The organism is Facklamia sp. P12937 (assembly GCF_050409505.1).
In the GTDB taxonomy this organism is placed as follows: Bacteria; Bacillota; Bacilli; order Lactobacillales; family Aerococcaceae; genus Facklamia.
Window position 1 is genome coordinate 57,672 of sequence record NZ_JBNUPI010000004.1, and the last position, 57,671, is coordinate 115,342.

Consider the following 57,671-nt stretch of genomic DNA (forward strand, 5'->3'; position numbering starts at 1 on the left):
ACAGCTAGTATTAAGACCAAAAAGTCAGAAAGAACCCAAGACAGCTTCAAAGTTAAGTGATGAAGTCGCTCGTTCCCTAAAAAATTATGGTCTTAAATTTGTAGGTTCAGTAACTATATATTCCTACTTACAAGCTATTGGTGTTATTAATGATCATGATGCCGATTGTACCTTTCGTTTAAAATAGTAAAAGCCCAATTACTTCCAGTAACTGGGCTTTTCATGTGTAATGTGTTTAAAATAATCGGTTATTCAAATTAGCAAATCAGTAAATATAAGAGAGTCAAGTCTGATATTAAGCGTAAATTCAAGCCGCTTGACTTATTTAAACGGTCAATTCGATAATTAAGCGTGTTGCGATGTAAGTACAAATCCTGGGCGGTTTTACTAATATTCCCCCCATTTAGAAAGAGTTGGCGTATCAACGCACGATCTTGATCATCTGAAATCGTTTGACCATAGTTAGCAAATTGGGCGAGATGACTTTCTTGTAAGTTCCTACCAACTTGTTGTAAAAGCAAATGGCTCATGCGATTAATGGTGTTTTTCTTAAGTACCCTCTGATGACTTTCTATCTGAGCCACGTCAAAAGAAATTTGATCTTCAACACTTTCTATACCAGTATAAGGAGACCCTATGATGACAAGCGCTGATTGTCCAAAGTCATCATTAAGCATTTTTAGAATTCCTTCCATCATTTGGGATCCTTGGTTAGCCCAAAAAGAATTGTGGATGACATAAACAAAGTGATGTGAATTTCGTTTTATATAATCAATAATGTTTTGACTGCTTGATCTGAGAGTAGATAACCACAAGGATTGATCAAAGTCTGTTTGCAAATGCTCAAAAAAGATATGAAACAGACAATAACCTTCTTTATGAGAGCCCTCTAAATCAAGAAGAGAGTGAGGAATTTGAATGACTCCATTTGCTTTCATTGTAAGACCTCCTCGTAAATAAACGGTTTAAAGATTATACTTAATTTAGCGAATAACTTTTTCGCTTTCTTTATCGAAGAAATGAATTTTTTCCATATCGAAGGCTAATTCAATGGATTCTCCTGGAGTATATACTTCTTGTGCGTTTACTCTAGCAATGAACTCATCTGATCCAATCGTTAGATACAGCATGGATTCGGACCCCAGCAACTCTGCGACAGAAATCTTAGCATTAACAAGCGAGTCTTTAGATTTCGCAACAATGCTTGTTTCCGCGTGAATATCTTCCGGACGAATGCCAAGAATAATTTCTTTTCCTAAATACCCCTTATCTGATAACAACTTTTTGTGATGAGGGCTTAATGGCAAGTTAATACCTTGATTATTGGTTAAGGTATTACTTTCAATAGTAACAGTAAAGAAGTTCATAGCTGGTGAGCCGATAAAGCTTGCCACAAAAACATTATTGGGTTTATTATAAACTTCCTGAGGGCTACCTATTTGTTGAATATAGCCGTCTTTCATAATAACGATTCGACTGGCCATTGTCATAGCTTCAGTTTGGTCATGGGTTACATAGATAGTAGTTGTTTTTAATTGCTGATGCAGTTTGGCAATTTCTGCCCGCATTTGTACGCGCAATTTAGCGTCAAGATTTGATAAAGGCTCATCCATTAAAAAGACTTTGGCATCACGAACAATCGCTCGACCTAAAGCGACTCTTTGTCTTTGACCACCGGACAGAGCGGCTGGTTTGCGGTTTAAAAATTCAGTTAAGCCGAGTAAGTCAGCGGCATGATTGACACGTCGGGTAATTTCACTTTTATCATACTTACGCAGCTTTAAACCAAAAGCCATGTTGTCGTAGACAGTCATGTGCGGGTAAAGGGCATAATTTTGAAAGACCATAGCGATGTTTCGATCCTTAGGTGCTACGTCGTTCATCAATTTACCATCTATAATCAGTTCGCCTGCTGTTATTTCTTCTAAACCAGCAATCATTCTTAAGGTGGTTGATTTTCCACAGCCGGAAGGTCCAACAAAGACGATGAACTCTTGATCAGCTACATCTAAATTAAAATCAGTTACTGAATTGGTTTTTGCGCCTTCATATCTTTTATTAATCGACTTTAAGTTTATTTCAACCATTTTAATCCTTCTTTCTTACATAATAATTCTAGCTTAACTGAAATTTGTGGATTATACGATAGGCAATGTGCACAAGAAAAGGGAAATCCCAGAAAAGCTGGGCTTGTCTGGGTATTAAAATTAATTAATTATTTACTTTTTAATTCTGAGAGTATATCTTGTAATAGTTCGACTTCTGAAGGGCTTGCTGGCTCTTCTTCTGGAGAAATAATTTTTTTGTTTTGTGCTTTTTCTAAAGCTTTAAGTGTGATAAATAAGAAGCTACCAATTAAAAGAAAATTAATAATTGCTTGGATAAATGCTCCATAAACAATTTCAGTCTTACCAACTGTCAGAACAAGACCTGAAACATCTGCTTGACCTGTAATGGCTATAATGAGTGGCATAAAAATATTATCGACTAAAGAAGTAACAATTGCTGTAAAAGCTGACCCTAAAATAATCCCAGTTGCCATAGTAACAACATTTTTATTTGCAATAAAACCTTTAAATTCTTTCCACATAAAAATTAATTCCTCCGTAACAATTCATTTAATACTTATAGAGTACCATGAATTCGAAATAAATCAATGTCGAAATTTTTCATTTGCTATATTTTATGAACAAGTTGGTGACTGGAAATAATTTCTTCGGGAAGATCCCAATAATTATTGATGATTTTATGGACCCATTGATAAGCTAGATAGGGTCCACTTGTTAAGCCGGAAGACCCTAAGCCAGAAATTGTCCATAGATTGGATAAATCAGGGATGGATCCGATTAAGATATCGCCATTGTCAGTGAAGGCTCGAGTACCTACTTTTACTCGATAAAGAGGATAGTTAAAAACATCCGGAAAAATTTGCTCAGCCTTTGTTTTTAGCTCTTTGATAACCATGGGATTAATGGTTAAGTCTTTTGCTTGGTCATCTTCATGACTTGCGCCAATTACTATCTCACCATTATCAAAGGGAAGGATATCAATGCCACCCGGTGACATAATAACAGGCCAGTTGTTATCGACCCATTGTGGGTGGTAGATAGAAAATAGCTGGCCTTTTTGAGGGCGTAAGTTACAATCAAACCGCAAGGAGCTTAGAAGTTCTTTGACAGCGGGTCCTGCTGCCAAAAGGACCTGATCTGCAGTAAATGAGTCTTGATCAGACTGAATCAAAAAGCTCTTTCCTTCTTTAAGCAACTGAACTTCTTTTTTAACTATTTTCCCCCCTTTTGTTAGAATCGCTTTATGTAATAAAGCAACCAATGCCTGTCCATCTACTCGGCCACCCCCTTTAATTAAAGAGCCAGGCCAAGGGCTATCAATAAGAGGAAACAAATCATGAATTGCTTCTTGTGTTAGTGTTGAAACTTTTCCGATAGAAGGAGATTGCTCTCTTTTTGAATCTGCGTTTTCAAGATCTCTGTGTAAGTCTTTTTCATTTTTACGTAGAATCAAAGTCCCAGTTTCCTTAAAAAGACTGGAAGCATCAAATCCGTCTTCAGTTAAATCTTGAATAAATTGACGGTAGAATTCTGCACCATGAACGACAAGGTGATACCATTTTTTATTTCTTCTTTTGGAAAACCAAGGACAAATAATTCCAGCCGCCGCCTGGCTGGCTTGACCAACTTCTTTATCGAGAAGAATTACTGGATAGCCAGAACGAGTCAGATAATAGGCAGCTGTCGATCCAACAATACCACCGCCAACAATGATAAAAGGAAAATGTTTTTTCAAAAATATCCTACCTTTCATTAATAGAAATTAAAATCAGTAAATGCTAAATTAGAGACATCAAATTAAAAGGAGACCTTTTTATGGAAGAAACACTCAGACAGATTCAAAATCACCGTAGTATTCGCTTTTATAAAGATCGCCCAGTTGCAGTGGAAACTCGTCAGCAACTAATGGAAACTATGAATGCCAGTCCGACTTCAAATGGGTTGCAGGCCGTTTCAGTTGTCCGTATTACTGATCGTATTTTACGCGAAGAATTAGCCAAGGTTGCAAAACAAGCCTATCTTGCCGAGGTGCCTGAACTATTGATTTTTCTTGTGGATTGGCATCGCAATGCTGAAATAGCTAAGGCTAAAGGCTATCAAGGAGAAAAATATCGCTCAATGGATTATTTCTTTCAGGGAGTGGCTGATGTTTATATTCAAGCTCAAAGCTTAGTGATCGCTGCTGAATCTTTAGGATTAGGAACGGTTTATTTTGGATCGATTTTAAACGATTCAGCTAGAGTCATTGAACTATTAAAACTACCTGACTTGACTTTTCCTTTAGTAGGGGTTGGGTATGGCTATCCGGACGATCAACCCCCATTGAAACCACGAATGCCAATCGAATTTAAATTATCTGAAAATTATTATCGCGCAAATCCAGATTATCTTCAAATGTTGGCAGACTATGACAAGGAAATGACACAATACTATGACACTAGAAATAGCAACCAAAGAGTGGATAGCTTTACTAATCAAGTTAAAAATAAAATTGCTATTGGCAAAAAGAAAAGAGCCCAGTTAATGCAAGTTGTTAGTAAACAAGGCTTTAATGTAATGCTAGAAGATGGAATGGATTATTAAAAATTAGAAAATAATATTTTTGATGAGAAAAGAGTGAGGGATTTAATCTAGCGATTCCTTAAATATAACTAGCTATATGCTTATTGCTAAGGTAGTTATCCTTCAATAAAAATTTTTTGTAGATTAATGGTTGACAGGATTGTTTTTTTTGATTAGAATACTTCTAACAAATCGAATGAAACACGTAGATGTGGAAAGTAGATCGTCAGACTATTTTAAAGAGAGCTTGAGTAGGGTGAAATCAAGCAGTAGGAAGCGATTGAAAATGGCCATGGAGTGGTTATCCTGAATGCATAGCAATAAGGATAAACGGCTGCAACCGTTAGTAAGCCTCAGTATAACAAGTGATACTCACTTGCGTACTGGCAGAGGTAACCTTAGTGATGAGGTTACAAATTAAGGTGGTACCACGAAGTATTAACTCTCGTCCTTTATTGGAGGAGAGTTTTTTGTGTTTTATTGAAAGGAGTGAATACTTGATTGAATTAAAAAATGTATCTGTCACTTTTGAAAAAGAAAATAAAAAAATCCAAGCGGTTTCAGGTGTAAGCTTACAGATACAAGCGGGGGAAATCTTTGGCATTGTGGGTTATTCTGGTGCCGGCAAATCCACTTTAGTTCGAACAATCAATCTTTTACAAAGACCTTCTAGCGGGCAAGTGATAATAAATGGAGTTGATTTGATGCAACTGTCAGCGTCTGAATTGAGAAAATCTCGCAAGAAGATAGGGATGATCTTTCAGCACTTTAATTTGATGAATTCAAGAACGGTGGCAGAGAATGTTGCTTTCCCACTTAAAGATTTAAAATTATCTACTGCTGAAAAAGAAGCGAAAGTGTCTGCTTTGTTAGAAATGGTTGGCATATTAGATAAAGCTCAAGCCTATCCTGAACAGTTATCAGGTGGGCAGAAGCAAAGAGTAGCGATTGCTAGAGCCTTAGCTACAGACCCTTCAATTTTATTGTGTGACGAGGCAACCTCTGCTTTGGATCCTAAAACCACACATTCTATTCTTGATTTGCTAAGGCAGTTAAATCAAGAATTGGGCTTATCGATTATAATGATTACTCACGATATGAATGTTGTTAAAAACCTCTGTCATCGAGTGGCTGTAATGGCTGAAGGGCAAGTGATTGAAGAGAATGGCATTGTCGAAATGTTTACCCAACCTCAAAACCCATTGACGCAAGAGTTTATAAATATGGCTACCCACTTTGATTGGGACTATGAATTAGTGCTTAAAGAAATGCGAGGAGCTAACTCTTCAGAAGATTATTTCATCGCTCGCTTATCCTTTGTCGGTCAAGAGGTGACGGAGCCCTTTATTGCACAGTTAGCCAGAGACTATCAGGTACATTGTAATATTTTATATGGTAATATTGAAGCTTTAAGAGGATCATTTGTAGGTAATCTTGTTGTCACGGTTGAATCAAAGTCGCAAGATTGGGAACGAGCTTTAGTCTTTCTGGAAAAACATAAAGTAAATGTCGAGATTTTAACCGATAGGGAGGGTGTTAAGTGGATGAATTAGAAGTAAATGTATATTCCTTTATTAATGACCAATTCCCCAATTTATCATCTTTTTTAGAAAAATGGTTACCCAATGCTTGGCCCATTCTCGACGAATTTATTGTTGCAACTATCGAAACCTTATATATGCTGATACTGACCATCCTTTTTGCAGGTTTATTAGGTTTAATGCTTGGCGTAGTTATTGTTGTAACAGGACCAAAAGGTATTTTAAAAAACCAATGGATTTATCAAGTCTTAGACAGTTTTATTAATATTTTTAGATCCATTCCTTTTATTATTCTTTTGGCTTTATTAGTCCCTTTTACACGTATGCTTGTAAATACTTCCATTGGCCCGACGGCGGCTGCCATTCCTATCATTGTAGGAACGATTCCCTTCTTTGCTAGGCAGGTGGAGATTGCTTTGTTAGAGGTAGATGAAGGGATTGTTGAAGCGGCTCAGGCCATGGGGTCTTCACCGTGGGACATCATATGGCGTGTCTATATTCGAGAGGGCTTAGGATCTTTATTAAGAGTATCTGCTTCGACTGTTATTAATGTTATTGGCTTGACAGCTATGGCGGGTGTAGTAGCTGGAGGTGGCTTAGGAACCGTTGCGATCGCTAGAGGCTATCAAAGAAGTCGTTTTGACGTTGTCATAGTAGCAACCTTATTGATTTTATTAATTGTTTTGATCAGTCAATTGCTATTTAATTGGTTGATTCGAAAGGCAGAAAAACATAAAAGAAAGTATTAGAAAAGGAGAATTATGATGAAAAAATTTTTAAAAGTATTATTAGTGGGTTCTTTATTAGGGGGGGTTACTCTCAATAATGTCTTCGCTGAAGATAAAGAAGATTTTTCAGGTCAGAGTGTTTCAGTGGGTGTCGCTTCAGAATATGAAGAAGATGTTTGGCAAAGTGTTGCTGATATTGCAGAAGAGGAGGAAGGAATAAAAATCAAACTGGTTCTATTCAATGACTATGTTCAGCCAAATATATCTTTGTCTGATGGGTCGATTGATTTAAACGCCTTCCAGCATGTTGAGTTTTTAAATGATTGGAACCAAGCTAATGACGGAGATTTAGTATCGATAGGTTATACATATGTTGCACCTTTGAAAGTTTACTCTGAAAAAATTGATTCTCTCGATCAATTAAAAGAAGGAGATAAGATTGCTATTCCAAATGATGCGACAAATGGGGGGCGTGCTTTACTAGCACTTGAACAAGCAGGTGTGATTGAAGTGGATGATGAAGCGGGTGTGTTAGCTGAAGTAAGTGATATCACCAAAAATGAATTGAATTTAAAGTTTGAAGAATTAGATGCTGCACAATTAGTGTCGGCTTTACCCGATGTAGCGGCTGCGGTTATTAATAATAATTTTGCCAATGATGCAGAACTAGAAGAAGATCTCGTTATTTTTAACGATGCGGCGGATATTGAAAAGCTACCAGATTCATATAAAAATATTATTGCTAGTCGTAAGGAAGATAGTAAAAACCCACTATTTTTAAAAATTGTAGAACTTTATCAAAGTGAACAAACAGCTAAAAAAATAGAAGAAGTTTCAAAGGGTTCGGATCAACCTGCTTGGTAATAATAGTGATACGACATGTTGAGCATTGTTTTTCGACTGTATAAAAATACAATTCGTTTAGACGGCTTATTGTCTCAAATATGGTATAATTGAACCATCAGTACAGACATAGAGGAGGAATTTCAATGTTCAAGCGTGCCGGATCATTTGTGCAATATGGTTTATTAGTTACTTTACTAACTTATGGATTATTAACCAGTTTGGGAGGACCTCAAATTTATACTTTCTTATCCATTGTAATTTTAGGAATTATTTTAGGTCTATTGTTCCTAATCTATTACACAAAATCACTAACTTTTGGTCAAAAGTTAGCGAGTCATATTGGGGCTTCAGCCTTAGTGATAATTGCTGTTGCTTTATTCAATGGTTGGATGCAAGTCGATTGGGATAAGGTTCTTGCAGGAATACTTATCTTATCTGTTTTATGTTTGTTTGTTTATTTTGGCTATCACTATCTAATGAACAAGCGTCAAAAACCGCAAGCTACTATTGAGCCTGAGGTCACTGATAAAGTGGCTCCGAGGTCGGATTTTGATCCTAGGACAGGTGAAGTCCTTCATCAAGAGTCGGTATCAAAAGAAAAAGACACTCATAAAGCCGACTTTGTAAAAGAGGAAGCAAAAGACATTGACCCAAGACAAACAAAGGAAGTTGAAGTTGCCGAGCCAATGGATTTTGAGGTAACAGAGCCCAACCAATTTGAGGAAGTTGAAACTTATGAAGTAGTTGAGCCTTCTGATGAAGCAGAAGAAGTTGTTGCTGTTAACACAGATCTAGAAGGGGATCTCGTTCTGGAAGAAGAGGTAAAGTCAGACGAAAGCTATGAAACTCTCAATAAGTCAGAAGACCAAGAAAAGATTTAAAATGAAAAAAGATTAACCCATTAACTATGAGCAGTGTTTATCTCACAGCTTCATAGGTTAATGGGTTTTCTTAATGAAGAAAGTTCTGAGCTTTGACTAATAAGTCTTTATCATTCGAATAAGTAATTTTATCTAGAGCTTCTTGGTAAGGAAGCCATATGAATTGACTCACTTCTTCTAATTGACGAGTGACTTTATTTGAGTTTGTCTTTGCTATAAAATAGACGACTTCTTTCATAACATCTTTTTTAGGAGAAAAGAGAGTAGTCTCTCTGAATTGATTATTCAATTCAACTTCGAGACCTGTTTCCTCTTTAATTTCTCGAAGGGCTGTTTCTTCTTCCGTTTCACCTTTTTCAATATGTCCTTTAGGAAATGCCCAGTGGCCACCATTTTCATGTTGGATGAGGAGAAAAAGAAAGTCTTGATTATCTTTATAGTAGATAACTGCTCCACATGATTTTTCTTTTTTCATAGATTTCCTTTCTAGAATAAGCGTTCTTGAATATTGTGGGTAACATCGTGGCGTTCATTGGTATAAGCATCTAAAATTTTCTTTTGATTATCAGTGAGACTTTCTTGAGGCAAATTGTATAAATCAGCAATAAACTCTCTAGGAAAGAAAATACGATGGTCTCCTCTGACTTGACCTGTTAAGGAATGAACTAAACTTGAAACTTGAGAAAGTTCGACAACTTGATTGGTTTTAGTGACTAAGTCAATTTGTACTTTTTGACTTGAGTGATAAGGTCGATAATAATCGTAAGGAAGGTCAAAGCTGGAATCTTCATTAATATAATAGTTAGGGTCAAATCCGACTTTACTTAATTCATTGAAGATGGCAGTACGTAGCTCTTCTCTTTCATTGTCATTTGTAATGACTGATTTAAAAGGCTTACGATTAATAAAACGGTAGGCCAAATCAGCAAGAATGGGATCTTTTTCATCTGCCCATTGGATAAAATAAGCGTTCATTATATGATCATCTAACTTGAGATAATCATCAAGGGTCCAATTGTTTTTTAAAAAAGGTTCGAGTAAGTGGATAGGAGCCTCAATTTTTTGACAGTTGTCACGTTCAAGATAACAATCTTTAGCACGAGCTAAAAGTCCCTTGAGGACTTGTTCCATTCCTCTAGAAACTGGGTGGAAATAAACTTGCATATACATTTGATAGCGACTCATAATATAATCTTCTACCGCATGCATACCAGAAAAATCAAAAACGATTCTTTTATCAAACGGTCGGATGACACGCGAAATGCGAGTTAAGTCAAATTCACCATAGGATACCCCTGCATAAAAGGCATCTCTTCTTAAATAATCCATACGGTCGGCATCAATTTGACTGGAGATTAATTGAACAACTTGTTGATTAGGATAGGTTTTATTGATGACGGACGCTACCTTTTCAGGGAAGTCATCACCTAATCTTCTTAAAACTTGGTTAACTTCCGTTTGCTTAGAAGTGATAATTAATTGAGTTAAGGCCTCATGGTCAGTATTAAAAATAGCTTCAAAAGTATGTGAGAAAGGACCATGTCCAATATCATGTAAAAGGGCTGCGCAAATAGCAACCATTCGTTCATCATTATTCCATAACCCATCGCCATCCGTTTTAGAGCGATAATTACGGTCAAATTGGCTGATAATGCGACGGGTAATTTCGTAAACACCTAGCGAATGGTTAAAACGAGAGTGTTCTGCACCGTGAAAAGTATAAGAAGAAGTTCCTAATTGTTTGATGCGGCGCAAGCGTTGAAACTCTCTGGTGTCAATTAAATCAATGATGATACGGTCACGAATATGAATATAATCATGAACAGGATCACGGAAAACTTTTTCACGTTCAAGTTTTTGATTGGCAATAATATTTTGGAATTCAGACACCTATTTCACTCCTTTAGACTTTTCTATGTTAGTGGTTGAATTTTTTGACTACGTTGATAGGCTTTTTCAAATAGCGGTTGATAGATAGAAATTAATTCAGGGTCTTTATAATTTCCTTGATCAATCGCTGTTTTTTGAGAGAGGTAGTTTATAAAATGTTTTTGATAATCAGATAAGGAAAGATCTTGGCCAAGAATTTCAGATAGCGTTGACATAGAACGAGGTTCAATAGTAGGAAAGCGTTGATCGGATTGACTAAGTGAGTAAAATTGCTTCATTAGTTGGCCACGAGCAAATTGGTTACCATTGACACCAATATAAGCAGCAGTAGTAACAGCATCTTTATAGCGACGCTGTGCAATTCCACCTACCTTTTTTTGGTTAATGACCACATCATATTTACCTGGACAGTAAGAATCAGCAATTTCATAAGCCTCTACTGTTAAACCGTAATGATTTAAAGTCGCTTGAATTACTGCAATGGAAAAGCTAAAAGCTTGATCAATTGATAAGTTGATTGAACGATTGTCTGTTACAATTGCAAAATTTAGGATGCCTGCATCTTCAACCACTCCCAATCCACCATGTGGTCTTACAGATACTTGATAGCCTGCTTCTTTTAAATAGCTAACACCCTTGGGTAAGTTTTTTAAAAGTTTATCTTTAGCTCCTAAGAAGACACTCGGTTTAAAAATAGGATAAAAATGAAAAATACCATAAGCTTTATCTTTTTTTTGAAGGTCATTTTTTTGTAGGAGATATCTAAGAAAACTATCTTGATAAGCTAAGGCTACATCTCTTTGATCTTTCAGTGGGTTTTCTTGTTCTTGAAAAACTAACCATTTATGTTGTGATAGAATAGATAATAGATTTGAATCAGTCATTGACGAATACTCCTCAAATTGTTAAATTTTAAAGGCTATTAACACTTTGATTATAGCAAATTTTGTTTTATAATAACATGAAAGCTTTAAAGTAAAACTACTTATTAATCAATTAAGCACCAGTAGCTCAGCTGGATAGAGCACTCGCCTCCTAAGCGAAAGATGATGGTTCGAGTCCGTCCTGGTGTATCAGTGACGACATAAGGATGAGAGGAGAAAGATGGAAAAACAAGCAGTCGATGTTTATGTCGAGCAAAAAATAAATTATGCACAAACGAAACATTCAGACCGATGGGAGCACTCCTGTCAAGGTCATACTTATATTCTTTCTACCTATCAAAAACTAATTTATCATGATCAATTAGAAAGAAAAATTGAAGTAAAATGGCAACTGGATGATTCAAAACAAAAGATTAACAAAGTGAAGGTAGATCAAGGAAAGCAGACTTTAGTTTTTAATATAAATCATGCAACCACCACTCTATATGAAAGTGATCAAGGTATCTTATTATTAGAAATCAAAACGGATAGAATTGACTATAGTAAGACAGCTGACGGTCAAATGATACAAATTCACTATCAAATGCATACGAACGATCAATCACTAGGTGATTATTTCTATCAATTGAAATTTACATCATAAATTAGCAATTCCTAGTGAGAATTTTAAGGAGGATAAAAATGGAATTAAAGAAATTTGAAGGCCAAATAAAGGAAGAATTATCGTTAATTGAAGTGGCATATGCTATTTTAGAAGAAAATGGTGAGGCTATTGATTTTACTCAACTGCTTTTAGATATACAAAGTTATCTAAAAGTTTCAGATGAGTTTATTGAAGCCAAAATGATTCGCTTTTATACAGATTTAAATATTGATGGGCGTTTTATCTCAGTAGGTGACAACCGTTGGGGATTAAGATCATGGTACGCAGTGGATGAAATTGATGAGGAAATCATTACCTCTTCTGAAGAAGAAGCTTCAAAACGCCGTAAGAAGAAGTCAGGAAAAGTGAATGCTTTCGCTGACAATGAAGAAGATATGATTGATTACAATGATGATGACCCTGAAGATAGCGATGATGGGTATGTTTATGATGAAGACGAAGATGAAGAAGACGAAGAGGACGAAGAAGATGAACCAATCGAAATCCTAGTTGCTGACGTTGAGGAAGATGAGCCAGATGAAGATGAAGAGCTGAATGAGTATGCAACGGATTTATCTGAATTAGGTGACGAAGAAATCGACCTCGATGAAGATGAAGATTTTGACGAAGAGGACGATGATTTAGAAGAATTAGAAGAAGACTAAAAATAAAAAAGTTAGAGAGACCGGTTCATTTGAATGGGTCTCCTTTTTATTCCAGATAAGATAATTGTAGTTAGCTAAGTTAAAAAATCTATTTTAATGCTATCACGATTTGATGACAATTTGCTGCTTCGTTCGAAATTTAAGCTTCAATATGATAAAATACGCCTATATTATAAGAAATTAGGATGTGGATTCATTGTCACATAATAGTATTCACAATAATCAGACTCAATTTGCTTTGCTGAAACAGTTACTTTATCATCAGCATTATCAAACAATGCTCAAATTTTTAGAAGACAATCCTTCTTGGGAAAGTCAAGAATTATCTAAACTTTTGCAATTAGGTCATGCTTATATTCATACAGATTTGAAAACGATCGAAGAATTATCTGGGCAAGTTGAAATGGACTATCTTACAAAGCCTAGTCTTTTAGAGCGTCGTGTCTATTCTTATATTCAAGGCTTAGCCATTAAATTGGAAATTAAAGAATATGATGATTATTTAAGAGCAATTACACCTTTATTGGTAGATGTATTAAGGCTAACTTTAGAAAACACGGTATTCCCCGACCTTGAACGTTATTTGGTTGAGGTAATGAAAGAAACTGATGAAGGGATCCCTATTTATCGCGGTTTACAGTGGAACCAGTCTTTAATCGAAGCTGATAAAAATGGCAAAATTAATAGAACTTGGGAACGCTACTATGGGAAACATTTTAATTATTCGCACTATGTTTCTTCTAGTCACTTATTAAAGTTAGTAGAAGACTATGTAAAAGACCCGAAAATTTTAAAGTTAGCTGTTCAAATACGACATATTGAAAAATATGCGAGAAATATTGTGGCCCATGAATTAATCTATGTAGATGATGCTTGGTTAAAACATCGTCTAAAAATTGAAGCTAAGGAAGTTCATCAGCAAATTATTAATATGATAAATGCTGCAGGGTTAAGAGATCCTCAGCAGTGGCAAGGCTTAGCTAGTATTCAAGCCGCTATTGAAAAAGAATTAGAAAAAAATTATACGAAGATGTCGAAATAACGACTAATCTTGATAAAAAGGAGTCATTATCTATGAAAAAACTGATCATCCGTGGAGGCAAAGCACTAAATGGTGAAATTAATATTAATGGAGCAAAAAATTCTACCGTTGCCTTAATTCCAGCAGCCATTTTAGCCGATTCGGAGGTTATCTTAGAAGGAGTGCCAGATATTCAAGATGTCCACTCTCTACTTGAAATTTTGGATGAGTTCCACGTCAAGACTTCTTTTGAAAATAATATATTAAAAATTGACCCTTCTCATATGCAGTCAATCCCTATGCCAACAGGTAAAATTCAGAGTTTGCGAGCTTCTTATTACTTTATGGGAGCAACCTTATCAAAATTTGGGGAGGGCGTAATAGGGTTACCCGGAGGTTGTTTTTTAGGACCTCGTCCCATTGATCAGCACGTAAAAGCCTTCCGAGCTTTGGGTGCGGTGGTTGAGGATGAATACGGGGTAATTACCCTCTCAACTCCCGAAGGGCTTAATGGAAACCGAATCTATATGGACGTGGTTTCAGTTGGAGCAACTATCAACACTATTTTAGCCTCAGTTAGAGCTGAGGGGAAGACGATTATTGAGAATGCCGCACGTGAACCAGAAATTATTGATTTAGTGACTCTATTAAATAAAATGGGGGCAAAAATTCGTGGAGCTGGAACTTCAGTTATACGAATCGAAGGTGTCGACCGTCTAAAAGGAACCACTCATACAATTATTCCCGATCGAATTGAGGCAGGAACCTATATTTCAGTTGCAGTAGCAATGGGAAATGAAATTAAAATTAATAATGTAATTTTTGAGCATATTGAAAGTTTTATCGCCAAACTAAATGAGATGGGTGCTAAGATGGAAATTGGAGAAGATAGTATTCTCGTTCATCGCTCGGATGATTTAAAAATGGTTTCATTAAAAACCCAACCTTATCCAGGATTTGCAACGGATCTACAGCAGCCATTAACTTCTGTATTAATTAAAGCAAATGGAAAGGGAACGATTACGGATACCATATACCCTCAAAGAGTTAAGCATATTCCTGAATTAAATCGTATGGGAGCTAATATTAAGGTGGATGGCGATATTATTCGTGTGGAGGGCCCGGCTAAATTGACTGGTGCTCCAGTTCGTGCCAGTGACTTAAGAGCAGGAGCCTGTTTAGTTATTGCTGGTTTAATGGCAGAGGGTCAAACAGAGATTACAGGTGTTGATAATATCTTAAGAGGTTATTCAAATATTGTTGAAAAACTGCAAGAAGTCGGAGCTGATATCCAAATGGTTGAGGATGAATAGAAAGGAAGTACCCAGTGAGTGATGCATTTTCCTTAGAGAATTTATTAAATAAAGAAGTAAAAGACTTATATGCTTATGCTAGGGAATTAAAAATCCCTGATTTTAGTCAACTGTCTAAAAAAGAATTAGCTTTAGCTGTGATGCGAACACAAAAGGAAAAGCAAGGTTTTTTCCAAGTGGAAGGTATCTTAGATATTCCTAATGATGAAGGCCTAGCTTTTATTCGTCCGATTAATTTCTCTCCTAGTAGGGAAGATGTTTATATTTCAGATTCACAAATCCGCCGGTTTTCCTTGAGAAATGGTGATCGAGTAGGAGGACCTGCTCGACCGCCTAAGGACTCAGAACGTTATTATGGTTTGATGCAGATATCGAGCGTCAATGGGAGAGATCCTGAAGAAACGCTTAATCGAGATGCTTTTGCCAGTCTAACACCCATTTATCCAGACCGGCAGATAAAATTGGAATATAAACAAAATGTTTTATCAAACCGCCTGATTGATGTGATTGCACCAATTGGGTTCGGTCAAAGGGGATTGATTGTCGCACCACCTAAGGCTGGTAAAACAACTATTATAAAAGAGATAGCACGAGGGATTGCCAGTAATTATCCTGATAGTAAACTCTTTATTCTCTTAATTGATGAGCGTCCTGAGGAGGTAACTGATATTGAGCGTTCAGTCAAGGCAGAGGTTGTCTCATCAACTTTTGATGAAAGACCGCAAAACCATGTGCGTTTGGCAGATTTACTACTTTCTCATGCACGTCGCTTGGTGGAAGATGGACAAGATGTTGTTGTCCTTTTGGATTCAATCACACGGTTAGCACGAGCTTATAATTTGGTGGTGCGACCGAGTGGAAGAACATTGAGCGGAGGATTCGATCCTGCAGCTTTTTATTTTCCTAAGCGGTTCTTTGGTTCAGCTAGAAACATTGAAAATGGCGGGTCTTTAACGATTTTAGCTACTGCTCTAGTAGATACTGGATCAAGAATGGATGACATTATTTATGAAGAGTTTAAAGGCACGGGCAATATGGAACTTCATTTGTCCAGAGAATTAGGCCAAAGACGTATCTTCCCAGCTATTGATATTAAAAAATCTTCTACCCGTAAAGAAGAATTATTAATTGAGGAAAACTATTTAAGTCAAATCTGGGACTTGCGCAATTTAATGACTTCTAACGGTTTAGAATATACCGAACAATTAATACAATTAATGCGTCAGACAGATAATAATCAAGACTTTTTTGCACAGTTATCCAAACTTTCAAGTAAATAAATAAGAAATACCCTTACTAAGTGAGGGGTTCTTTTTTGAGAAAAATATATATTTCTTATAGATATGGTTGAATATAGTAAGAAGGAGAATACTTATGAAATGTTTGAATTGTGGTTATGAAAATCTGCCAGATGCTAAATATTGCTCAGAGTGTGGCTTGCCGTTAAACAATGATCATTTATATAAAGAAAATGATAGTGCATCCTTTGATGGAAGAGTAAATCTATTAGAAAATGAAAAGAGTCCAAAAGATTCTATCCTGTCCCAAAGTAGAATGGATTTATATCATGGACAAGATGAAAGAAACTTGTCAACAGACCAGGAGGATAATAAATCTGAGACTACACAATTAGATCATAAAGACCACAGGGTACTAACTAAGCGAGAAGGCTTTGATTGGAAAAAGCTTGTTGGTTTTAGCCTGATTTTTTTAGGAGTAATTAGTTTTGTCATGATTTATCGCTTAAATTTTTCTAAAGCAGCAGTTGAAGAGCAATTCACTAAGGCTATTAAAAAGAAAGATTATTTAAAGGCAGCAGCGGTAGTAAAAACACCTATTACTGAAGCGCCCTGGACAGATTTAGATGTCAAACGAACAATTGAACATTATCAAGAAGCTGATATTGATTTTCCACAATTATTGCTAAATGGTAATTTATCAACAGGTATTGAATGGCAAGGAAGTAAGTTGGCGAAAACAGAAAAAACGGGAAGCTTTCTGTTGATATTTCCTAAATATGCGATTAATCTTTATCCCTTACCAGTCCAACTCTCTCTTTCTAATGAATATCGTGACCTAAAAATATTGAGTGAAGACCAAACTACTCAGTCTATTAACTCAAAAGGAGGCATTTTAATTGAGCCTCGAATACAAAATGTGATGATTCAATATACTTATCAAGGAAAAACCGAAGAGGTTTGGTTTGATTTAGATTATAGTCAATTAGAAACACTCCGACATAAGCTGTCCTTAGTACCAGTGACTAACACTTTAATGGTGGATAAAGCTCTATTAGGAGTAAGACCTGATCTACCTTTTCAAGTAAGTTCATTTAATATTGATGGTCAGGAGTATTCACAGAATCAGATTCAATTGTCAGGCTTTGTTGGTCAAATTTTTGAAGTGAGCTTAAAGGCTAATTATAATGGCCACGAATTACAGACAGAAACCATTCCAGTCAAACTAGTCAATAAAACAAAAACCGCTTTAGACTATTCCCAAGATCAAAACCTCAAAGCGCAGATCCAACAAGCGGAGTTAAAATAAAAAAAAGAAGGCTCATTTTGAAGCCTTCTTTTTCAACAAATAAACTATCCATATTAGCAAAAGATTATAATAAAACGAAGGTGTTATAGAGTTAGCTCTATGGTACTATTAGAATCTAACATAAAAAAGGAGGTTACTTATGGAATGGATTAAATTAATCGGAATTATTATTATCGTTCTTGGTTTTTATTTTAAGCTAGATACCTTAGCAACTGTTATACTGGCAGGATTAGCTACAGCTTTAGTTTCAGGGATTTCCCTGGCTGAATTTTTCACAATTTTGGGAGAAACTTATACTAAACAGCGAGTTGTATCTTTATTCTTTTTATCTTTACCAATGATTGGATTATCAGAAGCTTATGGTTTGAAACAGCAAGCTGTTAAACTGATTGGAAAATTAAAGGGGTTAACCACTGGTTGGCTATATTCTCTTTATATGTTGATTCGTATAATTGCAGGATTTTTATCAATTCGTTTGGGAGGACACCCACAATTTGTGCGTCCATTAATCTACCCAATGGGTGAAGCAGCAACTAAGTTAAAAGTAGGCGACGATCTTAATGAAGAAGAAACCGAATTGATTAAAGGGCGTGCGGCGGCTAATGAGAACTTCGGAAACTTCTTTGGACAAAATACTTTCATAGGTTCAGCTGGAGTCCTCTTGATTGCTGGGACTTTAAAAGAGTTAGGTTATGAAGGAACGACGGCTAATGTAGCCGTTGCTTCAATGCCAATTGCTATCATTGCTTTAATTGTAGTGGTCGTTTACAACTTATTATTGGATGTCAAAATTAGACGTCATCATAAAGGGGAGGTTAAATAATGCAACTCTTAAGTAATTATGCTGGGTTTCTAGCGATAACTTTCCTTGAAAGCTTAAATGCCGCACTTGAACCTTATGTGCCAATGCTTTTGGAAATCACTTTTATTCTTATTGGTTTGCAACTTCTCCACACGGCATGGCGAGCTTTTACAGACGAAACGAATCCTAATCGAGTTGGAACAGCCATGTTTTGGGGTTTATCTGGTCTCACTTTTTTAGGTGGACAATTTATCCCCCCTATGATTATCGGAATTATCATCTGTGTCATGGGTGCTTTATCACTCTTTAAACAAGTTAAAGTGGGAACTTTACCAATAGTTGATGAAGATAAAGCAGAAGCTCGTTCTGAAAGAGTCGGTAATAAAATCTTTATCCCTGTATTAACACTTGGGATAGTGGCTTTAATTATTGGATTTACGATTCAAAGCTTTAATGTAGTCGGGATCGCAATGGGTGCAGTTTTAGCCACCGTTATAGTGTTCATCGTTTCAAAAGCTAAACCCTATGAGTTTCTTGATGAAAATAGTCGAATGGTACAACAAGTTTCTACTACAGGTATTTTACCTCAGCTACTAGCCGCTTTAGGAGCAGTCTTTACAGCGGCAGGTGTTGGTGATGTCATTGCCAGTTTGATTGGTGGCGTCGTTCCTGCTGATAGCCGTTTCTTTGGAGTGGTTGCTTACGTAATGGGAATGGTAATCTTCACTGCCATTATGGGCAATGCTTTCGCAGCCTTCACCGTTATTACTGCAGGAATAGGAATACCTTTTGTATTTGCCTTAGGGGCAGATCCTTTTGTGGCAGGAGCCTTAGCCATGACTGCTGGTTATTGTGGAACTTTGATAACGCCGATGGCTGGAAATTTTAATGCTTTGCCAGCAGCTCTATTACAAATGAAGAATGAGTATGGCGTCATTAAACAGCAGATTCCAGTTGCAGTGGTAATGATTGTAGTCCATATTGTATTAATGTATTTCTTTGCTTTTTAATTGTAAAATAGAAGTGAATAGGGAGGAATTTGATGAAAATTTTAGTAACAGGCTTTGATCCCTTTGGTGGCGAAGACGTAAATCCAGCCATTGAAGCAGTAAGAATGTTGCCTGATGAGATTGCAGGAGCAGAAATCATAAAATTGGAAATCCCGACTGTTTTTCATAAATCAGCGGAAGTTGTTCGTGAAAAAGCCTTGGAAGTAAAACCGGATGTTATTTTAAACATCGGTCAAGCAGGGGGGCGTGCGGAGTTAACACCTGAGCGTGTGGCCATTAACCAAGATGATGCGCGTATCCCAGATAATGAAGGCAATCAACCGATTGACGTTTCTATTCAAAAAGACGGAGAACCTGCGTATTTTGCTAGCTTACCGGTTAAAGCAATGGTAGAAGCTATTCGTAAAGCCGGTCTACCCGCAAGCGTTTCGAATACTGCTGGGACTTTCGTTTGTAATCATATTATGTATCAGTCACTTTATTTTGCGGCAAAAGAGATGCCGAATACTAAAGCAGGCTTTATGCATATTCCTTTTATGACCCAACAAGTGGTTGATAAGCCAAACGTTCCTTCAATGTCATTGAAGGATATTGCTAAGGGAATTGAAAAAGCAATTGAAGCGATTGTTGAGTATAATGAAAAAGAAGATATCAAAGCTGTTGGTGGCGCTACTCATTAATCTTAGAATTAAAAAAAGAAATTAAAACAGCACTCTCTTTGATGGGGATTAATCCATCAAAGAGAGCGTTATTTATTTAGGAAATACTTTCAATAAAAGCTTGTGTTCGTTGATGTCGTGGATTATTAAAAACATCGTAGCTGCTTCCTTCTTCTAAAAGGATACCTTTGTCTAAAAATACGACTCGGTCTGATACTTGTTGGGCAAATTTCATTTCGTGAGTTACAAGGATTAAGGACATATGCTGGTGGGCAATTTTTTGAATAAGGTCTAAAACGCCTCCAACCAGTTCAGGGTCCAAAGCAGAAGTGGGTTCATCTAATAGGATAACTTTGGGTTCAATCGCTAAAGCCCTAGCAATTCCAACTCTTTGCTGTTGTCCGCCTGATAGCTGGTGAGGGTAGTCATCTAGATGGTCCCCCATACCAACTTGCTGTAGGAAGGGGATGGCCCTTTCCTTTGCTTGAGATTTAGAAAGTTTTTTCACCATTAAAAGATGTTCCATCACATTCTCCAGCGCAGTCTTTTTAGAAAACAATGCATAATTTTGAAATACCATAGCTGTTTGTCTACGGAGGTTAAGAACATCAGTTTGAGAGACCGTTTCAACATTCAGTGTTAACTGATCCAAACGAATAGTTCCCTCGTCAGCAGGTTCAATAAAGTTAATTGTTCGTAGTAGAGTCGATTTGCCCGATCCAGAGGGTCCGATAATAGTCAGGACTTGTCCAGCCTCAACTTTTAAATGGATATCTTGAATAGCTTTTTTATTTTGAAATGACTTTGACCAATGATTTAGTTCTAACATTTTAAGTTCCTTTCTAAAAATCAGCCCACTTGGTAATAGCTTTCCAGTTTTTTAATCAACCATTCTAATAGAATGCATAAGAGCCAGTATATCAATGAAATAGCAATATAAGCTTCAAAAAAGCGTAAATTAGAGCCAGCAGTTATTTTGGCTTGTCCCATCATATCAACGACCGTAATGGTAAAGGCTAGGGATGTCCCTTTTAATAAGCGAATAAGACTGTTTCCTAGGTTAGGTATGGCATTAATCATAGCTGAAGGTAAGATAATTCTCCACATGGTTTGACTAGCATTTAAGCCAATAGAATAGGCAGCTTCAATCTCCTTATGATCGACAGAAAGAATGGCTGAGCGAATCGTTTCAGAGTTATAGGCAGATTCATTTAGTCCCATGGCTAAGAAAGCGTAAAGAATGGCAGGGACTTGATTCACATCCCAATCAGTACCAATTGATCGATTAAGCCATTGTAGAAAGATGGGTAAGCCGTAATAAGCAAGAAATAGCTGAACAAGCAAGGGGGTTCCACGCATAAAAGAAACAAAAAGATTGACGAACCCTCTTAGACCTTTGATCTTTTTGAGTTTGATGATAGCTAAAATAAATCCAAGTATTAAGCCGATTATCCCAGCAATAAGAGTAATTAATAAGGTAATCGGAAGTTTTTCAAGAATCCGTGGGAAAGCGATTTTAATGGCATTTAATGAAATAAGTTGACTGTTTGTTTGTTCTTTAAGTCTTTGGGATTCAAAGCTCTGATTGCGCTGAATAATTGTTTCATTTAGCAGAGTATCATCTTGACCTAAATATTTCAGTGAAATTTCACTCAGACTACCATCTTGTCGCATAGCTTGTAGGGTTCGATCAACCACTTGCCGCAATTCAACTTCATCTTTGCGGAAAATAAAATAAGAGCCAGGAATTCTAATTTCTTCTTCGTTAGCTATCGGATGCATTTTTAATTGGATGCCGTAAGTATCCTCAACATCCTTTAGATAGGTTGTGGCGTAAATAGTCGCGTCGATTCGACCGTTATAAACATCACGTATTAAAGAGGCTGGGTCAGACTCTGCATATTGGATAACAACTGCCTTATCAGGGTGAGCCTCATTCCAAGCTTCTAGGTAGATAGATTGTGGGGAAGAAGGAACGACACCAAAAGATTTGCCTGCCATTTGTTCAATGGTGAGGCCTTCCCTACTATCATTAGCTGTAATTAATACATTGTGAGTGATGACATATGGGTAGAGGGAAAATAAAAATTTTTCACGTCGTTCGGGATTTTCACCCAAATTATTGGCGACTAGATCGAACTGACCAGAATCCAGTCCTGCGAAGAGGGAAGAAAACTCAGTAATTTCAAATTTGAACTCAATATCTTCATTACGTCGATCAATTTCTTGCAGGATTTCAATTTCAATTCCTACTAATTGACCCTTATCATCAAAATAGTTGAGTGGTTTGGTTTGACCGGAAGTTCCAATCGTATACTCTTGTTTAGCTAATATGGAAGGATGAGTTAAAATTAAACTTATGGAAATAAGCAGTAAAGTAAAGATCAATTTATAAAGATTTTTCATGGAATTCTCCTAAGCACAATAGAATATGATTATTTTATCAAAAAAATGAATAGATAGATAGATTATGTGAATAAGAAAACAAGCAAAAAACAATCCCACCTATACGCTGATTAGGTAGGATTGTTTTTGTAGCAATTAAGAAACACCTGTTTTGACTATATGAAATCTTATAAAAGCCCTAATAGAGGTTGAATCATTGAAACTTGTACGGGTGCGCCAGGTCCTAATGGAAGGTTGAGACTGTACCATACAATTAATAAGATTGACCAGAAGATTAAGAAAGCAATAGAGTATGGTAGCATAGTTGAAATAAGGGTCCCAATTCCACTCTTCTTATCATATCGTTGCATAAACACAAGAATCATTGCAAAATAGTTCATCAATGGTGAAATAATATTAGTGGATGAATCAGCCACACGATAAGCCATTTGGGTCATCTCTGGGGACAAGTTAATGGCAATAAACATTGGAACAAAGATAGGAGCTAAGATTGCCCACTTGGCAGAAGCTGAACCAATAAACAAGTTGATAAAAGCTGCAAAGAAAATAAAAGCAAGGATTAAAGGAATTCCTGAAATCTTTTGACTTTTTAAGAAATCTGCACCTGTTGAAGCTAAAATAATTCCCAAATTAGACTCGGTAAAGTAAGCAATCAGTTGGGAAGCAAAGAAAGCCATTACGATGAAACCTGCCATTGATCGCATAGCCTCAATCATTGATTCCACGAAGTCATTAGAATTTTGAATTTTGCCAGTTGTACGACCATATACATAGCCTGGTATACCAAATAATAAGAAAACCATAAATATTAAGCCGGTATTCATAAAGGGTTGTAAAGTCTTTAGACCGGTCTCAGGGTCGATTGATTGGAAGGGACCAAACCAAGGGTTCATTAGTAGAAAAGCCGCGACTAATGAAACTAACAATGCGATCCCGGCATTCTTTAGACCTTTTTCTTCCTTAAGGGATAGCTCGCTAGTTTCATGTTTATCAAAGTCGCCATGGTATGAACCAAGATGTGGTTCAACAATTTTTTCGGTTATTAAAGTACCAATAATGGTTAAGAAAACAGTAGAGACGATTAAGAAATACCAGTTACCACTAATGGAAACTTCATAATCAATGCCACTGGCATTTAAAGCGACGTTAGTGATCCCTCCTAATAAGGCATCAGTTGGTCCAAACATAAGGTTGGCTGAAAATCCGCCCGATACCCCAGCAAAGGCAGCAGCTAGACCAGCAATTGGGTGACGCTTAGCACCAGCAAACATAATAGCGCCAAGTGGCACAACCACTACGTAACCAGCATCAGAGGCAATATTTGAGATAATACCGGCAAAAACAATCACCATGGTTAAGAGTGAATTAGGTACCTTCATGATTAACTTAGTCAAGGCAGAGCCGATTAAGCCTGACCATTCTGCAATTCCAACACCCAACATGGTGACGAGAACAGTTCCTAAAGGAGCAAAGCTAGTAAAGTTTGAAACCGCCGATTCAAATATATAGCGTAAGCCATCACTGTTTAAGAGTGAGACGGCTGCTATAGTACTGGTTTCATCTGCTTTCGCATCAAAGAACTCTACTGAAACGCCTGAGCGGTAAACCAAGTCAGAGATTAAAATAGTGATAGCCGACAAGATGATAAAAATTACTACTGGGTGCGGCATCTTATTACCGACTTTTTCCACCCAATCTAGTGAACGATGTACAAAACTTTTTTTATTCTTTCCATTTGATTCCATACTACTATTAATTATTCCTCCTATAACAATATTTTAAATCATTATAATAATAAATCTTATTAAATTATTTAAAGAGATGCAAGGCCTTTTCAAAACAATAGAAAGTCATCAATGAGTCTCTAAAAACAAATGCAAATAAAAACCGACCGGAGCGCTTTTAAGCACCTGGGTCGGCTTTTTGAGCTGTTTAAAATTAGTCTTCTTTTTTTGCGTTTTTGTCCACAAATCCGAACTTTTTGTTGAACTTGTCGACGCGTCCATCGGCTTGTGTAAATTTCTGACGTCCAGTATAGAATGGATGTGAATCAGATGAAATTTCAATCCGGATTAAAGGGTAAGTGTTTCCATCTTCCCATTCAACTGTCTCTGAAGAAGACTTAGTTGATCCTGATAAAAATTTATAACCTGTCGAAGTATCCATAAACACAACTGGATGATATTCTGGATGAATGCCTGCTTTCATGTGTATACTTCCTTTCTGCCGTAAATTATTTACTAATCTACAGTTATTCTTTGCACAGGGTGCAACATAAGAATAATAACAAAATTTTATAGTGCTGACAATCTTTTTTTGGAATATAATGAACTATCCCATCTCTTTTATTTCGAAAACGAGATAAAAAGTGCTATAATTTATGAAAATACTTTAGAGGGGGGAAGAAGTTGAAACGTGAAGAAGAACAGATTAGACAATCGCTTGCTAATTATCGGCCGAATCAATTTAAAGATAAGACACATTATGCTGTTTTAATTCCTCTTATTCAAAGAGAAAATGAATGGCACCTCCTTTATGAAGTAAGAAGCTCCTTAATTTCTCAGCCGGGCGATACTTCTTTTCCGGGAGGAAAGGTGGAAGTGGGTGAAACTTTTGAAGCAGCGGCAGTTAGGGAAACGATGGAAGAATTAAATATCAGTCGTAAACACATAGAAGTTATTGGAGAGTTAGATGGATTGATTCATGATGCAACAATGATTCATTCTTATGTAGCTTTGATTAAAGATATTACTTTTGATAATATAAGTCCGAATGCCAAAGAAGTCGCTTATTTGTTTACCCTTCCCTTAGACTATGTCTTAAATAATAATCCAACTTATTACGATGCATCTGTATTGACGGAAGTAGGGGAAGATTTCCCCTTCCACTTAATGGCTCATGGTGCATCTTATCAATTTAGAGTGGTAAAACGTAAAATTCCGTTTTATAATTTACCTAGTGGAGAGTATCTATGGGGCTTTACTGCCAGTATGACACAATGTTTTGCAGAGGTCATTCGTAATCATTATGATATCAATGTTCAGGAGGAAAAAATTAATGAATAATTTTTTTCAGCCATTCGAAAAAATGGGTCTACAAGTATTTTTAGCAGGAGCAGAATATAATTTTAGAGTCGCTAAAATAGGTGAAGCAGCGGTAAGCCAACAAATTACAAAAGCGCTTGAAAAAGGAGGTTTTGACTTCCAAAGTTTCTATACTGGAGAACAAGTTCATGGTCCCAAGGTTGCATTTCCTCAAGAAGAAATTAGCAATCCGTTTGCAATTGGGCATATAGTGCCTCAATCGGATGGTTTGTTAACTAATCAGCCTCAGCAAGTTTTAATGATAAAGTTTGCGGACTGTACTCCTGTCATTATTTTTGATGCCAACCAAAAAGTTTTTGCAATTGTTCATTCAGGCTGGAGAAGTACGGTGCAAAAAATCAGTCAATTGGCTGTTAAAAAGATGCAAGAGAAATTTGCTTGTAAATTAGAAGATCTTTGGGTCTATATTGGTCCTTCCATTGACCAAGATCATTATGAAGTGGGCGAGGAAGTCTATCAAGCTTTTGCCGAGTGGGATAATCATGCTTTTTATATAAAACCAGGTCAAAAAGAGGGCAAGTATCAATTGAGTATGACTGATGCTAACATGAAGTTAATTCAAGATTTGGGGATCCCTCAAGAAAGAATAATGGTAGATAGGCGTTCTACTTATCTATCTTCCGAGCTTCACTCTGCGCGCAAAGAAGGCAGTGACTATCAATTGAATGGTCTTTTTGCCATGATTAAGTAAAAAAACGAACCGAGCTTTTGCTTGGTTCTTTATCTTTTTTCTAGCTTTTAGTTAAGGATTGTTTAGAATAAAGGATATTAAAAGGAATTGGAGATTTTATATGGCAGAGGATAAGTTTAATAAAGAGGACTTCATGGCTCATTATAAAGGGCGAGGCTATTCTTACGAATCCATTCAAACAGAGATAGATAGTGAAAATAACAGTCGGGTTGTCATCAAAGAGCTGGAGGCGCAAGTAACAAAGCAAGTTCCGGAATTTTCATCTAAATTAAGCCATCGCTTAGTTGAGATGCCGGACGAAATCTATTAAGCTTCTGGAATTCGGATTTTTGGTCATCGAATGAAGAGTTTATTATTTTCGCCAGATGTGGCCCTTATTCGAAACTCAAATGCCCATGCTGTTATGTCAGTTTATCCTTTCACACCACAAATGGCTATTAATCAGTCATTGATTAATGTCTCATCCGTACCAGTTTTTACCGGAGTAGGAGGAGGAACGACCAGTGGCGAGCGCAGTATTCAACTAGCCTTTCAATCTGAGCAAGCGAGAGTCTTTGGAGTAGTCGTTAATCCACCAATGGAAAATGAGCTAATCCGTCAGATTGCCCAGGTGGTTGATGATCCTGTAGTGGCAACTGTTTCAAGTGAGCATGATGATGATATTGGGAAATTAAATGCAGGGGCTAATATGTTAAATGTTTCTGGAGGTGCTAATACCATTACCTATAGCCCACCTGCTTCTGCAGATATCTTCGCTGAATTGATGGCTAAATATCGTAAAAAAAAATAAAATAAGACGGGATATAAAAACTAAGCAGAAAGATGGTATAATAAATTTAAAATAAGTATAAGGGAGTTCAATATGTTTTCTAAAAAAGATCAAATTGCTGTAAATACGATTCGTGCTTTAAGTGTTGACCAAATAGAAGCGGCCAACTCAGGACATCCAGGATTACCACTTGGAGCAGCGCCAATGGCCTATGCTTTGTGGTCGAGTCATTTGAATATTAATCCTAAAGATAGTCAATGGATTAATAGAGACCGTTTTGTGCTATCTGCTGGACATGGTTCAGCCATGCTATATAGTCTATTACATTTATCTGGCTTCAAAGTTACAATGGAAGATTTAAAACAATTCCGTCAATTAGGTTCTATAACACCAGGGCATCCTGAATATCGTCATACTGATGGAGTTGAAGCGACTACGGGACCGCTTGGTCAAGGAATTGCGCAAGCAGTTGGTATGGCTATGGCAGAACAACATACGGCTGCTTTATATAATACGGACCAACATCAAGTTATTAATCATTACACCTATGTATTAGTGGGTGATGGCGACTTAATGGAAGGTATTTCTTATGAAGCTTGCTCTTATGCTGGCCGTCAAAAATTAGGCAAATTAGTGGTTCTCTATGATTCAAACGATATTTCTTTAGATGGTGACTTAGACTTATCATTTGTGGAAGATATTAAAAAACGTTTTGAGAGTCAAAATTGGCATTATCAAAGAGTAGAAGATGGTAATGACCTAGAGGCTATTTCTCAAGCAATCGAAGTTGCTAAAGAAGTAAGCGACCAACCTTCAATTATTGAAGTAAAAACAGTGATTGGTTTTGGATCACCGAATGAGGGAACTTCTAAAGTTCACGGAGCGCCATTGGGAGCAGACGCTTGGTCACAAACTAAAGCTAAATATGGATATGATTATCCAGCCTTTACTGTGCCCGAAGAGACTAAATCTGTTTTTAATGAAAAAATAGTGGAACGTGGAAAAAAAGCTCAAGATGAATGGCAAAATTTATTTGAACAATATCAAGAAGCTAATCCTGAATTAGCAAAAGAATTAAAAGCAGCTTTTGCAAATGAATTACCTGAAGATTATGCAGCTGACCTTAAATTTCTCGATGTGAATGCTAAAGCTGAAGCGACAAGAAGCTCTTCTGGAACAGCCATTCAAGGCCTAAAAGCTAGAGTTTCATATTTATGGGGAGGCTCTGCTGACCTTTCTGGTTCAAACAAGACCATGATTAAAGAGACAGAAGACTTTATGCCAGGAAGTCGACAAGGACAAAACATTTGGTTTGGTGTTAGAGAATTTGCCATGGCTGCCATGATGAATGGAGCTGCTTTGCATGGTGGAAATAAAATTTATGGTGGGACATTCTTTGTATTCTCAGATTACTTAAAAGCGGCCATTCGTTTGTCAGCTTTATCTCAATTACCCGTTACTTATGTTTTAACACATGATTCAGTTGCTGTAGGTGAAGATGGGCCAACACATGAACCGATTGAACATTTAGCAGCTTTTCGTGCCATGCCAAATCTTAATGTCATCCGACCGGCAGATGCAAACGAGACAATGGTGGCTTGGAAGATTGCCGTGGAATCTCAAACAACACCTACTTTATTAGTTCTTAGCCGTCAAAACTTACCGGTTATCAACAACTCTAATGAATTAGCAGAAGAAGGTGTTCGTAAAGGTGCTTATATCATCTCACCTGCCAAGGAAGACGCACAAGGTGTTTTAATTGCTACAGGATCTGAAGTTTCAGTAGCCATTGAAACTCAAGCACTATTGGCTGAAAAAGAAGTTTATGTAAATGTTATTTCGATGCCTGCTCAAAATATTTTTGATCAACAAAGTGACGAGTATAAAGAAATGATACTACCTAAACAGCTTGACAAACGAGCTTCTATAGAGATGGGATCTAGCTTTGGATGGCATAAATATATTGGTATGGATGGCTTAACCATTAGTATTGATGAATTTGGTACCTCAGCTCCAGGCCACCAAGCCATTGAACACTTTGGTTTTTCAGCAGAAAAAATCGCTCAAGCTTATCTTAAACACTTTGAATTATAAAATTAAAAGGGGGAGAAGGTATGGGGAAAAGAACAAATGAGACAAAGCCTCTAATTGTTCGTTTATTAATTATCGCTGCCTTAACTATTCTCCAGATTATATGGATAGTTGTATTGGTCAAAGATCTAATTGCCTATTCTGTTTGGCTAAACCTCTTTATGACTATTGTATCTTTTGGGATCATCATTTATTTGCTAGATAAGAACGAAAGTCCTGCTTATCGCTTATCATGGATTGTGTTATTAGCAGTTTCACCTATCATAGGCTCTTTGTTTTATCTCTATGCTGGTAACAAACGACCCTTGGCAGATATGACAGAACGACTTAATCGTCAGAATCGCTATCATTTAAGGGACTTAAAAAAGGTGCCCAATGCCTTAGGGTCGCTAGCACAAGATAATCCACGGATTGCAGGCATTGCAAAGTATGTCAATGATTACGCAAAAATGCCTGTTTCTGCGGGGGTAGACGTTAAGTATTTTGCGAATGGCGAATCAATGATGGAACCACTTATTCAAGACCTAGAGTCAGCACACTCACATATTTTTCTTGAATTCTTCATTATTGAACAAGGTCAAATGTTTGATCAAATCTTTGACGTGCTTAAAAGAAAAGCTCAAGAAGGTGTAGAAGTACGTTTAATATATGATGATTTCGGTTGTCTTTTAAGACTTCCTAAAGACTTTGTCGAACAAATGGAGGCATTTAATATTAAGGCCCTTAAATTTAACCCAGTGCGGCCAATTGTTTCTCTTGTTTACAATACTCGAGATCACCGCAAGTATATTGTTATCGATGATAAGATTGCTTATACAGGGGGTCTAAACATTGCAGATGAGTATATTAATGCGGTGGAGCGATTTGGCTATTGGAAAGACACTATGATTCGTATTAAAGGTGCTGCTGTATGGAACATCTCACAAATGTTTTTAACTATGTGGAATGCCTACGTAACTGAAGATTCAGATGATAAAAAATTTACTGACCAAGCCAGTTTAGATGAAAGTTTAAGTATTATCGAAGGTAATGAGTCCAGCGGCTATGTCCAACCCTTTAGTGATACACCTTTAGATAGTGAAGTAATAGGTGAAAATGTCTATCGTGAGATTCTCAACACCGCAGAGCGTTATGTTTATATTTTTACTCCCTATTTAATTATTTCCTATGAGTTACAAACGGCTATGACTTTAGCAGCTAAAAGGGGTGTGGACGTGCGCTTGATGACACCAGGAATTCCTGATAAAAAATTAGTTTATCGAATTACTAGGTCTTTCTATCGTCCTTTGATAGAAGGTGGAGTAAAAATTTATGAATATACTCCCGGTTTTCTACATGCTAAGTCATTCGTTTCAGATGATCGGGTGGCGATAGTCGGTACCCTTAATTTAGATTATCGTTCACTATATCTTCATTTTGAAACGGCTACCTTGCTATACTATCATCCAGAAATAAAAGCGATTAAAGATGACTTTATTCAGGCACAGAGTGTGGCTGAATTAATTCGGATGAAGCACCTAAGACGTTCGATTGCTGGAAGGATTATCGACGCATTATTGAGATTGTTAGCTCCATTCGTCTAGTATTAAGGAGGCCGAAAATGAGATGGGAAGATTTAAGACGAAGTAAAAATGTTGAAGACCGTCGAAGCCAAGGCGGAAGTTCTTTTGGCGGAGGAATGGGCTCAGGCCGTTCGGGTGGTATGAGTGGTAATCTCCTAATGATGTTATTGATGTCAAAAGGGAAATTTAAATGGATTTTGATAGGAATCTTGCTTATTTCCTTTTTTACAGGAGGATCTTCTTTGTTAGGAGGCGGGCAACCAACGAATCGCAACTACGGTGATTCAGGTGTCGTTTTTGAAGATGCTAGTGAAAAGTCCGACTCTAACAATCAAATAACTGATGAAGAAGGAGAGTTTCTTTCAGTAGTATTAGCTAATACCGAAGATTTTTGGACTGAAAAGTTCGCTGAATACGATTTAACTTATAAAAGACCAAAATTAGTCCTTTACACAGAAGGAACAAATACTGGTGGATGTGGATTTGGCCAAAGTTCTGCAGGCCCCTTCTACTGTCCAGGTGACCAAGCTATCTATATAGATGTTAGTTTTTATCGTGAATTAGCTAATAAATATGGCGCTCCAGGAGACTTTGCGATGGCTTATGTTCTGGCTCATGAAGTGGGGCATCATGTCCAACAACAGCTAGGGACAATGGATGATTATCAGAAACTGGCTCAACAAAATCCAGGCGTTAAGAATGAATTAACGGTTCGCTTAGAATTGCAAGCAGATTATTATGCAGGAGCTTGGGCACGCTATGCTGATGAGCAAGGTATCTTAGATGAAGGAGACATTGAAGAAGCACTTCAAGCAGCCTTTTCAGTAGGGGATGATACTTTACAAAAAGAAACGATGGGGTATGTAGTTCCTGATTCCTTTACTCATGGAACATCTAAGCAAAGACAAGAATGGTTTGCTAGAGGCTATAAATATGCTGGTGATTTCCAAGAAGCAGATACCTTTAATGGTGATATTTAACAAAAAAGAACGCTTTATGAATTTTCATAAAGCGTTCTTTTTGTTCTAAAGCTTTTCTCTAAAGCTTTTCAAGCAATTTGTTGATAAATTTAAAGGTTCTTTCAGTTGAAGAAATCGAAAGTCTTTCATTAGGGCTATGCACGTCTTTCATCGTAGGGCCTACTGCAATCATTTCCATTTCAGGGAAAGTATCTGTAAAAACAGCCGGTTCAAGAGCAGCATGGACAACCTCAACTTTCATTTCTTTATTAAAAGTCTCTTTAAATGCTTCTAGGGCAGTCTCTCTAAGACTAGACTCTTTTGCAAATTCCCAAGCTTGATAATAATCTGCTTCAATCACATCAAATCCATTTTTTTGATAGATTTTTGTCACATTTTCAGTATGTTTATCAAAAGATTCAGGATTCGAACTTCTAAGGGAAATAGTGACTTTTAATTGACGATCTTGAATATCAAAGATAGCGAGATTGTTAGAACACTCAACAATATCAGGATATTCTTCCATCATACTATAGACACCGTGTGGGACTTCAGCGATAAATTGCTCAATATTTTCTTGGCTTTGTGCCGATAAGACCTCATCTATATTATCAATTTTTTTAATGGTTACTTGCATGTCTTTATCAAGAGGATATTTAGCGATTAAGTTTGTAAAATCAATGGAATAATCTTCTTCATCTGATGCAAATACTACTCTTGCATCGCGGGGTATCGCGTTATGTTTTGATCCGCCGACAATCGACACTAATTCATAGTCGGACACCTCTTTAATTAAGTTCATAGCCTGTAAGGCAAATTTAATGGAGTTTCCTCTTTTTTGGTGGATTTCCATTCCTGAATGTCCACCTAACATATTATTAATGGTTAATTCAAAAGTGTTTTTTAACTGGCGAGCTTGATATTTAAGTTTTTGCTTACCAATAAGGTTATGGCCACCAGAACAACCGGCCAGTAAGATGCCTTCTTCTTCTGCATCAATGTTAATTAATTTTTTGCCACGAATATTTTCTTTTTTTACAGCTCGTGCACCAGACATGGTGGTTTCCTCATCCGTAGTAACCAGCAATTCAAGAGCAGGGTGTTTAGCTTCTTTGTCTTCAATGATTGCTAGACCCATAGCTACTGCAATTCCATCATCTGCTCCTAAGGTTGTCCCTTTGGTTTTAACCCAATCCCCTTCCACTGCCAATGGAATAGGGTCTTTGGCAAAGTCGTGTTTTATGCCTTCTGCCTTTTCAGCCACCATATCCATATGTCCTTGAATGATGATTGGTTCATGATCCATATAGTCGGGATGGGCTGGCTTTCTAATAATAATATTATTAGCTTCATCTTGAATAGTTTCATAACCCAATTCTTTTCCTAAATGATACAGGTAGTCGCTAACTGCTTGTTCATTACCAGATTCTCTAGGTATTTTGGTTAACTCTTCAAAGTAGTGGAAGACTCGATTAGGTTGTAGATTTTCTAACAATTTAATTTCTCCTTTCATCTTAAGCGTCGACAAAATCAAACGCTATCAAATGGCTTCTAAGTTGATTATAAAACTAAAAAAAAGCAGATACAAAGGTTTTCAAAATTATTTTTAAAATTTTAGTCTTTTTAAATAATTTAAGCACATTAAATTGTGCTAGTACAAGAATTATGATTAGACGAAATTCTAAGCATTAGCTATAATAGAGAGAGAATGATAAAAGTCAGAAAGAAGGTGATTAGATGTCAGAAGAAGTAAAAATTTTTCGATCGCTTACACAAGAAGAAGTCACACAAAATCCATTACTTTTAGAAATTTTAGACTTAAATGGCGAACAGCTAACCTATTATTTTGAAGAAAAGTTTTTGGATAATCCGTTTATAGAGTTTGAATACCCTATTGAGCATAAGGTTTCACAGATTTTACAAGAAAGAAGGCCTGCAGCTGATCCAGATATCGATATTCAAAGTCCAAGCTCTCCTCAAACATTAGAAACCTTCCTTTTCGAGCAGATTATGTTATATAGGCAAACACCGATTAGAGATGCTATGGTGCAAATGGTTCCCTTTTTAGATGAACGTGGCTATTTACCTTATAAATATGGAGAACTTGCAAAAAAACTACAAATAGACCCTATGATTGCCTTAGATGCTATTACTCTTTTTCAACAATTAGAGCCGACTGGGATTGGGGCTTATGATTTGAAAGAATGTCTAATGTTGCAAACAGACCAAGACCAACATTCGCCAAATCATGCCTATTTTTTATTAGAAAATTATTTTGCTGAATTATTAGAAGAAGATTATGCAGAGATTATGGAGCGTACAAACTTAACGCTAGCTGAAATCCAACAAATTGTTAATTATTACCATACATTGCGGACACGCCCATCTTCATTATATGAACGAATTGAGCGAATTAATTTGATTCCAGATGTTGAACTGCAACTCATGGGAGAAGAAATACAAATTCACATTAACCGTCAGTATTATCCACGGCTAATTTTTGATCAAGATTATTATGATGAAATGGAAGCTAAAAATAATACTGAGCTTCAAGAATATATCCAACCGCATAAGGAATTCTACCAGCAAATGTTATCAAGTATTCGCTCTAGAGAGAAATTGTTAATTGCAGTGACTAAGATTATCGTTCAATCTCAGCTGCAATATCTCAAAGGAGAAGACAAAAGCCCAACGCCTTTATTAATTAAAGACATTGCTCATCAGCTGCGCTTATCTGAGTCTATTGTCAGTCGCATCATTATCAATAAGAACCTCGCTTATGGAGAGAATGTGTCTCCACTTTCGGATTTTATTAATGTTTCAGCAAAAGTCGGACGTAGTGGGTTGTCTGCTCTAAATATTCAAGCTTTTATTCAAGATGTTATAACAAAGCATGGCCAAGATGTTTCTGATCAAGAAATTATCGATCAACTGGCAGATAAAAAAATCATTATCAGTCATCGTTTAGTAGAGCGCTATCGTCAAAACATTCTAAAAAAGCAAGCAAAAGGATAAAGCATAAGGTCCCAGCCATTTAACAAATGGCTGGGACCTTATGCTTATTGCTGATAGAAAAAGAGTGAGTGTGTTGAATTGACTAGATGCATAGGAATAAGTTCCTTTGTTTGAGGACGATAATAAGCTAATAGCACTAATCGGTTTCCTACTTGTGTTAAAGCGTGGTTTATTAAACGTGTATCGTTATCACTGGCAATCTTTTCGGCTTCTTGGTAAGTTAAGGGTACGATGATGCGAGGAATAAAGATTGTTTCTCCATTGATTTGGAATTGGCTTTGATCAATAGAAACATCTAGTTGGCTTAAATCTTCCTCTGAATTAATTTGTGTAAGGATTTGATTCAAAGCCTTACTTGCTACTTTATTTTTATTAACTTGTTGCTCTTGATTTGTAAAATTATTTAGATAATAGCTTTCCATGGCTTGATTAATATCTTGAGGCACTTCATCTGGAAGTGTCAAATTAGGGAAATCAGAAGAAACGCTTAATTTCTCTTTTAAAAAGCGAGGGGCTGTATTGCTCTGTTTATTTTTTTCTGTTTGCTCCTTTTGGCTATCTTCTGATTCAAGTTTTTCAGTTGTTTGACTAGTTATTTGGTCTTGGGAGACAGCAGCCAATTCTGATTGTTCATTTTTCTCATTAGCGGTTGGTTCTTGAAAGTATTGGAAAATCTGACAGGCAGATAATAAAAGAGATGCAATCATAAGGCTAAGTATTTTTTTCATGAAATCATTCCTTTTTGTTTCGTTCCATCAGTGTATCAGAAAAATATGGATATTAGGTAACAAGTTGATAACAAATTACTAAATTAAATCCTAAAAAGAGTGTGACAACTTGGTCAAACAATGATAAAATCGATTAGAAATGTAAGGACTTTTAATGCATTCCAGCGAGGATGCCAAAGTCTACTGAGTATTTTAAGTCCTTATTTTCAAATAAAGGGCTCTTTTTTATGCCTTCATATAAGGAGATTAAAATGGAAAATTCAAAAGATAAAATGACGCTATTGCTGCAACCTCACGAAAAGCCGGAGTTTACCAAAGGATTATTATTAAGTTTCCAACATGTTTTTGCTATGTTTGGAGCAACGATCTTAGTTCCCTTAATTTTAGGGCTATCTGTTTCAACTGCTTTGTTAGCAAGTGGGATAGGAACATTGATTTACCTTACTATAACAAAAGGGGAGGTACCTGTTTATTTGGGATCCTCTTTTGCTTATATTGCTGCCATGGCTTTAGCAATGGAACAACTAGGTGGGGATGTTTCTGCAGCGCAAACTGGAATCATGATGGTCGGTTTATTTTACGTTGTGATTGCTGGAGTAATCAAGTATACGGGCACCGATTGGTTGAATAAAATATTACCACCGATTGTTATTGGGCCGATGATTATTGTTATCGGTTTAGGATTAGCTTCTTCTGCAGTAAATAATGCTGGCTTTGTATCGGGTGGGGATTGGCGAAACATTTTCGTTTCAGTAGGAACGCTACTCATTTCAGTTTACATGCAGATATTTGGTAAAGGCTTCTTTAAAGTAATTCCATTCTTAATCGCTATTATTGGCGGCTATCTTCTTTCGTTAATGGTTGGAATCGTTGATTATACTCCCGTAATAGAAGCTAGTTGGATTCGTTTGCCGGATTTATCCCTTCCATTTGCTACACCTGTTGCAAATTGGCAACAATATAAGTTTTATTTTGGACCAGAAGCCTGGGCGATTTTACCAATTGCTTTGGTTACCATTGCTGAGCATACAGGTGATCATGTGGTTCTTAGTGAAATTTGTGATCGTAATTTTTTATCAAAGCCAGGATTACACCGAACTTTAGCAGGAGATGGGTTAGCTACTTTCGTTTCAGCTTTAATTGGTGGTCCTGCAAACACAACTTATGGTGAAAACTCTGGTGTGATTGCTTTAACAAGAATTGCATCTGTTAGTGTTATTAGAAATGCAGCTTTTCTAGCTATTTTGATATCTTTCTTTGGCAAATTTAATGCTTTAGTGGCATCAATACCTTCCGCAGTATTGGGAGGAATGTCGATTCTATTGTATGGTGTGATTGCTAGTAATGGTCTGAAGGTATTAATAAAAGATCACACTGACTTTTCACAATCTAGAAATTTAATTATTGCTTCAGCTATGTTGGTTATCGGATTGGGGGGAGCTGTTTTAGATTTGGGAGGCTCATTTGTTGTTTCCGGAACAGCCTTAAGTGCACTGGTAGGAATTACTTTGAATGCTATGTTACCTGAATTAAAATAAAAAATAATTAAGCATTTAGAATTTTGATGTGAACCCATAAACACGAACAATAATATTAAAATTAATTATGCGGCCTGCAACCTATATTCAATAGGTGAAAGGCCGTTTAATTTTTCTTTTAGCCTATGATGGTTATACCAATAAATAGATCTTTTTATTTCTTCAGCTAATTCATCTATACTATCATACTTAACCGCATAAAATATTTCTTGTTTTAGAAGCCCAAAGAAGTTTTCCATAGGCGAATTGTCTAGACAATTAGCTCGTCTTGACATACTTTGTTTTATAGTGTTATCTTCAAGGATTTTTACCCATGACTTAGGTTGATAATGAAATCCTTGATCTGTATGAACTATTAAATGGTGATCTTGTGGAAGTTTCTTTACAGCATCTTCTAAGGACTTATTGGTAAAATATACAGTAGGTGATATATTTAAATGATATGATATTATTTCACAGTTAAATAAATCCATTATTGGTGATAGTTATAACCTGTTTTCAGAAGATTTAACTTTAAGTTTTGTTATATCACTCACCCATACTTCATTAGCTTTTTCTACTTTGAAGTTTCTATTTAATTTGTTATCTGCTATCCTACCTATTTCTCCTCTATATGAGCTATATTTCATTGTTCTTGTGTGGAATTTTTTACATAGAAGTTTACTAACTTTCATGATTCTTAATACTCTTTTATGGTTAACTCTATCTTGCTTTTCTTTCCATTCGTAGAAAGATGTTCTTGGTAGTTTTGCTATATCAAGCCATATTTTTAACTTAATATCCGGTTTAACTAGCCTATTTCAAGTACTATTTTTGTCTTTTTTTTGTTTGAGATTTTTTCTTTTGAATTAAGTCATCTAACTTTTTTAGATAGAGTATTTCTGCTTCAAGATATTCATTTCTTTGCCTTAGCTCTATTAATTCTTCTCTTTGATTTTTTTAACTTCTTAATTTCATTTGATTTATCGGTGTTTTTAGACATAGTTGTATCCCCATTCTATATAGGTCTTCCTTCATTAGCATTGAATCCTTCAAAACCTTCTTGTTTATATTTTCTTTTCCAATTAGCAATTATTGAAGGATTATTAATTTTAAAGTACTCTGCTGTTTCTCTATAGGATAGTTCATTGTATTGCCTATATTTTATTACAGATTTTTTTAATTCTCCGCTGTATTTAGTTTTAGACATAGATTTTCTAAGTCCATTTTCTCCATACATTTTATCTTGTCTTATCCAATTAGAAACGTTTGAAGCTTTGACTCCAGACCTTCTTGAAAGAAATTTTCTTTCATATCCTTCTTCGATTTCTCTTACTAACTATAATATAAATTCAAAATTATATTTTGCCATACAACCCCCCTAAATCCTTGTTCGGGTTTAAGGGGTCAGTACATTTCTAAATGTTTTTTAATTTAAGTATCAGGACTGGGAAATTTTCATCTAAAAGTAACTAAAATAGAAAACCAAAGGAAGTTTTGATAGAATACTGTTTATAGTGTTTGAACTTTAAAGGAGGAATTCAATGTACCCCTACGGTTTTTATTTTGATTCAACATATATTTTAATACTAATAGGTATGGCTATTGTAATGTATGCTCAATGGAAGGTTAAATCAACCTTTGCTAAATACAGCGAATTAATGAGTGAGCGTAATATAAGTGGACAAGAAGCCGCGGAATTAATTCTGCAAGCAAATCAAATTCAAGATGTGAGAGTTGAAAGAGTAGCTGGGAACTTAACAGACCACTACAGTCCCAAAGAGAAAATCTTAAGATTATCGGAAGCTACTTATAGCAACAGCTCTGTAGCAGCGGTAGCAGTTGCAGCTCACGAGTGTGGTCATGCCGTGCAAGATGCTAAGAACTACCAATTTCTAAAATTAAGATCAGCTTTAGTTCCCGTATCACAATTTGGCTCAATGATTGGTATGCCAATTATCATTTTGGGTTTTCTTTTCCAAATGATGGGATTGGTAACAATTGGTATCATTGCACTATCAACGGCTTTATTATTTCAAATAGTAACTTTACCAGTTGAACTAGATGCAAGTAAACGGGCTTTAATTTCTTTGGAACAGCTAGATATCTTCACTCAAGGGGAGTTGCCCGCTGCTCGTAAAGTTTTGAATGCAGCAGCCCTTACTTATATAGCGGCTACTTTTTCAACGGCTTTACAAATTTTAAGGTTAATAATTTTATCTAATCGCTCGCGTAGGAATTAAGGCATAGATGGAGGCGAATTATGGATTTATGGAAGAAATTTAAGACTAGTCCTTTAAATCTTAACTTAGCACTTGATCTATTAAGGCAAGCAGATCAGGAAGTGGAAAAGATGGAGCCCATTCGCATTTTACTCGCTGGTAAAACGGGATCGGGAAAATCCACTCTTGTGAACGCTCTTTTTAGAGAAAATATTGCTTCAACAGGAGTAGGTCTTCCAGTGACTCAAAAGGTCCAGAAAATAACTAAAAAAGGCTTACCACTAGTTATCTATGATACTAAAGGATTAGAGTTACATTCAAAGTCGCAAGATGAAAGTATCCAACACTTACTTCATTTAGTAAAGGACGCTAAAAAAGGCGATGCGGTAGAGCCTATTCACTTGGTTTACTATTGTATCCATGCGACGATGGCAAGAATTGAACCGCAAGAAATTACCCTAATTGCAATGCTGGCTCAAGAACTGCCGGTTATTGTGGTCTTAACACAAGCAATTGGTGAGGATATTAAAGGCTTTAAAGATTCTGTTAAAAAAGCAGTCCCTCAAGTCAAAGTGGTTATTCCTGTTTTAGCCAAAGACTTTGAATTAGCAGGTGGCCAAAAAATTAAAGCTTATGGCTTAGAAGAGTTGACTAAACATAGTTATGAGTTTGTTCCGGAAGAGGTAGAGAAGGCTTTTATTAATGCCCAACGAGTAGACTTGGCTTTAAAAATAGCTCAATCTAGAAGTTGGGCAAACAAGTATATGAAAACAACTTTTGGAATTGGTCTAACCCCCTTACCGATTGCTGACTCAGCTCTTTTAGTTCCTATCCAAATTACAATGCTAGCTCACATTACTAGTATATTCGGCTTGTCTATCGATAAAAAACAAATTGTTAGTATGATGGCTGGGGTAGGAGGGACAGGTTTAGCGAGTATGGTGGGTAAGTACCTAGCTTCGTCAGCTGCTAAATGGGTGCCAGGAGTGGGATCAGTTACAGGAGGAATGGTTAATGGTTTTACTGCCTCAACTGTTACTCTAGCATTAGCTTATTCATACATTGAAATACTAAAGCAGATAACGCTTGCAGAGAACCAAGGGAAACAGTTATTACCTAAGGAGATAACAGCTTTGATGCGCAAGACATTTGGTCAGGAGCTCGAAACAATCAGTCATCGATTTCCCGACAAGGTCAAAGATTCATTACCAGAATGGATGACTAACAGTTTAGATCAATACGAGTAATATCAATTTAGCGGTTTGCCTTCTTAATAGAGGACTTACCGCTTTTTTAGTGAATTATATCTTAAAATTTACCTTGACAAACTTCTAGTAGGAAGATACTATACATAAAGATATATGTAACTATTACTATTTAAATGGAGGGTAAAATAATATGAATAAACTAATGAAAATAATAGCTACTATCTTTTTAAGTCTAGCGATGGTAGGTCATACAACTTTTAAAATTGTTTCTGCACAAGATAGGCCAAAAGTTATGGCCACTTTTTATCCAGTGTACTTTTTGGCTTCAGAAATAGCAGGAGATAAAATGGAGGTTTCTATGCTACTAGATGCCAATCAAGATGCTCACGCTTATGAAGCAAGTGCACAAGCTGCAATTAAAGTTCAAGAAAGTGATCTATTTATTTATCAAGATGATGAAATGGAATTTTTTATAAAGGATTTAATGTCTTTAGTTGATTTAGATACTACCAAAGTTTTAGAATCAACCGACGGCATTGATTTGTTATCCGGTGATGGTGAAGAGCACGATCATGAAGGTGAAGAGCACGATCATGAAGGTGAAGAGCATGGTCACGAAGGACACGTTCATGAATTTGACCCTCATACCTGGTTAGACCCAATGGTTTATAGTCAACAAGCCAAAAACATTAAAGAGGCAATGATAGAAATAGATCCTGATAATCAGAAGGTCTATGAAGAGAACTGTAAGGCTTTGGTTGAAAAACTTGAAGCATTAAATACAGAATTTCAGACTAAATTAAAAGATTTAGAAAATAAAACCATCGTGGTTCAACATAAAGCTTTTAGCTATTTAGCTCAGGCCTATGGTTTAGAGCAAATTTCAATTGGAGGACTTTCTTCAGATCAAGAACCTTCAGCCAAACAAATTGCTGAAATGCAAAAGCTATTAGCAGAAAAACAAGTGAACAAAATCTATGTTGATCCTGCTATTGATTCTAAGATTGCTCAAACAGTAGCAAGCTCTACTAAAGCAGAATTACTGCCCTTAAGAACTTTGGAATTAGTTTCTGAGGAAGAGGCAGCAGCAGGGGAAAACTATTTTACATTAATGCGTAAAAATCTTGAACAACTACTTCAAAATTAGAAACTAGTGTAAGGAGGCCAAAAATGAAGGTGTTATCCGTTAAAAACTTGTCTTTTTATTATGAAGAAGAAAAAGTTTTGAATAATATCACTTTTGATATCGCATCCGGAGAATTTGTTATTTTAACGGGAGAAAATGGAGCGGCTAAGTCAACGTTAGTTAAAAATATTATCGGTCTGTTAAAGCCAGCAACAGGAGAAATAAGTATTGCCAAAAAAAATAAAGCAGGAGATAAGCTATCGTTGGGTTATGTTGCACAAAACATTTCCGCCTTTAATTCAGGCTTCCCTAGCACGGTTCAGCGCTTTGTAGAGTCGGGTCGTTACAGTCAAAATAGATGGTTTAAATCTTTAGATGCTGAAGATTATGAACACGTTGATCGTGCCCTTGAAGCAGTGGGTATGGCGAATATGCGAGATAAATTAATCGGGCAACTTTCAGGCGGCCAAAAACAGCGGATTATTTTAGCGCGCATTTTTGCATTGGATCCAGATTTATATGTTTTAGATGAACCGACAAACGGTATGGATAGCCAATCACGCCGAAAGTTCTATCAACTTTTGCAACATCTTACCAAGCATCATGGTAAATCCATCATGATGGTGACACATGCTGATGATGAAATTGAAGGCTTCTATGATCGTGAAATTCGCTTAATTAGAGAGGAGGGTTCTCCTTGGAGATGTTTCAGTATGACTTCATCCAACGCGCCTTTATAGCAGGATTAGCCATGTCCTTTATAACACCTATTTTAGGTCTCTTCCTCATTCTCAGAAGGCAATCTTTAATGGCAGATACCTTATCTCATATTTCTTTAGCTGGAGTTGCTTTAGGAATTATACTAGGTATCCAACCTACATACTCGACCATAGTGATTGTTGTGATTGCTTCACTGGGAATTGAGTATCTTAGAACGGTGTATAGACATTTCACTGAAATATCTGTGGCTTTAATGATGTCCACTGGTATGGCTTTAGCCTTGTTTCTTCTAAGCTTTAATTCCAATAGTGGTGTATTTAAAGTAGACCAATATCTGTTTGGATCGATTATCTTAATTCAAGATCAAGAGGTTTATTTATTAATTGGACTAGCGCTGGTGATTTTATGCTTATATCTAATTTTTAGAAAACCACTTTATATTATATCTTTTGATGAAGCTACTGCTAAAACAGCAGGACTGCCGGTTCGTTTTATTTCAACTTGTTTTTCAATTTTAACAGGGGTTGCTATTTCCATTATGATGCCAATTGTTGGTGTTTTATTAGTATCAGCATTAATTGTGATTCCTTCTTCAACAGCTATTAGACTTTCTAGGTCCTTTGAACAAGCAATAGCGATTGGTTTTGTGATAAACATCGTGGGAATTTACTTGGGATTATTCGCTTCCTACAGATTAGACACCCCTCCTGGAGCATCTATTACTTTAATATTTATTTTGATATTCGTTTTAGTAGCTGTTGTTCAAAGCCTACAAAGATACTTACGCAAACATAAGCATTGATAATTTTTAAGAGTTCTAACAGCTGTTAGAACTCTTTTTCGATAGAGATTTTTGTTGAAAATTCGAACAAATAATGATAAAGTTTGCTTAATGTTTGGAAAAGGAGGCTTTTTATAAATGATAAAAAAATATAAACGAAACCAGCGCTTAATAGCAATTACCCAACAACTAATGAATAATCCCAACCAACTCTTAAACTTACAAGATTTTGCGCATAAATTTCAATGTGCTAAATCATCAATTAGTGAAGATTTGGGAATGGTCAGAGGAGTTTTTGATGAAATGCAACTAGGGCAACTTGAAACATTGACTGGTAAAACAGGAGGTGTTATTTTTCGTCCACATCTGTCGGGAGAGGAAGTTGAAATTATTCAGCGTCAAGTAAAAGAGCGACTCTCTCAAGGTAAGAGAATTCTCCCAGGAAACTATATTTTCGTGAATGACCTACTACAAGATCCGAGTGTTTTAAATCCGATTGCTCAACTTATTGCAGCTAAATATGCAGATAAAGAGATTGATACCATTCTTACCATAGAAGCTAAAGGGATAGGATTAGCAGCGGCAGTAGCATTATATCTAAACAAACCTTATGTTGTGGTACGTCGAGAATCTACCTCTGGAGAAGGATCAACCATTTCGATTAATTATACTTCGGGTTCTACGCAGACTGTTAAGAAAATGGAACTCTCGAAGTCAGCTTTGCAATCGCAAAGTCGTGTATTAATTGTGGATGATTTTCTTCGTAATGGGGGAACATTAACAGGGCTTTTAAATTTAATTGAAGAATTTGATTCGCAAGCAGCTGGAATATGCGTTTTTGCAGAGAATAAGGTAAAAAATCGAATGAGTATTCCAAATTATCACGCTCTTTTTGAAACTCAATTACGTTATAACAATGAGTTAGGTCATTATCAATTGGAAATTGAAGCAGGAAATTTTTTTAATTAGGAAACTGCATAGCCATATGGTCCTTAAATAGATATAATATAAGGGTAAATGTCGCAGATAGAAGGAGTGTGAGTGAATGAAAAGAATGGCGGTTATTTTAGCAGCTGGCAAAGGTACACGCATGAAGTCAGCCTTACCTAAAGTTCTCCATAAAATTAGTGGAATTTCCATGGCAGAACATGTTGTTCGATCAGTCTTGGAAAGTCGTGCCGAGCAGATCGTAACTATTGTTGGTAATGGGGCAGATTTAGTGAAAGAAGAATTAAAAAACCTTACTGATTTTGCTTTTCAATCCGAGCAATTAGGAACAGGTCATGCAGTACTCCAAGCTGAGAATCTTCTGGCAAATGAAAAAGGAAGTACCTTAGTTATATGTGGAGATACACCCTTATTGTCAGGAGAAACATTAACTAAACTCTTTGAGCATCATGAAAGCACAGGTTCAAAAGCAACCGTTTTGACTGCAAGAACCTCAGATCCTACTGGTTATGGTCGAATTGTTCGTGATGATGAAGGCCAAGTTCTTAAAATTGTGGAGCAAAAAGACGCTTCGTCAAAAGAACTTATTATAGATGAGATTAATACAGGGACCTACATTTTTGATAATTTAAGTATGTTTAAAGCTTTGAAATCAGTGAGCAATCGGAATGCCCAGGGCGAGTATTATTTACCAGATATTATTGAAATTCTTCAAAAACAAGGAAAAAAAGTTCATGCTTTTAATATGGATGATTTTGCAGAATCAATTGGAGTGAATGATCGAGTAGCGCTTTCTAAAGCTCAGCAGCTAATGAACCGACGTATCATTACAAATCATATGCGAAATGGCGTGAGCTTTATTAATCCTGAAATGACTTATGTTGAAGCGGATGTAAAAATTGGTGAAGATACGGTGATTGAGGGGGGTGTTCAGCTTAAGGGCGAAACATTTATTGGTAAATCAGTAAGAATTGGTGCCAACAGTGAGATTGTAGATAGCCAAGTAGGGGACTCAGTAATAATTACTCAGTCAGTTATTGAGAAATCAAAGGTTGAAGATAAAGCAAAAATAGGACCTTTTGCGCATTTAAGACCGAATAGCTATTTGGCAGAGGGCGTCCGTATTGGGAATTTTGTTGAAGTTAAAAATTCTCAACTAGGTAAAGATACCAAAGCAGGTCACTTAGCCTATATCGGTGATGCTGAATTAGGAAAAGATGTCAATGTAAGCTGTGGTGTTATTTTTTGTAACTATGATGGTAAAAGAAAATATCGTTCGAAAGTCGGCGATCAAGTATTTCTTGGAAGTAACTCTAATATCGTCTCTCCACTTGAGATTGGGGACCGTGCCTTTATAGCTGCTGGTTCAACTATTATAAAGGATGTTGAAGCGGAAGCCTTAGCTATTTCACGTAGCGAACAGGTTAATAAGTTAGGTTATTGGACTAAATACATCAATAAATAAATTTAAGGAAAGAGGGATTTGGTTGGCAAGTGAACACTATAAGGATCCAAAATTAAAGATCTTTGCATTAAGTTCTAACGAAAAGTTAGCGGCAGCAATTGCAAAAGCTGTTGGAGTAGAATTAGGTGAAATTTCTTTATCTAGGTTTGCTGATGGAGAGATACGTGTAAATATTGATGAATCGACTAGGGGGGCACATGTATATATCGTACAATCGACCTCCTCACCAGTTAATGATAATTTAATGGAATTATTAATTACGATTGATGCTTTGCGTCGCGCATCAGCAAAAACAATCAATGTAGTGCTTCCTTACTATGGTTATGCACGTCAAGACCGTAAAGCACAGTCTCGTGAACCAATTACAGCTAAATTGGTAGCAAATATGTTAGAGCAAGCAGGAGCAGACCGTGTAGTGGCATTGGATTTACACGCTGCCCAAATTCAAGGGTTTTTCGATATACCTGTAGATCATTTATTAGGTGCTCCTTTACTGGCAAATTACTTTATTGATAACAAACTTTTTGGCGATGATGTTGTTGTTGTATCACCTGACCATGGCGGCGTAACTCGTGCACGAAAACTAGCAGAATTTTTAAAGGCACCAATTGCTATTGTTGATAAACGTCGCCCACGTCCTAACGTTGCAGAAGTGATGAGTATTGTTGGAGATGTAAAAGATAAAACAGCAGTGATAATTGATGACATGATTGATACGGCAGGAACAATTACAATCGCTGCTCAAGCTTTGATTGATCGTGGAGCCAAAGAAGTTTATGCCACCTGTACTCACCCGGTTCTTTCTGGGCCAGCTTTAGAAAGATTGCAAACTTCTGTTATCAAGAAGGTAATTGTTACAGACACCATTCTACTGCCTGAAGACAAAAAAATTGATAAAATTGAAATTGTGTCTGTTGCACACTTAATTGCTGAAGCAATTAAACGTATTCACGAGAACCGTTCTGTTTCACCTCTTTTCAATGAAAAATTCACTATCATTGAATAGACTTTAATTGTAAATTTTTTATTTGAAGCTTAAGCTCGTTCTATCTTTAAATTAGATGGGACGAGCTTAAGTTATTTCAATACAAATATATGAGAGCGTAAAAATTAATCAGACTAAATGTTGATGGTTATTTTTTAAAGAAGTCGGTATAATGAGTAAGAACCAACGGAAAGAAAGAGGTTTTATTATGAACCATCGAAAAGAATGGAATAATTTATTACGCTTTGTTGTAGTTATAATGGGTTCACTGGTATGTCTTTTAGGAATTCTATTATCCTTTTATTTAAAATTTTCAGGCCAAATTCCCTATAGAAATTTTATAGCTTTTGAATCAAGTTATTTCTGGATAGCAATAGGTTTTATTTTGATCAACTTCTTCTTTGGTACCTATATATTTTATAATAAAACTTTAATGGACCTTTTCTACTTTACCATGCTATCTCAATTATTTTTGTCTTTTTTTATGATGGCCGTTACTTATGCTGGGTCTTGGCTAACTTTTCCGCGATCTGTTATTTTACTTAACCTTTTCGTAGGGACAATATTGGTATATTTATTTAATGCTGTAGCTTACATCCTTTATCATCGATTATCTGGCCGTAAACGAGTTTTAGTCGTAGGGGAGAATAAAAAGGCGTTAAATGCAGTGGTTAATTTTGATAGAATGACCAATCGTAGACATGAGGTAACTCATGTAGTCTTGTCAGATTATTACCAGCGTGTGGTTAAATTATCGGATGCGGTCGATATTGTTTACCTTACTGGTTATATCGAAGAAACAGAACGACTAAAAATATACGATTATTTGATGCGGAATAACAAAAAGCTCTTTTTATCGACTAACTTTGCAAATTTAATGATGGTTAATCCAAATATAATGAGCTTTGAAGATGAAAGTTTAATTGAAGTATCTACTTTTTCAATTGCTTTTGAACAAGCTATTATCAAAAGGACGATTGATATTGCTTCTTCTCTTCTTTTATTAATTATAGCTTCGCCTATCATGTTAATAACAGCCATAGCTGTAAAACTAGACAGTAAGGGACCAATTTTTTATCGTCAAGTTAGAATTACAAAAGGATCTAAACCTTTCAACATTTTAAAATTTCGTTCAATGACTCAAACGGCTGAAGAAAAATCTGGACCCGTATTAGCTAGTTCTAATGATTCACGAGTGACGAGGGTAGGAAAGTTTATTCGCACTACTCGGATTGATGAACTTCCACAATTAATCAATGTGTTAAAAGGTGATATGTCGCTCGTTGGACCGCGACCTGAACGTCCTTTTTTTGTTAATCAATTTAGTCAAGAAAATGCTTATTATGAATTGCGTCATCATGTACGTGCAGGAATCACTGGCTATGCTCAAGTCTATGGAAAATATGCTACAGACTTTAATAATAAATTAAACTTTGATCTGCTCTATATTAAAAATTACTCATTAGCCTTTGATTTTAAATTGTTGTTTCAAACATTAAAAATATTATTTGATAAGGTTTCTTCAAGAGGTTTAGACCAAGAAGATCTCTGCCAACCTTCATGGAAGGATTTTCAATCCAAAATTCATATTTATGAGTAAGCTATTTCTAGATGTTGTTTATTGTTTATGTTAGGCTTTTGCTAGTAAATTATAAGGAGGATATTATGAATAAACGTAATAAGGTAAAAACACTTTTTTTAATGATAATGGTTAATCTGCTGCTAATCCCTCAGTCTTATGTGAGTGCTCAAGAAACAGTTTCAGATGCTTGGCAAGATGTGGCGGTAAAAGCAAACCAACAAGAATTCCAATCCTTTCATATGGAAGGTACAGTAGGTGTGAAAATTTCCTCGCAAAATATGACCAGTGATTTTGGAAACCTAGAAATTGACGCATTAGTAAATGCTCAACCGATCGCTTTACAAATGGTAGCAAAAATAATTTCTCCATTTGTAGGTTCAGAGGCTGTAGGTTTTGAAAGCTATGCTAAAGAAGGATTTAATTATATTTACAACACTCAATCTAAAGAGTGGAAGACTTCAGAATGGACGGTATCAGAAGAAGATATCTTAGATAGTCTTCAAGCATCCTTTAAAAATGTATCAAATGGCTTAGTAGAAAGCGAAATGACTTCAGAGGCCAAAACATTTATTGATAAATACTTTGAATTTGAAGAAAAAGGTCAAGATTATCTTTTTAAGTTGAAAAAAGATATTAATGGAGCTAGCTTTTACAATGATTTAGATAAGGCAATCGATTTAAAACAGTTGGTTAAGCAATCAGCTAACAAAGCGATTGAGCAATCAGAAGATCTGGGACAACCCATCGACCGAGAATATGAAGAATCTCTGGGGGAATTCTTGAATCCTGATATGTTTGAAGATTTCTTTAATATGAATCCACAAATGACTGTTACATATGAGAGTGTGACAGGGCTGATAAAGAACTTTTCCTTTATGATTGACACAGACCCTAAAGTTTTTATCGATTCAGTGAGTCAAACAGACCGGTCTAATTTACCAGAGCTTATAAGTATTTCGGCTAATTTTGACTTTGACCAGTATGGTCAAAGCTTTAATATTCAGGTTCCTTTGGAGGCCATGCAAACTTCTGAAGAAAATACCATAGAAGAGTAATTAGTAAAAACCTTTAGTTGAGCATTCAACTAAAGGCTTTTTTATAATAAGCTTATAACTTATGCACTCTTTTTGAATCAACATTGAGGGCAATAGTATGATACAATAAATAAAATTATTCAGTTGAGGAGATTAAAATGATCTATAAATATTCTGATGACAGCTTAATGACCCACACCGATCTTTATCAAATCAATATGTTGAAAACATATTGGGAAAAAGGGATTGATCGAAAACTGGCTGTTTTTGAAGTCTACTTTCGCAAAAACCCTTTTAACAATGGCTACGCTATTTTTGCTGGTTTAGAAAGAGTTGTTCACTATTTGAATCAATTTCATTTCTCAGCGACTGACTTGGATTATCTAAGAAGCTTAGAAATATACCCCGAAACATTTATTCAATACTTGGCAGATATGAAACTAGAGTTATCTGTTAGGTCTATGCAAGAAGGCGAGCTTTGTTATGCAACCGAACCTTTGATGCAAGTTGAAGGACCACTTGGTCAGTGCCAATTAGTTGAAACAGCTATTTTAAATATAATAAATTTCCAAACTTTAATTGCCACAAAGGCATCACGTATTCGTTCGGTAGTGGGTGAAGGGGATAAAATTTCTGAATTTGGTGCTAGAAGAGCGCAAGAAATGGATGCGGCTATTTGGGGAACGCGTGCAGCCTTTATTGGAGGCTTTGATTCAACTTCAAACGTTAGGGCTGGGAAATTATTTGGTATTCCTGTTTCTGGTACTCACGCTCATTCTTTGGTACAAGCTTACCGAGATGAGTATCAAGCTTTTAGAGCTTATGCTGAAACGCATCGTGATGTCGTCTTCTTAGTAGATACTTATGACACATTACGTTCAGGCATACCTATCGCTATAAAAGTAGCTAAAGAAATGGGTGACAAAATCAATTTTATCGGTGTTCGAATTGATTCGGGAGATATGGCTTACCAATCAAAAAAAATTCGTGAGCAATTGGACGAAGCAGGTTTCACCGAAGCGCGCATAATAGCTTCCAATGATTTGGATGAAAAAACCATTTTAAACTTACGAATGCAGGGTGCAAAAATCAACGATTGGGGTATTGGAACTAAAATAATAACTTCTTATGACCAGCCTGCTCTAGGTGCTGTTTATAAATTAGTTGGAATCGAAGATGACAAAGGTGAGATTGTACCGACAATTAAAATTTCTTCCAATACAGAAAAAATCACTACACCCGGTATGAAACAAGTTTGGCGAATTACTCGAAAAAAAGATGGCAAGGTGGAAGGTGACTATATTGCTTTAATAGATGAAAGGCCCGATCTTTTAGAGGAACTTTTCATGTTCCATCCAGTTCATACCTATATCAATAAAACTGTTAAGGACTTTGAAGCGCGTCCACTTTTAATAGATATATACAAAGAGGGTCAGCAAGTATATGATTTACCAGATATATTAACTATTAAAGATTATTCAGAGGATAAGATTAACTGCTTATGGGAAGAGCATAAGCGCATTTTAAATCCACAAGTTTATCCAGTTGATTTATCGCAAAAATTATACGATTTGAAAATGGATAGTATACAAGAGGTTCGCGACCAAGTTGATTTAAGAGTTGAGGCGTTTCAAACAGATCAATTCTGATAAGGAGAATAATATGAGACAATTGCAAAAAGAAATCATAGGGAATTTAAAAGTTTCACCAAGGATTGAACCAGAAGCTGAAATTCGGCGATCTATTAACTTTTTGAAAGATTATCTCTATCAAAATGCAGGTTTAAAGTCATTGGTATTAGGTATTAGTGGAGGACAAGATTCCACTTTAGCAGGGAAATTATCGCAAATGGCTATTGAAGAAATCCGAACTGAAACAAACGATAACCAGTATCAATTTATTGCTATACGACTTCCTTATGCTGTCCAAAATGATGAAGAAGATGCACTAAAGGCTCTAGATTTTATTGCACCAGACCGAATTTTAAATCTAAATATTGAAGAGGCGACTTTAGGAGTTGTTCAAGCTTTGAAAAAAGAACAAATTGAAGTTAGCGATTTTAATAAAGGAAATATTAAAGCGAGACAGCGTATGGTGATGCAATATGCGGTAGCAGGACAGTTTTCAGGTGTTGTAGTAGGAAGTGACCATGCAGCAGAGAGTGTCACAGGATTCTTTACTAAATATGGAGATGGGGCAGCGGATGTAATGCCTTTGTGGCGCTTAACCAAAGATCAGGGTAAGCAGTTGCTACAGTCCCTAAACTGTCCGGCAGACCTTTATCAAAAAATACCGACAGCCGATTTAGAAGAAGACCGTCCTATGTTATCCGATGAAGAAGCGTTGGGTGTTTCTTATCAAACCATTGATCGTTATTTGACAGGACGTGAAGTAAAAGACCATGAAGCAGCAATAATTGAAAAATGGTACTTAAGTAGCCAACATAAACGCCATCTGCCAGTCACTGTCTTTGATCAGTTTTGGAGGGAATCTTGATTTAAGGAGATGAAATAATGTCCATTGTACTGGAAATAATAATGAGGGTAGTGCTTGCTTTCATATTGTCATTAGCATTTTCCTATTCCTTATTAAAGTTGCTTAATTTTACAAAGCCCCTTGATTTTAAGAATAGAGAGAATAATAGCAAAAGAACACCACCTGCTTACGGTGGTATTGCTGTATTTATGGCATATTGGTTAAGCTATTACTTATTAAATCCTTTTACTCTTTGGGATAAGCAAGGGAGTCTTTTTGTAGCCTCCTTAATTATCCTTGTAACGGGCGTTTTAGATGATAGGTTAAATTTATCTGCTTTAAAAAAATCAATCGGTATTTTAATCGCCTGTCATTATGTCTATTTTTATAGTGACATTTCTTTTTCATCTCAACTCATTAATTTTGAAGACCCATTACTTTTTAATGGTTTGAAATATCTCTTAACCATAGTATGGATTTATTTAGTAACTAATGCATTAAATTTATTAGATGGGATTGATGGCCTAGCTTCAAGTGTTAGCCTGGTGAGTCTTTTTTCAATGGTTATAATAACTTTAGGTTTTTCTTTAACCATTCAATTGGATTTTGTATTAAAGTTGTTATTTTTATTTGCAGCAATTGCTGGTTTTTTAATATTTAATTGGCCACCTGCTAAAATTATGTTGGGAGATACTGGGGCTTTATTTATTGGATTTATGTACGCTAGTTTAACCGTTACTAATCTAAAAAACGCCAGTCTTTACTCTTTTATTTTTCCAATACTTTTATTTGCTGTTCCACTTTTTGATACTGTTTTTGCCTTCATGAGGCGTTTACACCAACGAACCCCTGTTACTGAAGGAGACAAAGAGCATATCCATCATCGGTTACTGCGAAGGGGTTATAATGAAAGTTCAATCAATAAAATGATGATGGCTTTATCTGCCGTTTTTTCATTGATTACCCTAGCCCTCCATGCCTTTCCTAATTTAAAGTGGCTGATATGGGTGATGACAATGGTATTGATTGTAGCAATGGTTTATTTTACTGTGCATATTGGAAAAGAGTCTCCAAACAAATGAATCTTTTTAAGTTTTAAAAGGTATATTTATATCTCGATTACCTAAACTGTCTATTTTAACTTGTCCACTTAAAAAATTGACTAAATAGCTATCAAATTCCTTTAGGAAGTCAGAATGAATAGCGATTGTCATTTGAATTTTTTCGAGATATTCGATGGTTAGAACAGAAGGTAAGCCAGGCATTTGAGCAAGATTATGATTAAAGCGATCAAGCTGTGCATAATCCATTTCAATTTGAAGAAGGGTCTGGTTAACATTTTTAATTTTATTGGCCAATTGGCAGCTTTCACTAACTACTTGGGTGTAAGCGCGAATTAAACCACCTGCACCTAACTTGTTTCCACCAAAATAGCGAACAACAATGGCTGCGACAAAAGTTAATTCCTCTTTTTTAAGAACTTCAAGCATTGGTAGACCTGCTGTACCACTTGGTTCGCCATCGTCACTCATGCGTTGAATACTTGAGTCAGCCTCTAAACTAAAAGCATAGCAGTGGTGATTTGCTTTATAATGCTTTTTTTGTATACTAAGCAAGTGTTGATTAAATTCTTCTTCACTTTTGATTGGAAACAGAAAACAAATAAAACGAGATTTTTTTATTTCAATTTCATGTACAATTTCTTTTTGGATACTTAAATAATTAAACATATAGCTTTCCTTTCATTTATGTTAGGATAATAGATAACATATAGATTCTTTAAACAGTGTAACATATTTAAAAAACAACTGATTATTAGTCAGACAGGGAATGGTAGTGAAAAATGAAAACAGCAATTATAGTAGATTCTACAGCATATTTAAACCAGGAAATAGCCAGTCAATCAAACGTTTTTCAAGTCGATCTTAGTGTTATTTTTGATGATGGGACTGTTTTTAAAGATTCATCTGATATTGATGAGCAGACGCGGTTTTATCAGTATATGGAAAAAAGTGATCGATTACCTAAATCTTCTCAACCACATCCAGGTGACTACTACCAATTGATGGATCAGATTGTTGAAGAAGGTTTTCAAGCAGTCATAGCTATCCATCTATCTTCAAAAATATCAGGAACTTTAGCTTTAGCGCAATCGGTACTAACTGAATACCAAGATCGTATTCAAAGTTATATTATCGATTCTAAGTCTTCATGCATAGTCATTGAAGGTTTGGCAAGGAAAGCCTTAAAAGGACTCGAAGCGGATAAGGAATTAGAAGATATCGTGGCTGAACTAACTTGGCAAGCAAATCATACACAAACTTATTTGATGGTCGAAGAGTTAGAGAACCTAGTTAAAGGCGGACGTTTAAATGCAGGTTTTGCTACACTAGGCCAATTGCTTAAAATTCGTCCTTTATTGCATTTTGATGAGGAAGGAAATATTCTTCTCTTTGAAAAAATCCGTACTAATAAAAAGGTGTATGCTAGATGGATTCAACTAATTAAAGAAGCAATTGAATCATATCCCCAAGGTATTCAGCTTATGATGACACATGCCAATGCTAAAGACGAATGTAGTGTGGTTGTAGAATTAATTGAAAAAGAGTTAACGATCTCTGATATAGAAATTAACTCGATCGGCCCTGTTATCGGTACACATACCGGAAAAGGTTGTATTGGCTTGGCCATAATGCCTAATTACGATCCTAATTAAACAAGTAAATAATAGCACTAATTATTCTCCTTCTGTGTACTTTATAAAAAGACATGGAAGGAGATTTTTTTGATGGAGTGGAAAGAGTATTTTATTGGTCAATTAATGACTCAAAGAGAAGTAACAATAATCTGGGATAAATTTCTTTCTCAATCCAGCTGGAAATTAGAGACGATATTTAATCATCTACACGCAATGCCTGCTATACAAATAAAACAAAAGCACATCCTTTGTTCCAGGTGCAATTGTCAAGATCAACAACAATACTATAAGTTTTATTTTAATAAAAAGAAGATTATATATTGTTGTTCGTGTCTTCAAATGGGACGAATTTGTAGTAACGATTTGCTTTATTATTTACCAAACAATCAACCTTTAACTATAAGAAATCAAAAATCCTTTCTCACCTGGCAAGGGAAACTTTCGCCACAGCAAAATAAGGCTTCACAAGAAGTTGCGGAACAATTGGATGATAGTAGTCACCCACATTTAATCCATGCTGTAACGGGAGCTGGTAAAACAGAAATGCTTTTTCCAATAATCGATGAAATATTAAGAAAGGATGGAAAGATAGCTTTAGTCTCTCCAAGAGTTGACGTGTGCATTGAACTTTTTCCAAGAATTAAAGCTGCTTTTAATTCGGTCAAAGTTCTTTTGCTTCATGGAAAGAGTGAAACAAAATATGAGCCCTGTGAACTTTTAATAGCAACTACCCATCAGTTGCTAAGGTTTTTTCAAGCCTTTGACCTAGTAATAGTGGATGAAGTAGATGCCTTTCCCTATGTTGATAATGAGAGTTTACATTTCGCGGTAAATCGAGCAGTTAAAAAGAAGGGTAAATTAATCTTTCTGACAGCAACACCGGATAAAAAAATTGTGGAAGCGGTCAAAAAAGGCTTGATTCACCAGACCATTTTACCAGCGCGATTTCATGGTTTTCCTTTGGTTGAACCCATATTTTTGTGGTTGGGAGATTGGAAAACTAACTTAGTAAATCAACAAAAGAATTCCAAACTTCTCTTAAGCCTAAAACATTTTATTGCGCTTGAAGGTCGAAAACTAATTTTTATAGCCAATATCAAGTTGGCAATTCTATTATCTGAGTGGTTAGAGAAACTTTTTAAAGGCCTTAGACTTACCTATGTATATTCAACAGATCCTCTAAGACATCAAAAGGTAGAAAAAATGCGCAAAGGTCATTATGACATACTAATCTCTACATCCATTCTTGAAAGGGGAGTAACTTTTGAAAACTGTCATGTGTTTGTCCTTGGTGCTGAGGACCCTCTTTTCTCTAAATCAGCTTTAGTTCAAATGAGTGGCAGGGTAGGAAGGAAGGCTGCTTATCCATCAGGTAAAGTTGTTTTTGGTCATTATGGTATTACAAAAGAAATGAAAAGAGCGGCTATAGAAATTAAGGGAATGAATCAGTTAGCGAGCAAGAGAGGACTTTTAAATGCAAATGCTTGATGAAAGGGTCTGTTTGATGTGCCAGAAAAATTACCAACGTGATTTAAGTTGGCAACAGTTATTTTCCTGGCAAGCTATTGAATTTGAACCATTGTGTTCAGACTGTTTAAAATCATTCGTTCCTTATCATTATCAGAGTGAAAGTTGCAGAGCCTGTGGAAGAAAATTAGATGGTAGCAACCACTATCAAACTACTTATAGAATCAAAGATACTGATGAGAATTACTGTCTAGATTGTTATCGCTGGCGCCAAAAATATCCTCTAAAGCTAATAAACAATCAAGCCTTATTTGACTACAATGCTGGTTTTAAAAATTGGATCACTCGTTATAAATATGATGGAGATTGCCGGATGGCGAATGTAATGAAGCAAGTCTTAAAGAAAACATATAAACACTATCCAAACTACCTTTGGTTAATTTTACCTAGCTCTGAATCAAGCTTGAAAAGGAGATTGTTTCATCCGACCGCATATTTATTAGAAATAGCCCACATCCCTTATTGTTGTCCCTTCCATTACATTGGAAATGAAATTAGACAAGCAGCAAAAAGTCGAAAAGATCGTTTAACACTCAATCGTCCATTTGCTTGGATAAATATAGAAAAAGAAAAATTAAAAGAAAAGAAAGGTCTAATGATTTTTGATGATGTTTATACAACAGGGGCAACTATGATACAAGCAAAATTAGAGATAGTTCAACATTTTGAAGCTATTGCTAAAGAAGAAATGGATTTAAAAAGTATTACTTTAGCAAGAAATCAATCACTTGCTTAGAATGTGTAGCGCTTTCAATCGATGTGGGCATGTGTTATAATAATTTTAAGCTAGTAATAGCTTTTGGGTTTATGGCTCATTAGCCTTAGACCAAATAGAGAGGAAATGAGGGATATTTATGTTTAACTATAATGTTCGTGGAGAAAATATCGAGGTTACTCAAGCTATTCGAGAATACGCCGAAAAGAAAGTTTCAAAACTTGAGCGTTTTTTCAATGATGTACCGAATGCAACTGCCTATGTAAATTTGAGGGTTTATCCTGATAAAACAGCAAAGGCAGAAGTAACTATTCCTTTATCTTTCTTAGTGCTCAGAGCTGAAGAGACAACACCTGATTTATATGCGAGTATTGATTTTGTAGTTGATAAATTAGAGCGACAAGTACGGAAATATAAGACTAAAATTAATCGCAAATCACGTGAAAAAGGCTTCGAAGGAATAACTACATCAGATTTGGTACAAGCTTCAAATGTAAATAATCATGAAGATGAAAGCGAACCCGATTTACAAATAGTTCGTTCAAAGCGAATTGCTTTAAAACCGATGGATTCAGAAGAAGCAGTCTTACAAATGAATATGCTAGGCCATGACTTCTTCGTATATAAAGAAGGAGAAACAAACGAAATTAATATCGTTTACCGCCGTAAAGATGGTCGATATGGATTAATTGAAACAGCGAGAATGGATTAAGATTAAGTTGTATCCTTAGAATATAGTGAATATCAAATGTTAAATGAAGAGCTTATCAATGCTCTTCATTTTTTATTGTTAAAAAGCAGAAGGAATTAAACTTTTACAATACACTAGCAGATAAAAATGTTTGAAAGTCGAGTTTTTAATGATACAATGTTACAGTGAGAAAATTTATTCATGGAATGGGTAAATGAGGATTATGGGAATTAAAGGAGCATATTAATGGCCAACTTTTTAAAAAATTTAATTGAAAATGATAATGCTGAATTGAGAAGAACCGGAAAATTAGCTGACCAGGTAATCGACTTAGAAGAAGATTACCGCACGATGACTGATGAAGAACTGCGTGCCCAAACTACTATTTTAAAAGATAAATTAGCTAGTGGAAAAAGTTTAGATGATATTCAGGTAGAGGCATTTGCTGTTGTAAGAGAAGCTGCTTATCGAGTATTAGGCTTATTGGCCTATCGTGTCCAAATTCAAGGCGGCTTTGTCATTCATAAGGGTGATATTGCTGAAATGAAAACCGGTGAAGGTAAAACTTTGACAGAGACAATGCCTGTTTAT

Annotated in this window: 57 protein-coding genes, 1 tRNA gene, 1 pseudogene and 1 other annotated feature (2 of these 60 cut by a window edge); of the genes and pseudogenes, 43 read left to right on the plus strand and 16 right to left on the minus strand. The window is 36.0% G+C overall.

Annotated features, from left to right (window positions below):
* Nucleotides 1–187: the final stretch of a DNA-3-methyladenine glycosylase I gene (locus tag ACQV2R_RS02475; protein WP_428873120.1), read on the plus strand. The gene continues 368 nt to the left of window position 1, outside the view; 187 of the gene's 555 nt are visible here — the last part of the coding sequence; its start codon lies beyond the left edge, outside the window; its stop codon occupies nt 185–187.
* Between the two features lie 70 nt (nt 188–257).
* On the opposite strand, the gene ACQV2R_RS02480 is transcribed toward ACQV2R_RS02475, so the two are convergent.
* The 4 genes from ACQV2R_RS02480 to ACQV2R_RS02495 form a co-directional block, all read right to left on the minus strand.
* Nucleotides 258–938, minus strand: a complete 681-nt coding sequence (locus ACQV2R_RS02480; protein ID WP_428873121.1) for a PucR family transcriptional regulator — start codon at nt 936–938, stop codon at nt 258–260.
* A gap of 45 nt (nt 939–983) precedes the next feature.
* Nucleotides 984–2,087 (minus strand): ABC transporter ATP-binding protein, encoded by a 1,104-nt coding sequence (locus tag ACQV2R_RS02485; RefSeq protein ID WP_428881968.1) that lies wholly within the window; start codon nt 2,085–2,087, stop codon nt 984–986.
* Nucleotides 2,088–2,215: 128 nt separating this feature from the next.
* Entirely contained in the window at nt 2,216–2,590 is a 375-nt protein-coding gene (gene mscL, locus ACQV2R_RS02490; RefSeq protein ID WP_428873123.1) for a large conductance mechanosensitive channel protein MscL, read from the minus strand.
* Nucleotides 2,591–2,676: 86 nt separating this feature from the next.
* A complete protein-coding gene (locus ACQV2R_RS02495) occupies nt 2,677–3,804 on the minus strand; it encodes an NAD(P)/FAD-dependent oxidoreductase (RefSeq protein ID WP_428875234.1) in 1,128 nt (375 codons plus the stop codon).
* Nucleotides 3,805–3,884: 80 nt separating this feature from the next.
* Here ACQV2R_RS02495 and ACQV2R_RS02500 point away from each other — a divergent pair, with 80 nt between their 5' ends.
* The 5 genes from ACQV2R_RS02500 to ACQV2R_RS02520 all read left to right on the plus strand — a co-directional run bounded on the left by ACQV2R_RS02500 (nt 3,885) and on the right by ACQV2R_RS02520 (nt 8,627).
* Nucleotides 3,885–4,652 (plus strand): NADPH-dependent oxidoreductase, encoded by a 768-nt coding sequence (locus ACQV2R_RS02500; RefSeq protein WP_428891781.1) that lies wholly within the window; start codon nt 3,885–3,887, stop codon nt 4,650–4,652.
* A 176-nt stretch (nt 4,653–4,828) separates the two neighbouring features.
* Nucleotides 4,829–5,087 (plus strand) — a binding site (T-box leader).
* A 41-nt stretch (nt 5,088–5,128) separates the two neighbouring features.
* Complete coding sequence (locus ACQV2R_RS02505; RefSeq protein WP_428873126.1) at nt 5,129–6,184, plus strand: methionine ABC transporter ATP-binding protein; 1,056 nt, start codon at nt 5,129–5,131, stop codon at nt 6,182–6,184.
* A gap of 20 nt (nt 6,185–6,204) precedes the next feature.
* Nucleotides 6,205–6,921, plus strand: a complete 717-nt coding sequence (locus ACQV2R_RS02510; protein ID WP_428873164.1) for a methionine ABC transporter permease — start codon at nt 6,205–6,207, stop codon at nt 6,919–6,921.
* 15 nt (nt 6,922–6,936) lie between these two features.
* On the plus strand, nt 6,937–7,764 hold the full coding sequence (locus ACQV2R_RS02515) for a MetQ/NlpA family ABC transporter substrate-binding protein (protein WP_428873127.1): 828 nt from the start codon (nt 6,937–6,939) through the stop codon (nt 7,762–7,764).
* Between the two features lie 125 nt (nt 7,765–7,889).
* Complete coding sequence (locus ACQV2R_RS02520) at nt 7,890–8,627, plus strand: DUF3021 family protein (RefSeq protein WP_428873128.1); 738 nt, start codon at nt 7,890–7,892, stop codon at nt 8,625–8,627.
* A gap of 70 nt (nt 8,628–8,697) precedes the next feature.
* Here the strand turns inward: ACQV2R_RS02520 and ACQV2R_RS02525 are convergent, their stop codons facing one another.
* Genes ACQV2R_RS02525 through ACQV2R_RS02535 form a run of 3 tightly spaced genes read right to left on the minus strand, consistent with a single transcriptional unit; the run spans nt 8,698 to nt 11,401 of the window.
* Nucleotides 8,698–9,102 (minus strand): bis(5'-nucleosyl)-tetraphosphatase, encoded by a 405-nt coding sequence (locus tag ACQV2R_RS02525; RefSeq protein WP_428873129.1) that lies wholly within the window; start codon nt 9,100–9,102, stop codon nt 8,698–8,700.
* An 11-nt stretch (nt 9,103–9,113) separates the two neighbouring features.
* Nucleotides 9,114–10,517: an HD domain-containing protein gene (locus ACQV2R_RS02530; protein WP_428891782.1), complete on the minus strand. Its 1,404-nt coding sequence runs from the start codon at nt 10,515–10,517 to the stop codon at nt 9,114–9,116.
* A gap of 23 nt (nt 10,518–10,540) precedes the next feature.
* The gene (locus tag ACQV2R_RS02535) at nt 10,541–11,401 is read right to left on the minus strand and encodes a lipoate--protein ligase family protein (RefSeq protein WP_428873131.1); all 861 of its coding nucleotides are present in this window, start codon (nt 11,399–11,401) and stop codon (nt 10,541–10,543) included.
* A gap of 116 nt (nt 11,402–11,517) precedes the next feature.
* Between ACQV2R_RS02535 and ACQV2R_RS02540 the strand changes: the two genes are divergently transcribed.
* The 10 genes and pseudogenes from ACQV2R_RS02540 (at nt 11,518) to pcp (ending at nt 20,082) form a co-directional block, all read left to right on the plus strand.
* A tRNA-Arg gene (locus tag ACQV2R_RS02540) sits at nt 11,518–11,590 on the plus strand.
* 31 nt (nt 11,591–11,621) lie between these two features.
* The gene (locus ACQV2R_RS02545) at nt 11,622–12,044 is read left to right on the plus strand and encodes a DUF1934 domain-containing protein (RefSeq protein WP_428873132.1); all 423 of its coding nucleotides are present in this window, start codon (nt 11,622–11,624) and stop codon (nt 12,042–12,044) included.
* A gap of 38 nt (nt 12,045–12,082) precedes the next feature.
* Nucleotides 12,083–12,346: pseudogene (gene rpoE / locus ACQV2R_RS02550) on the plus strand (DNA-directed RNA polymerase subunit delta); the annotation flags it as partial.
* Nucleotides 12,347–12,905: 559 nt separating this feature from the next.
* Nucleotides 12,906–13,751 carry a hypothetical protein gene (locus ACQV2R_RS02555; protein WP_428891783.1) on the plus strand — a complete coding sequence of 282 codons (846 nt, stop codon included), beginning with the start codon at nt 12,906–12,908 and terminating at the stop codon, nt 13,749–13,751.
* 32 nt (nt 13,752–13,783) lie between these two features.
* Nucleotides 13,784–15,043: a UDP-N-acetylglucosamine 1-carboxyvinyltransferase gene (locus ACQV2R_RS02560; protein WP_428873134.1), complete on the plus strand. Its 1,260-nt coding sequence runs from the start codon at nt 13,784–13,786 to the stop codon at nt 15,041–15,043.
* A gap of 14 nt (nt 15,044–15,057) precedes the next feature.
* Nucleotides 15,058–16,323, plus strand: coding sequence for a transcription termination factor Rho (rho, locus tag ACQV2R_RS02565; RefSeq protein ID WP_428873135.1), 1,266 nt, complete (start codon nt 15,058–15,060; stop codon nt 16,321–16,323).
* A 94-nt stretch (nt 16,324–16,417) separates the two neighbouring features.
* Nucleotides 16,418–17,590, plus strand: coding sequence for a zinc-ribbon domain-containing protein (locus ACQV2R_RS02570; RefSeq protein WP_428891784.1), 1,173 nt, complete (start codon nt 16,418–16,420; stop codon nt 17,588–17,590).
* Between the two features lie 139 nt (nt 17,591–17,729).
* The gene (locus tag ACQV2R_RS02575; RefSeq protein WP_428873137.1) at nt 17,730–18,413 is read left to right on the plus strand and encodes a DUF969 domain-containing protein; all 684 of its coding nucleotides are present in this window, start codon (nt 17,730–17,732) and stop codon (nt 18,411–18,413) included.
* Nucleotides 18,414–18,496: 83 nt separating this feature from the next.
* Nucleotides 18,497–19,402 carry a DUF979 domain-containing protein gene (locus ACQV2R_RS02580; RefSeq protein ID WP_428873165.1) on the plus strand — a complete coding sequence of 302 codons (906 nt, stop codon included), beginning with the start codon at nt 18,497–18,499 and terminating at the stop codon, nt 19,400–19,402.
* Nucleotides 19,403–19,434: 32 nt separating this feature from the next.
* Nucleotides 19,435–20,082 (plus strand): pyroglutamyl-peptidase I, encoded by a 648-nt coding sequence (pcp, locus tag ACQV2R_RS02585; protein ID WP_428873138.1) that lies wholly within the window; start codon nt 19,435–19,437, stop codon nt 20,080–20,082.
* A gap of 76 nt (nt 20,083–20,158) precedes the next feature.
* Here the strand turns inward: pcp and ACQV2R_RS02590 are convergent, their stop codons facing one another.
* The 4 genes from ACQV2R_RS02590 to ACQV2R_RS02605 all read right to left on the minus strand — a co-directional run bounded on the left by ACQV2R_RS02590 (nt 20,159) and on the right by ACQV2R_RS02605 (nt 24,675).
* Nucleotides 20,159–20,890, minus strand: a complete 732-nt coding sequence (locus tag ACQV2R_RS02590) for an amino acid ABC transporter ATP-binding protein (RefSeq protein WP_428873139.1) — start codon at nt 20,888–20,890, stop codon at nt 20,159–20,161.
* Nucleotides 20,891–20,910: 20 nt separating this feature from the next.
* A complete protein-coding gene (locus ACQV2R_RS02595; protein WP_428891785.1) occupies nt 20,911–22,467 on the minus strand; it encodes an ABC transporter substrate-binding protein/permease in 1,557 nt (518 codons plus the stop codon).
* Between the two features lie 167 nt (nt 22,468–22,634).
* On the minus strand, nt 22,635–24,212 hold the full coding sequence (locus tag ACQV2R_RS02600) for an AbgT family transporter (protein WP_428891786.1): 1,578 nt from the start codon (nt 24,210–24,212) through the stop codon (nt 22,635–22,637).
* Nucleotides 24,213–24,405: 193 nt separating this feature from the next.
* Complete coding sequence (locus ACQV2R_RS02605; RefSeq protein ID WP_428873142.1) at nt 24,406–24,675, minus strand: type B 50S ribosomal protein L31; 270 nt, start codon at nt 24,673–24,675, stop codon at nt 24,406–24,408.
* A 200-nt stretch (nt 24,676–24,875) separates the two neighbouring features.
* Here ACQV2R_RS02605 and ACQV2R_RS02610 point away from each other — a divergent pair, with 200 nt between their 5' ends.
* From ACQV2R_RS02610 to ypfJ, 7 genes are all read left to right on the plus strand, one after another.
* Nucleotides 24,876–25,532, plus strand: a complete 657-nt coding sequence (locus tag ACQV2R_RS02610) for an NUDIX hydrolase (protein ID WP_428875239.1) — start codon at nt 24,876–24,878, stop codon at nt 25,530–25,532.
* Nucleotides 25,525–26,262: a peptidoglycan editing factor PgeF gene (gene pgeF, locus ACQV2R_RS02615; protein WP_428881978.1), complete on the plus strand. Its 738-nt coding sequence runs from the start codon at nt 25,525–25,527 to the stop codon at nt 26,260–26,262. The genes ACQV2R_RS02610 and pgeF overlap by 8 nt, the downstream gene beginning before the upstream one ends.
* Nucleotides 26,263–26,362: 100 nt before the next feature.
* Nucleotides 26,363–26,572 carry a hypothetical protein gene (locus ACQV2R_RS02620; RefSeq protein ID WP_428873145.1) on the plus strand — a complete coding sequence of 70 codons (210 nt, stop codon included), beginning with the start codon at nt 26,363–26,365 and terminating at the stop codon, nt 26,570–26,572.
* A gap of 30 nt (nt 26,573–26,602) precedes the next feature.
* Nucleotides 26,603–27,052, plus strand: a complete 450-nt coding sequence (locus ACQV2R_RS02625) for a hypothetical protein (protein WP_428891787.1) — start codon at nt 26,603–26,605, stop codon at nt 27,050–27,052.
* 72 nt (nt 27,053–27,124) lie between these two features.
* On the plus strand, nt 27,125–29,125 hold the full coding sequence (gene tkt / locus ACQV2R_RS02630) for a transketolase (protein ID WP_428873147.1): 2,001 nt from the start codon (nt 27,125–27,127) through the stop codon (nt 29,123–29,125).
* A 20-nt stretch (nt 29,126–29,145) separates the two neighbouring features.
* A complete protein-coding gene (gene cls / locus ACQV2R_RS02635; RefSeq protein ID WP_428873148.1) occupies nt 29,146–30,705 on the plus strand; it encodes a cardiolipin synthase in 1,560 nt (519 codons plus the stop codon).
* Nucleotides 30,706–30,722: 17 nt separating this feature from the next.
* Nucleotides 30,723–31,664 carry a KPN_02809 family neutral zinc metallopeptidase gene (gene ypfJ / locus ACQV2R_RS02640; RefSeq protein WP_428873149.1) on the plus strand — a complete coding sequence of 314 codons (942 nt, stop codon included), beginning with the start codon at nt 30,723–30,725 and terminating at the stop codon, nt 31,662–31,664.
* Between the two features lie 58 nt (nt 31,665–31,722).
* Here ypfJ and pepD read toward each other — a convergent pair whose 3' ends face one another.
* Nucleotides 31,723–33,138, minus strand: a complete 1,416-nt coding sequence (gene pepD / locus ACQV2R_RS02645; RefSeq protein WP_428873150.1) for a beta-Ala-His dipeptidase — start codon at nt 33,136–33,138, stop codon at nt 31,723–31,725.
* Between the two features lie 242 nt (nt 33,139–33,380).
* On the opposite strand from pepD, the gene ACQV2R_RS02650 reads away from it, so the two are divergent.
* Nucleotides 33,381–34,658: an RNA polymerase subunit sigma-54 gene (locus ACQV2R_RS02650; RefSeq protein ID WP_428875246.1), complete on the plus strand. Its 1,278-nt coding sequence runs from the start codon at nt 33,381–33,383 to the stop codon at nt 34,656–34,658.
* A gap of 44 nt (nt 34,659–34,702) precedes the next feature.
* Here the strand turns inward: ACQV2R_RS02650 and ACQV2R_RS02655 are convergent, their stop codons facing one another.
* Entirely contained in the window at nt 34,703–35,386 is a 684-nt protein-coding gene (locus tag ACQV2R_RS02655; RefSeq protein ID WP_428891788.1) for a hypothetical protein, read from the minus strand.
* 227 nt (nt 35,387–35,613) lie between these two features.
* Here ACQV2R_RS02655 and ACQV2R_RS02660 point away from each other — a divergent pair, with 227 nt between their 5' ends.
* Entirely contained in the window at nt 35,614–36,924 is a 1,311-nt protein-coding gene (locus tag ACQV2R_RS02660) for a uracil-xanthine permease family protein (RefSeq protein ID WP_428881986.1), read from the plus strand.
* 65 nt (nt 36,925–36,989) lie between these two features.
* On the opposite strand, the gene ACQV2R_RS02665 is transcribed toward ACQV2R_RS02660, so the two are convergent.
* The gene (locus ACQV2R_RS02665; protein ID WP_428891789.1) at nt 36,990–37,397 is read right to left on the minus strand and encodes a transposase; all 408 of its coding nucleotides are present in this window, start codon (nt 37,395–37,397) and stop codon (nt 36,990–36,992) included.
* 524 nt (nt 37,398–37,921) lie between these two features.
* Nucleotides 37,922–38,143 carry a helix-turn-helix domain-containing protein gene (locus tag ACQV2R_RS02670; RefSeq protein ID WP_428891790.1) on the minus strand — a complete coding sequence of 74 codons (222 nt, stop codon included), beginning with the start codon at nt 38,141–38,143 and terminating at the stop codon, nt 37,922–37,924.
* A 304-nt stretch (nt 38,144–38,447) separates the two neighbouring features.
* Between ACQV2R_RS02670 and ACQV2R_RS02675 the strand changes: the two genes are divergently transcribed.
* From ACQV2R_RS02675 to ACQV2R_RS02735, 13 genes are all read left to right on the plus strand, one after another.
* Complete coding sequence (locus ACQV2R_RS02675) at nt 38,448–39,146, plus strand: zinc metallopeptidase (protein ID WP_428876078.1); 699 nt, start codon at nt 38,448–38,450, stop codon at nt 39,144–39,146.
* A gap of 20 nt (nt 39,147–39,166) precedes the next feature.
* The gene (locus tag ACQV2R_RS02680; RefSeq protein ID WP_428885162.1) at nt 39,167–40,372 is read left to right on the plus strand and encodes a YcjF family protein; all 1,206 of its coding nucleotides are present in this window, start codon (nt 39,167–39,169) and stop codon (nt 40,370–40,372) included.
* Nucleotides 40,373–40,523: 151 nt separating this feature from the next.
* Nucleotides 40,524–41,480 (plus strand): metal ABC transporter solute-binding protein, Zn/Mn family, encoded by a 957-nt coding sequence (locus ACQV2R_RS02685; RefSeq protein WP_428891791.1) that lies wholly within the window; start codon nt 40,524–40,526, stop codon nt 41,478–41,480.
* Between the two features lie 23 nt (nt 41,481–41,503).
* Nucleotides 41,504–42,199 carry a metal ABC transporter ATP-binding protein gene (locus ACQV2R_RS02690; protein WP_428875435.1) on the plus strand — a complete coding sequence of 232 codons (696 nt, stop codon included), beginning with the start codon at nt 41,504–41,506 and terminating at the stop codon, nt 42,197–42,199.
* On the plus strand, nt 42,157–42,981 hold the full coding sequence (locus tag ACQV2R_RS02695; RefSeq protein WP_428873159.1) for a metal ABC transporter permease: 825 nt from the start codon (nt 42,157–42,159) through the stop codon (nt 42,979–42,981). Before ACQV2R_RS02690 ends, ACQV2R_RS02695 begins: the two co-directional genes overlap by 43 nt.
* A 117-nt stretch (nt 42,982–43,098) precedes the next feature.
* Entirely contained in the window at nt 43,099–43,929 is an 831-nt protein-coding gene (gene purR / locus ACQV2R_RS02700; protein WP_428874163.1) for a pur operon repressor, read from the plus strand.
* Nucleotides 43,930–44,005: 76 nt separating this feature from the next.
* On the plus strand, nt 44,006–45,373 hold the full coding sequence (gene glmU / locus ACQV2R_RS02705) for a bifunctional UDP-N-acetylglucosamine diphosphorylase/glucosamine-1-phosphate N-acetyltransferase GlmU (protein WP_428874164.1): 1,368 nt from the start codon (nt 44,006–44,008) through the stop codon (nt 45,371–45,373).
* Nucleotides 45,374–45,395: 22 nt separating this feature from the next.
* Nucleotides 45,396–46,379 (plus strand): ribose-phosphate diphosphokinase, encoded by a 984-nt coding sequence (locus ACQV2R_RS02710; RefSeq protein ID WP_428874165.1) that lies wholly within the window; start codon nt 45,396–45,398, stop codon nt 46,377–46,379.
* Between the two features lie 187 nt (nt 46,380–46,566).
* Nucleotides 46,567–47,958 carry a sugar transferase gene (locus tag ACQV2R_RS02715; protein ID WP_428891792.1) on the plus strand — a complete coding sequence of 464 codons (1,392 nt, stop codon included), beginning with the start codon at nt 46,567–46,569 and terminating at the stop codon, nt 47,956–47,958.
* Nucleotides 47,959–48,023: 65 nt separating this feature from the next.
* Nucleotides 48,024–48,995, plus strand: coding sequence for a hypothetical protein (locus ACQV2R_RS02720; RefSeq protein WP_428874167.1), 972 nt, complete (start codon nt 48,024–48,026; stop codon nt 48,993–48,995).
* A gap of 137 nt (nt 48,996–49,132) precedes the next feature.
* Complete coding sequence (locus tag ACQV2R_RS02725; RefSeq protein WP_428874168.1) at nt 49,133–50,623, plus strand: nicotinate phosphoribosyltransferase; 1,491 nt, start codon at nt 49,133–49,135, stop codon at nt 50,621–50,623.
* Between the two features lie 13 nt (nt 50,624–50,636).
* Nucleotides 50,637–51,470, plus strand: a complete 834-nt coding sequence (gene nadE, locus ACQV2R_RS02730) for an ammonia-dependent NAD(+) synthetase (RefSeq protein WP_428874169.1) — start codon at nt 50,637–50,639, stop codon at nt 51,468–51,470.
* A 17-nt stretch (nt 51,471–51,487) separates the two neighbouring features.
* Complete coding sequence (locus ACQV2R_RS02735) at nt 51,488–52,531, plus strand: MraY family glycosyltransferase (RefSeq protein ID WP_428874170.1); 1,044 nt, start codon at nt 51,488–51,490, stop codon at nt 52,529–52,531.
* A 6-nt stretch (nt 52,532–52,537) separates the two neighbouring features.
* On the opposite strand, the gene ACQV2R_RS02740 is transcribed toward ACQV2R_RS02735, so the two are convergent.
* On the minus strand, nt 52,538–53,179 hold the full coding sequence (locus tag ACQV2R_RS02740; RefSeq protein ID WP_428874171.1) for a YigZ family protein: 642 nt from the start codon (nt 53,177–53,179) through the stop codon (nt 52,538–52,540).
* 113 nt (nt 53,180–53,292) lie between these two features.
* On the opposite strand from ACQV2R_RS02740, the gene ACQV2R_RS02745 reads away from it, so the two are divergent.
* From ACQV2R_RS02745 to secA, 5 genes are all read left to right on the plus strand, one after another.
* A complete protein-coding gene (locus ACQV2R_RS02745) occupies nt 53,293–54,165 on the plus strand; it encodes a DegV family protein (protein WP_428874172.1) in 873 nt (290 codons plus the stop codon).
* A 72-nt stretch (nt 54,166–54,237) separates the two neighbouring features.
* Complete coding sequence (locus tag ACQV2R_RS02750) at nt 54,238–55,635, plus strand: DEAD/DEAH box helicase (RefSeq protein ID WP_428891793.1); 1,398 nt, start codon at nt 54,238–54,240, stop codon at nt 55,633–55,635.
* 16 nt (nt 55,636–55,651) lie between these two features.
* Nucleotides 55,652–56,410 (plus strand): ComF family protein, encoded by a 759-nt coding sequence (locus ACQV2R_RS02755; RefSeq protein ID WP_428874174.1) that lies wholly within the window; start codon nt 55,652–55,654, stop codon nt 56,408–56,410.
* Between the two features lie 118 nt (nt 56,411–56,528).
* On the plus strand, nt 56,529–57,101 hold the full coding sequence (hpf, locus tag ACQV2R_RS02760; protein WP_428874175.1) for a ribosome hibernation-promoting factor, HPF/YfiA family: 573 nt from the start codon (nt 56,529–56,531) through the stop codon (nt 57,099–57,101).
* Between the two features lie 225 nt (nt 57,102–57,326).
* Nucleotides 57,327–57,671: the 5' portion of a preprotein translocase subunit SecA gene (secA, locus tag ACQV2R_RS02765; protein ID WP_428874176.1), read on the plus strand. 2,112 nt of this gene lie beyond the right edge of the window; only the first 345 of its 2,457 coding nucleotides appear in the window; it begins with the start codon at nt 57,327–57,329; its stop codon lies beyond the right edge, outside the window.

Excerpts from the sequence above, each read along its gene's own strand:
- ACQV2R_RS02690 (WP_428875435.1), top strand. The coding sequence starts at position 41,504 with ATGAAGGTGTTATCCGTTAAAAACTTGTCTTTTTATTATGAAGAAGAA.
- ACQV2R_RS02575 (WP_428873137.1), top strand. The coding sequence starts at position 17,730 with ATGGAATGGATTAAATTAATCGGAATTATTATTATCGTTCTTGGTTTT.
- ACQV2R_RS02570 (WP_428891784.1), top strand. The coding sequence starts at position 16,418 with ATGAAATGTTTGAATTGTGGTTATGAAAATCTGCCAGATGCTAAATAT.
- ACQV2R_RS02590 (WP_428873139.1), bottom strand. The coding sequence starts at position 20,890 with ATGTTAGAACTAAATCATTGGTCAAAGTCATTTCAAAATAAAAAAGCT.
- ACQV2R_RS02755 (WP_428874174.1), top strand. The coding sequence starts at position 55,652 with ATGTGCCAGAAAAATTACCAACGTGATTTAAGTTGGCAACAGTTATTT.
- hpf (WP_428874175.1), top strand. The coding sequence starts at position 56,529 with ATGTTTAACTATAATGTTCGTGGAGAAAATATCGAGGTTACTCAAGCT.
- ACQV2R_RS02650 (WP_428875246.1), top strand. The coding sequence starts at position 33,381 with ATGTCAGAAGAAGTAAAAATTTTTCGATCGCTTACACAAGAAGAAGTC.
- ACQV2R_RS02535 (WP_428873131.1), bottom strand. The coding sequence starts at position 11,401 with ATGACTGATTCAAATCTATTATCTATTCTATCACAACATAAATGGTTA.
- ACQV2R_RS02680 (WP_428885162.1), top strand. The coding sequence starts at position 39,167 with ATGGATTTATGGAAGAAATTTAAGACTAGTCCTTTAAATCTTAACTTA.
- ACQV2R_RS02735 (WP_428874170.1), top strand. The coding sequence starts at position 51,488 with ATGTCCATTGTACTGGAAATAATAATGAGGGTAGTGCTTGCTTTCATA.
- ACQV2R_RS02725 (WP_428874168.1), top strand. The coding sequence starts at position 49,133 with ATGATCTATAAATATTCTGATGACAGCTTAATGACCCACACCGATCTT.
- ACQV2R_RS02740 (WP_428874171.1), bottom strand. The coding sequence starts at position 53,179 with ATGTTTAATTATTTAAGTATCCAAAAAGAAATTGTACATGAAATTGAA.
- ACQV2R_RS02605 (WP_428873142.1), bottom strand. The coding sequence starts at position 24,675 with ATGAAAGCAGGCATTCATCCAGAATATCATCCAGTTGTGTTTATGGAT.
- ACQV2R_RS02525 (WP_428873129.1), bottom strand. The coding sequence starts at position 9,102 with ATGAAAAAAGAAAAATCATGTGGAGCAGTTATCTACTATAAAGATAAT.
- ACQV2R_RS02745 (WP_428874172.1), top strand. The coding sequence starts at position 53,293 with ATGAAAACAGCAATTATAGTAGATTCTACAGCATATTTAAACCAGGAA.
- ACQV2R_RS02675 (WP_428876078.1), top strand. The coding sequence starts at position 38,448 with ATGTACCCCTACGGTTTTTATTTTGATTCAACATATATTTTAATACTA.
- cls (WP_428873148.1), top strand. The coding sequence starts at position 29,146 with ATGGGGAAAAGAACAAATGAGACAAAGCCTCTAATTGTTCGTTTATTA.
- ACQV2R_RS02485 (WP_428881968.1), bottom strand. The coding sequence starts at position 2,087 with ATGGTTGAAATAAACTTAAAGTCGATTAATAAAAGATATGAAGGCGCA.
- ACQV2R_RS02670 (WP_428891790.1), bottom strand. The coding sequence starts at position 38,143 with ATGTATGGAGAAAATGGACTTAGAAAATCTATGTCTAAAACTAAATAC.
- ACQV2R_RS02625 (WP_428891787.1), top strand. The coding sequence starts at position 26,603 with ATGAAGAGTTTATTATTTTCGCCAGATGTGGCCCTTATTCGAAACTCA.
- ACQV2R_RS02715 (WP_428891792.1), top strand. The coding sequence starts at position 46,567 with ATGAACCATCGAAAAGAATGGAATAATTTATTACGCTTTGTTGTAGTT.
- ACQV2R_RS02520 (WP_428873128.1), top strand. The coding sequence starts at position 7,890 with ATGTTCAAGCGTGCCGGATCATTTGTGCAATATGGTTTATTAGTTACT.
- ACQV2R_RS02580 (WP_428873165.1), top strand. The coding sequence starts at position 18,497 with ATGCTTTTGGAAATCACTTTTATTCTTATTGGTTTGCAACTTCTCCAC.
- ACQV2R_RS02500 (WP_428891781.1), top strand. The coding sequence starts at position 3,885 with ATGGAAGAAACACTCAGACAGATTCAAAATCACCGTAGTATTCGCTTT.
- ACQV2R_RS02515 (WP_428873127.1), top strand. The coding sequence starts at position 6,937 with ATGAAAAAATTTTTAAAAGTATTATTAGTGGGTTCTTTATTAGGGGGG.
- mscL (WP_428873123.1), bottom strand. The coding sequence starts at position 2,590 with ATGTGGAAAGAATTTAAAGGTTTTATTGCAAATAAAAATGTTGTTACT.
- ACQV2R_RS02595 (WP_428891785.1), bottom strand. The coding sequence starts at position 22,467 with ATGAAAAATCTTTATAAATTGATCTTTACTTTACTGCTTATTTCCATA.
- ACQV2R_RS02620 (WP_428873145.1), top strand. The coding sequence starts at position 26,363 with ATGGCAGAGGATAAGTTTAATAAAGAGGACTTCATGGCTCATTATAAA.
- ypfJ (WP_428873149.1), top strand. The coding sequence starts at position 30,723 with ATGAGATGGGAAGATTTAAGACGAAGTAAAAATGTTGAAGACCGTCGA.
- tkt (WP_428873147.1), top strand. The coding sequence starts at position 27,125 with ATGTTTTCTAAAAAAGATCAAATTGCTGTAAATACGATTCGTGCTTTA.
- ACQV2R_RS02720 (WP_428874167.1), top strand. The coding sequence starts at position 48,024 with ATGAATAAACGTAATAAGGTAAAAACACTTTTTTTAATGATAATGGTT.
- ACQV2R_RS02750 (WP_428891793.1), top strand. The coding sequence starts at position 54,238 with ATGGAGTGGAAAGAGTATTTTATTGGTCAATTAATGACTCAAAGAGAA.
- purR (WP_428874163.1), top strand. The coding sequence starts at position 43,099 with ATGATAAAAAAATATAAACGAAACCAGCGCTTAATAGCAATTACCCAA.
- ACQV2R_RS02480 (WP_428873121.1), bottom strand. The coding sequence starts at position 938 with ATGAAAGCAAATGGAGTCATTCAAATTCCTCACTCTCTTCTTGATTTA.
- ACQV2R_RS02655 (WP_428891788.1), bottom strand. The coding sequence starts at position 35,386 with ATGAAAAAAATACTTAGCCTTATGATTGCATCTCTTTTATTATCTGCC.
- ACQV2R_RS02660 (WP_428881986.1), top strand. The coding sequence starts at position 35,614 with ATGCCTTCATATAAGGAGATTAAAATGGAAAATTCAAAAGATAAAATG.
- ACQV2R_RS02545 (WP_428873132.1), top strand. The coding sequence starts at position 11,622 with ATGGAAAAACAAGCAGTCGATGTTTATGTCGAGCAAAAAATAAATTAT.
- glmU (WP_428874164.1), top strand. The coding sequence starts at position 44,006 with ATGAAAAGAATGGCGGTTATTTTAGCAGCTGGCAAAGGTACACGCATG.
- nadE (WP_428874169.1), top strand. The coding sequence starts at position 50,637 with ATGAGACAATTGCAAAAAGAAATCATAGGGAATTTAAAAGTTTCACCA.
- pgeF (WP_428881978.1), top strand. The coding sequence starts at position 25,525 with ATGAATAATTTTTTTCAGCCATTCGAAAAAATGGGTCTACAAGTATTT.
- ACQV2R_RS02685 (WP_428891791.1), top strand. The coding sequence starts at position 40,524 with ATGAATAAACTAATGAAAATAATAGCTACTATCTTTTTAAGTCTAGCG.
- pcp (WP_428873138.1), top strand. The coding sequence starts at position 19,435 with ATGAAAATTTTAGTAACAGGCTTTGATCCCTTTGGTGGCGAAGACGTA.
- ACQV2R_RS02560 (WP_428873134.1), top strand. The coding sequence starts at position 13,784 with ATGAAAAAACTGATCATCCGTGGAGGCAAAGCACTAAATGGTGAAATT.
- ACQV2R_RS02665 (WP_428891789.1), bottom strand. The coding sequence starts at position 37,397 with ATGGATTTATTTAACTGTGAAATAATATCATATCATTTAAATATATCA.
- ACQV2R_RS02600 (WP_428891786.1), bottom strand. The coding sequence starts at position 24,212 with ATGGAATCAAATGGAAAGAATAAAAAAAGTTTTGTACATCGTTCACTA.